The following is a 50,064-nucleotide window of genomic DNA, read 5'->3' as shown; positions in this document are numbered from 1 at the left end:
CACAAACTTAGGTCTTGAAACGCTTCACGTGGCTATAAGAGATTACCTTACAAAGCAAGGTAGACTGGAAGAAGCTAGTGCTATACCTACTTGCTTCGAAGAATCTGAGGAAGAAGAAAGCCAAGAGTTTGGATTTTTAGCTACATAAGATGACATATAAGCCAAGAGCTTTAATACTTTTTTCCGGTGGGCTGGATAGCCAGCTTGCCGCTGTAAACATAGCTAAAGTTCAAGGTATAGACGTTAAGCTTGTGCATTTTTATACTGGCTTTTGCATAACAGAGCATAAAAGAAGACTTGGCATACCAAACAAAGATGGTAAAATACCACAAAATCCAGCTTTAAAAGCTGCTGCAAACCTTCAACTTCCTATAGAAATAATAGACATATCAGAAGAATATATAAACGTAATATTAAATCCAAAATTTGGCTATGGTAAAAACATCAACCCTTGTTTGGATTGTAGAATTTTTATGCTTTTAAAATTAAAAGAAATAATGAAAAAAGAAAATTACGACTTTATAGCTACAGGTGAGGTTTTGGGTCAAAGGCCAATGTCCCAAACAAAAGACAAACTTTTTATAGTAGAAAAAGAAACAGGTCTTAAAGGTTTCATTGTAAGGCCATTGTCTGGAAAGCTTTTACCAACAACAATACCAGAGGAAAAAGGTCTAATAAAAAGAGAACTTATGTGGGATATATCTGGAAGGTCCAGGACAAAACAGATAAATTTGGCTAAAATATACAACGTAGAATACGAACAACCATCTGGTGGATGTTGTTATCTTACGGATGAACATTTTGCTGTTAAATTTAAAGAAGAGATTAGTTTTAAAAAATCTTTAAATTGGGACGATTTAAGTCTCATGACCGTAGGAAGACATCTTAGATTGCCAAACGGCACGAAGATGATAGTATCAAGAAATGAAGGCGAGACAAGATTTTTAAGTGGGTTTAAAAATAGGTTTGATTATGCTTACGTAGATGGTAAAGCTTTGGCTATAATTAAAGATTTTCATATAGACGATATGCCATACATAGGCGGTATAATGGCAAGGTATTCTGGTAATAAAACAACTTATGTAAACGTTTATATAAACAACGATATGATAAATCAGATTGCGCACCCTTTAGAAGATGATATAATAAATTCTTTCAAGATAGGAGTTGAAAGTTATGCTAGAGGACATTAAGGCTGATGTAGAGCACAACGTGTGCGGTACTTATTGCCCAATACCGATATCTGAACTTAGCAATCAGATGAAGAATATGAAGGTGGGTCAGATTATAGAACTAATAGCTGATGACCCAGGCGTAGTAGAAGATGTACCTGCTTGGTGTAAAGCCACAGGTCAAGAGTTTTTAGGAATTTACGAAGAAGACGGTGAGTTTCATGCTTTTGTGAAGAAAATTAAGGATTAGGAGGTTCTATGCAAAATTTAAGATTAAGCATGGATATGGTCTTAGTAGAACTTTTTGAGATAGTCCCAGAAAGTAGAAATCTTTTAATGGATTATGGTTTAAAAAAACTTATAGAAGAGGATGTATTGGATGTGTTGGGGGATAAGCTTTCTGTAAACGGGTTGTTTAGGATATCAAGGGTACCAGAAGAAGAAAAGTTTGAAGTTTGGAATAAGATAGTTTCTTTGGCTTCTTAAGGAGTGTGCTTATGGAAGATAAACTTCAAGAAGTAGAAAGGAATTTGAAGATGATAAGGCCAGCCTTAGATGCCCACCACGGTAATTTGAAACTAGTAGATGTAAAAGACAACGTGGTTTACCTTCAGTTTGAAGGTGGATGCTCAGATTGTCCGGTGGTGGATATGTCTATAAAAAATGTTATTGATACATCTATAAAAGGCAACCTTAGATGGGTAAAGAAGGTTGAAATCTTGTATCCTAAGATAAATATAAGTAGTCAATAATATCCATTTATTAAAAAATATACTGGAAGATTTATTGTAATTTTTTTAGGAGGCTTTTTAAAAGGTGATAGCTCGTATATGATTTTTGGAGCACTCTCGTCTAAAATTTTATAACCGCTTGACTGTACAACCTTTAAAGATGACTTATCTATCGTTCCATCTTTGTTTATCGTGACTCTTACCACCACCTCTCCTTTTATGCCAAGTTTTTTAGCTTCTTTGGGATATAAGTCTCTTTCTCTAGCTTGTTTATTTAAATATCTTATAAGCCAGCTAAGATACTGATATATACTTTCTTCTTTTTTTACAAACTGTTTTATGTTTAAATTAAGATTTGCTTTAGCGTTGTAGTGTTTTTGTCCTTCTTTGGCTATTGGTCTTGAAGGTGGTGATGGTGTGGATGGTTTTAGCGCTGGCTTTTCTTTTTGCTGTGAAGACTCTTTCTGGGGCTTATAACTGCTTTTAGGTAAAGAGTTTAAGATGTGGGAAGGTAGGGCTTCGTACCTTTGGGTTTTTGGTCTTGTTGCATTGACTTTCCGATGAGGTTTTGATATATGATGTTTTAAGGGTGTTTGTTTTATGGGTTTTTGTAGTGGGATAGGGGGGAGTGGTACTGCTTTTGGCATTATGTTTTTATTTGGAATTCCCTTTTGTACCATGGTTATCTCTATTGGTTTGTTTTTCTTTGGTTTTTTGGTTTTTAGGTGTATAAATGCTATCAAAAGCCAAATATGTAAAAGCAAAGATAACAATATACCTAAGATAAAGTATTCTTTTTGACGATTTTTAAGATGCGGTGTCATTCTTTTTTGGTTTCTATCATGTACTTATTTATACCAAGCTCTCTACAAGCATCTATGACACTTACTACGTTTTGAAAAGGCGTGTCTTTGGAAGCTTGTAACACTATAGTAGATTCTTTGTTGGCCACTTTTGATAAGGTGTCTTCTAGCTTGCCAGTTATAATTTGGTTGTTTATCAATATTGTGCCGTCTTTTTTTATGGCTATTACTACGGGTTTTGTAGATACAGCGGTTCTTTCTGATGTTTTAGCCTTTGGTAAATTTACAGGAATTTTACCTTCCACCATAAAAGTGGCAGTAGCCATAAATATTATAAGTATTACAAGCACTATATCCACAAAAGGGGTCATGTTTATCTCTGATATTTCTTTGTCTTGGTCAAATTCTTTCATGGATTTTCCCTTTGCTTTCATGTAGTAAAAGTAGATACTTCATTTTTCTAACAAAGTAGTTGTAAGCTATAACAGAAGGAATAGCCACAAAAAGCCCCATAGCCGTCGATACCAAAGCCTGAGATATACCCTCCATTACAACTTTCACACCAAACTGCGATGAGTTGCCAAGATCGTTAAAGGCTTTTATAACCCCAAGCACCGTTCCGAAAAGCCCTATAAACGGAGCGTTGTTGCCAAAAGTGGCCAATATGCCTAATCTTTTATCTAATGCAATTCTTAGTTCAAGCTCTTTAAAAAGTTCGAGTCTTTTGCTTATGTATCTGTAGGTTAAAAACCTCTCTATCATAACAGCTACAGAAAAAATGCTCATCACTATGAGAAGATACAGTACCGGGTCCCCACCTATGAGGGCTAGCTTTAATAAAAACTTTGTAATCATAGCATTTATTATAAATTAAAATAATCTTTTTATGTTATAATACTTTTATGAATTTTGTAAGGTTAAGGCTTATATACCCAGAAAGCGTTGCTAAAGAACCTATCATATGTAGTGTATGTAAAAATTTTAATATTGTGGTAAATATCAAGATGGCAAAGGTTACTCAAGATAGTGCAATACTAAATATAGAAATAGATGGAGATATAGAAGAAATAGAAAAAGCTATGAAGTTTATGCAAGAAAAAGGCATAGACGTACAACCTATAGAGGGTCAGATATTTACAGAGTAATCTTTGATATAATTATTTTGTGCAGCTAATAATAAGTCTAATAGTTATAATATTTTTAAGTATCGGAGCTTTTTTTATATACGAAAAAGAGCATATTCATCAAAAAGAGACAAACTCACCTCAGATATTAAAACAAATAAACCTTAGAATATATACAAATAAGCAAGATGCCTGGAATATAACAGGTGATTTGTTGGTAATGAAGGGTCAATATATAACGCTAAAGGACATAAAAGCTATAAACCCACCTTATAAAATATTGGCAAAAGAGGGGGTTTTAAATAAAGACTCAGGGATAGGTTATTTAAAACAAGATGTGGTGTTCTCAAGAAAAGACAAAAATGGACATGAGGATAAAATATATACCCAGTATACAAATATAGATTTGAAAAACTCTCACTTCTGGGCCAACAACGATATTATAATATCTGCTTCTAACTTTGCTTCTTATGGCAAATCTTTTGATATAAATTTAAGACCATCTTTACATATCGTAGTTTATAATATTAAAAGCTATGAAAAATAAAAAGCTAATTTTTATTGTTTTTGTTTTGTTTTTATCGTTTTTAGCTTTTAGCAAAGAAAACAACGGCGGAACCTCTATAAACTCAAATAATTCAAACAAACCTATATACATAGAAGCAAACAAAATGGACTACAACAACAATGTAATAACCTATACCGGCAACGTAATAGCCACAAGAGGGAACGGAAAGTTAACCTGCCAAGAGCTAAAGATATTTTTAGACAAAAATAAGAAAATAGAAAAAATAATAGCCACAGGGAACCCTGTTTATACTGAACCTAATAAGCTTATAAAAGGGGACATTATAGAATATGACGTTCCACAAGAGGAGCTTATAGTAACTGGTAATGCTTATTTAAAAAACAAAGGCAACGTTGTTCAAGGAGATAAAGTTATATACTATAAAAAGCTAAATAAAGCTATAGTCACTGGTAAAAGAGTACAATCTATATTTATACCAAACAACAAAGGAGAAAAACCTTGAGTATAATACATGCTATAATCCTTGGTATTGTGGAAGGAGCTTTGGAGTTTTTGCCAGTGTCGGCTGCTGGTCATCTTACGCTAGTAGGAAAACTACTTGGGATCGATACCGAAAATCCGGCTTTTAAAATATATGAAATATTTATGCAGATAGGTGCCGTGATAGCAGTAATAATACTTTATTCAAAAAGACTTGTGGTGGATAAAAAAATATGGTTTAAGATAATAGCTGGTTTTGTACCAACGGGAGCTATAGGATTTTTGTTTTATAAGCCTATAAAACACTTTCTTCTTGGAAATCCGTTGATAACCGCAACCATGGTATTTTTAGGTGGTGTTATCATAATAATAGTAGAATCTTTACCCAAAAAACCTAAAATTATAAGCTTAGAAGATGTAACCATAAAAGATGCTGTTATAGTTGGCTTTATTCAATCTCTTGCTTTGATACCTGGGGTATCTCGCTCAGGTGCTACTATAATAGGCGCTATGCTCATAGGTTTTGAAAGAAAAACTGCCGCTGATTTTTCTTTTTTGATAGCAATACCAACTATATTGAGTGCAGGCTTTTATTCACTTTTAAAAGACCATAGCCAAATACATCATCAGGATATTTTACCGATGGGTATTAGCTTTATAACAGCCCTTATTTTTGCAATTCTTTCTGTAAAGACTTTCTTAAACTTTATATCTTTCAACAACCTTAAAATTTTTGGATATTATAGAATAATCACTGGATTAGCTTATTTGGCTTATCTTTTGAGGTGATTGATATGGCGAATGTGCTCATAGTTGATGATTCATTTTTTATAAGGGCAGCGATAAGAAAAATATTAGAATCCTCTGGGTTTGCGGAAAATATCTATGAAGCTAGCAACGGCTTAGAGGCGCTAGAGATTTTGAAAAAGCAAAACATAGATCTTGTTACTTTGGATGTAGAAATGCCAAAGATGAACGGTTTGGAGACTTTGGAGCATATAAAAAGAGAAAATATAGCAACACAAGTTATAATGGTTAGCGCTTATACTACCCAAGGAGCAAAAGAAACTATAAAAGCTTTGGAGTTGGGGGCTTTTGATTTTATAGCAAAACCAAAAAACTACGCAGATTTTTACAAGGTGAAAGACGAACTTTTAAAAAAGATAGAAAGCGCTATTTTAAAGAAGAAAAGCATATTAGACAAGTTAAAAGCCTTAAAAGAAGAAAAGAAGATTGAAGCAAAGCCGCCTCAGATAACACCATCTACTATTAGAAAATTAGGAAATAGAGGTGTTGTAGCGATAGGTATATCTACTGGAGGTCCACAAACCCTCGGAGAGATATTGCCAAAATTACCATCAGACTATCCATATCCGATAACTATAGCAATACATATGCCAGATACATTTACGAAAAGTTTTGCAGAGCATTTAAATTCAAAATGTAAATTAAATGTTAAAGAAGCCGAAGAAAACGAAGTATTAAAGCCAGGCAATGTATATATATCAAGGGGTAGAATAAATATGGTAATAACTGGAAGTGAGAATATGCCTATAGTAAACTATGTAAAGGATAATTCTTTAATATATGTACCATCCGCTAACTTACTCTTGTCTTCTTGTGCCAAAGTTTTTAAGGAAAATACCTGCGGTATAGTAATGACCGGTATGGGTGATGATGGGTCTAAAGGTATAGTGGATGTTAAGAAAAACGGTGGTATTACAGTGGCAGAGGACCCAAAAACGGCTATTTTGTGGGCTATGCCAGAAAACGCCATAAAAACTGGTTGCGTAGACTTTGTTTTGAAAAAGGAAGAAATTCCAACCTTTCTTCTTAAAATAGCAAAACAATAATCATTTTAAAAGCCTATAAAACAACATATATTTTATAAATATGGATGTTGAGCAAAAACTAAGGATTTTAGCCGACGGCGCTAAATATGATGTATCTTGTGCAAGCTCTGGTGGCAAAAGAGAAACTATAGAAGGTGGTATAGGAAATTCTTACGCTCCTGGTGTGTGTCATACTTTTACATCAGACGGTAGATGCGTATCGCTTCTTAAAGTGCTTTTCACCAACGTTTGTATCTTTGACTGTGAATATTGTATAAATAGGGCTTCCAACAACATAAAAAGGGCTTCTTTTACTCCAAGAGAACTTGCCGATATCACTATAAATTTTTACAAGAGAAACTATATAGAAGGCTTATTTTTGAGTTCTGGCATAGCAAAATCTCCTGACCATACAATGGAGCTCATGCTAAAAACCGTGAAAATCTTAAGAGAGGAGTATAAATTTAACGGATATATTCACTTGAAACTAATACCCGGGGCTTCTAAAGAACTTGTAGAAGAAGCTTCAAAGCTTGCCGATAGGGTTAGTTCAAACATAGAGCTTCCCACAGAAAAAAGTTTAAAGCTTTTAGCACCAGAGAAAAACAAAGACAACGTTTTAAAACCTCTAATGTTTGTAAAAAAATTAAGGGAAAACAGTGAAAAGCCAGTAGCAAGCTCTTCAACACAGCTTATAGTAGGAGCCACCGATGAGCCAGATTACCACATATTAAAGCTAGCTTCTTACTTTTACGAAAAAAAAATACTAAAAAGAATGTATTACTCAGCATATATACCTGTACCAAATACAAAACATATAAAATTAGATAAAACACCCCTTTTGAGAGAACATAGACTTTATCAGGCGGATTGGCTTCTTAGATTTTACAATTTTAAGTACGAAGACATAGTAGAAAAAGATTCAAATTTAGATTTAGAGTTAGATCCAAAAACAGCCTTCGCTTTGAAAAACATACATCTTTACCCAGTGGATGTAAATAAAGCCTCTTACGAAGAGCTCATAAAAGTACCAGGTATTGGCAGAAAAAACGCTATGAAGATAATTCAAGCGAGAGCTTTCAAAACATTGGAAGACATAGACCTTATAAAGCTTGGTATATCCATAAAAAAAGCCAAACATTTTATAGTGGCAAAAAGATACTTAGGTTATAGCCTCTCACCAGAATATATAAGAAAAGCTATCATAAAAGGAGAATCTAAAGGTCATTCTTACACCCAACTAAAGCTATGGTAAATATAATTTTTGAGGATAGCTTTGAAGGGTTTTTAAGTGCTTTGTTTTATGCTTTTAACAACGATATAAAAAATCCTATTTTTTTAAAAGCCCAAAAACCATCACTTTTTAAAACTGTAAAAGTGGATTTAGATGAAAGCATAATCGAAAAAGCAAAGAGTTTGCTAGAAGACGATATTATAGAGCTTTTTTACGATTGTTTTTGTTTTGATGAGGAGAAAGCCTTTTCCGATGTTTACAAAAGCTTTTTGTTTTATATGAAAAATAAGCATTTAAAGGATATATACAAAGACTTTATAAGAAATTTAGTTTATTATAGAAAATCAGTAAATAGAGAAAGGCACAAGTACATCGGTTTTTTAAGATTTCACCAAGTGGATAATATTTTATATGCAAAGTTTGAACCAAAACACTTTGTATTGGATTATTTGGGGGAGTTTTTCAAAAAAAGATATCAAGAGGAAAGCTTTATAATACACGATATAAAAAGAAGAAAAGCTGCTGTTTATTATGAGAAAAATCTTAGTATAGAAGTTTTTGATAAAGAGGTAAATGTAGAAAAAGACACGTATCAAAAGCTTTGGAAAGCATTTTTTGAAGCTGTCACTATAAAAGAGAGAGCCAACAAGAGGTTGCAAAATCATTATGTGCCAAATTATTTTAGAAAACACATGATTGAATTTAATCATTGACTTTTGTCTCATGATATATTACAATAAGCAAAAAGTATACATAGGAGGACAAAATGCTTACAAATGAAAAAGTATCTATAGTGGACGGGGCAGTTTTGTACGAAGATGGGGAACACAAGTTTATATGGCTTGGATGGGAAGAAGAGGAGGAAGAAGGGTTTGTCCAGGTAAATCAGTACATCATAATAAACAGAGGAAAAGGATTTTTACTTGACCCAGGCGGTGTATATGTATTTCCACGGGTTATATCAAATGTATCTACATACGTAGATATAGAAAATATTCAAATGATATTTTATTCACATCAAGATCCAGATGTATCTTCTGGTATCGCCCTTTGGCTTGCCAATACACCGGCAGAGGTTTATATATCAAACCTATAGACAAGGTTTGTGCCGCACTTTGGTGTTACCGATATAAGGAGAATAAAAGGTATACCAGATAGAGGCATGACTTACACTCTACCAACTGGAGATATTTTAGAGTTTATACCAGCTCATTATCTTCATAGCGTAGGTCAATTCAACGTCTACGATAGAAGGTCAAAAATTCTTTTTTCTGGTGATATCGGAGCAGCGGTATTTCCAAGAGGTGAAAGAAAAGTCTTTGTAGAGGATTTCCAAAGACATGTTCCACTCATGGAAGGATTTCACAAACGATATATGAATGGAAACGTAGCTTGTAGAAAGTGGGTAAACGAAGTGAAGAAAAGAGATATAGATATGATAGCGCCTCAGCACGGTTCTATATTTAAAAAAGAAGATGCCAATAGATTTTTAGATTGGCTTTCTTCTTTGAGATGTGGTCTTGACATAATAAACGAGATATATTAAACGGAGGGGATTATGGAGATAGTTTTTGATAAAAATAAGATGTTGAGAAAAACAGTAAACAATCTATCTAAAAAACTTTATAAAAATATACTGATAGAATCTTTTGTCAAAAATACTAAAAAAATAATAGAAGAAAGAGTAAAAGATAGCGAAGAAAAATCTATAGGTATCAAAAACGCCATAGAAGAGTTAAGTCAAACCATACATAGCATGAGTCAAAATGCCCAAGACGTAAAGTTTTCCATGGAGCTGCTGGTAGATAAATCTATGTCTTTAAGAGAGGAGATAGACAATAAAAAAGAAAGTGCCATATCTTATACAAAAGAAGTGAAAGATATAGCAAAAGAGGCTGAAAATCTTGCAAAATTTTCTGAGCAGATAGTAAAAGTCACTAAAAATATAAACTCTATAGCAGAACAAACTACTATTTTAGCTTTGAATGCCTCTATAGAAGCAGCTCGTGCTGGGGAAGCTGGCAGGGGCTTTTCTGTGGTGGCAGATGAAGTGAGAAAACTCGCTAAGAAAACCGAGGAGTTTTCAAAAGATATAAATTCTACTACACTCATGCTCAAAAATGCTATCATGGAGTTGTCTAACAAAATATACAATTTAGAAACCATATTTAAGAACTTGGTAGAATATTTTGAAGATATAAAGAAAGCATCGGAGCAAAACATAGACTACGCTGAAAATACAAATTCTTTAATGAGTTCAATAGCAAATGCTTTAGAAGAACAAAGCGCTGTTTCTAGCACGATTTTAACCTCTGTAGAACAACTAAAAGACAGCATCTCTAAAATATATATAATATTTAGCAATATCATACAATCCCAAGACAACTTAGATAAATTAATAAAATGATGATTAACACACATTTAAAGATTAATCAAGGTCTTTGTGGTACGCCGATAGAGATAGGCGATGGTTATGCTAATGTAAGCTTACAAGCTACAGAAGAAATGATGGTTGATGAAAAAGGCTTAATACATGGTGGGTTTATCTTTGGGCTTGCGGATTACGCTTCTATGTTAGCCGTGAATCATCCAAATGTAGTTTTAGCAAAAGCCGAGGTAAAGTTTCTAAAACCTGTAAAACTTGGAGATATAATGATGTCTCATGCCGAAGTAAAAGATGTAGATAAAAACAAATACAAAGTTGAAGCTTATGTAAACGTTGGAGACATGAAGGTTTTTGAAGGAATTTTCTTGTGTGTTGTAACATCTAAACACGTTTTAGAATAAATTCTTTATAATCAATTCTATTGATAAAATCTAAAAACTATTTTATATTATAAAAATGTTTATAGAGGCCTCACATTGGAAGACAACCGAAGATGGCAAAGTGATATGCGAGCTTTGTCCTGATTATTGCAAACTAAAAGAGGGTCAAGTGGGGGTTTGCGGTGTTAGATTAAACCAAAATGGTAAACTTATGAGCGCTACATATGGCTCTTTAGTATCTATTGCATTGGATCCTGTTGAGAAAAAGCCGTTGTTTCACTTTTTACCAGGTCATAAAACCCTTACCATAGCAACACCAGGATGTAATCTACACTGTCTTGGTTGTCAGAATTATGAAATATCTCAAGTAAAAATAGAAGAATCAAACAAATCTTTTTTTGAAAACACCTTTGTACCTCCTAAGGATATAGTGGATAAAGCTTTGGAAACGGCTTCTAAAAGCATATCCTATTCGTATTCTGACCCAATCATATTTTATGAGTATATGCTAGATATAGCAAGGCTAGCAAAAGAAAAAGGCCTGAAAAATATTATGGTAACGGCGGGTTATATAACCGAAGAACCAGCTTTGGAATTGATGGATGTTATAGATGCTTTTAGTATAGATTTAAAATTTTTTTCAGAAAAAGCTTACGCAAAATATTCTAAAGGTAAGCTTGAACCAATTTTAAGCTTTATAAAACTATGTTTAAAGCATGAGAAATGGATAGAGCTTACCACTCTTTTAGTGCCAAAATACCTTGACGAAGAACAGATAAGGCTTATAGCTAAGTTTATAAGCAAAGAGCTTGGCCCTCATATACCGTGGCATATATCAAGGTTTTTCCCGTATTATAAAGCTATGGACCTTTACCCTACTCCAGAGCCTATGATAGAAAGAGCTTATGAGATAGGTAAAGAAGAGGGTTTATACTATGTATACACTGGCAATATAAAATCAGATCATGAAAATACCGTATGTCCGAAGTGTGGGAATATAGTTGTAGAAAGAGATAGGTACTTTATTAAAAGCGTAGAACTAACGAAGGGTAAATGTAGTTTTTGCAGTTATCAAATAGAAGGTGTTTTTGAATAATAATTTATCTGATATAATATTAGACTACTTATATGGATAAAGATAGCTTGTTAAAACTTCTTGCTCTACAAGAAAAGGAAGAAAGAGTGTTGAGGCTTTTAAGAGAAAAGGAAAAAATATTAGAAGAAATAAACGCATTTGAGAAAAACATTGAAGATTTAAGCTCAAAAATAAAAATAATAACCCAGCAAAAAGAAAGTATTAAACATCAGATAGAAAATTTTACAAAAAGCATAGAAAACTACGAAAAAATGTTAAACAAAATATCAAAGTCTTTAAAAACTGCTAAAAACAAAGAACTTTATAAAAATATACTAAGGGAAAAATCCAAAACTGAAAACGCTATAATAAACACAAGAAATTTGTTAAAACAAGCTTATATGCAATTAAACAATTTAGAAAATTCTAAAGAGTTGAAAGAGCTATTGTCTAGGCAAAAGTTCATTTTAGAAGAGCTTAAAAATCTTAAAGAGGATTTAGAGAATATGGAGATGTCTATATCAAAAGCCCAAAAAGATTTAGAGGATTATAGAACTTCTTTAGATAAAAACCTTGTGGATTTTTACGAGGATGTTAAAAAGAGAGTTGTACCGGTATTTGTGCCGATGGACAAGAAAGCTTGTTCGTATTGTGGAACAATATTGCCTTTGGACTTTTACAACAGACTCATTCAAAACAACATACACACATTTATGTGTCCTAACTGCCAGCGTATTATCTATAAACATTTTGATATAATAAAATAATGAACTTTGAACAAATTATAGTAACCGTCCCGGCTTTGATGATGGCTGTTATTTTTCATGAAATAGCACATGGAGCAGCGGCTTATATGATGGGAGATAAAACTGCTAAAGAGGCTGGGAGGCTGACTATAAATCCTATACCTCATATAGATCTACTTGGTACCATAATATTACCCGGTGTTTTAATGTTGGTGGGATCTCCTATACTATTTGGATGGGCAAAGCCAGTGCCTATAGACCCGCGCAGATTTAAAAATTTGAGAATGGGTATGTTTATAGTATCCTTGGCGGGAGCTATGGCCAATATAACAATGGCTATTTTGGGAGCTATTGTTTTTAGGTTTTTAGAAAGCACCATTGCATCAGATATAAATCCACTTTTTTTTGCAAGCGTAGTAGACCCTCTCTTGTGGTTTTCCAGAGAGCTTGTTATAATAAACTTAGTATTGGCATTTTTTAACTTACTTCCTATACCACCTCTCGACGGAAGTCGTGTAGTAATGAGTTTTTTTTCAGTAAAATATTGGCAGGAGTTTTATAAATTTGAACCATACGGGTTTTTAATACTTACTCTTTTGATATTTACTGGTGTAATAGGCAGGATTATATACCCATTTATAGCCATAGCTTACAAAATACTTTTGGGTGGGTTTGGCATATGAGAATAGTTAGTGGTATGAGACCTACCGGCAAACTACATATAGGACATTTTTTTGGAGCTGTTAAAAATTGGGTAGAACTCCAAAAAAGCAATGAAACGCTTTTTTTTGTAGCGGATTGGCATGCTCTTACCACATCTTATAAGGATATATCTAAAATAAAAGAAAATACGCTTGAAATGGTGGCAGATTGGATTGCAATGGGACTTGATCCAAACAAATCTATTTTGTTTATCCAATCAAAGGTCAAATATCATGCTGAGCTAAACCTTATACTTAGTATGATAGTGCCCAAAAGCTGGCTTGAACTAAACCCTACCTACAAAGATACTAAGTACAACCTTTTGAAGATAAACCATATAGAAAAAGAATACGAAGAAAAGCTTAAACCTCTTTTAGATATATTGGCTAACAGTGCTCCAGCCAATATAGAAGATGAAGATTTATTTAAAAAAATAATGCTTGATGCTCTTACTGATGCTTTTATTAAGCTTTTAATAGAAGGCGTAATAGACAAAGAAAAGCTTGGAGAATTAAACATATCAAAGAGAGATTTCTACGAGACAGACACTTTTGGATTTTTTGGATATCCAGTTTTGATGGCATCAGATATACTTATTTACAACGCCGATGGGGTACCAGTAGGAGAAGACCAGCTTCCTCATATAGAGATAACAAGGGAAATAGCGCGAAGGTTTAATTATCTCTACAAAGAGTTTTTCAAAGAGCCAAAAGCCATACTCACAGAGACACCGAAGCTACTTGGCACTGATGGACGTAAGATGAGCAAATCTTACAACAATACAATCATGATAGATGAAACCGAAGAAGAAACTACTTCAAAGATTATGAAGATGTTTACAGACCCAGAGAAGTTGAGAAAAAACGACCCAGGGCATCCTGAAAAGTGCAACGTGTTTAGCTATCACAAGATATTTACCAACGCAGATGAGACTTCAAATATCGAGCTTGATTGTAAAAGCGGAAAACTGGGATGTGTGGAATGTAAAAAGATACTTTCTAAAAATCTAAACGTATTTTTAGCACCTATAAGAGAAAGAAGGAAAAATATAGATAAAGACATGGTGAAAAACATACTTGAAGAGGGCACCAAAAAAGCAAACGAGATAGCAAAATCAAATATGGATAAGATAAACGATATTTTAGGTTTATGAAGTTTAAAGGCTCTTACGTAAAAGATTTTCCAACTGATAAACCCTATATTCTATTGACGGGACGCTCCAATGTGGGCAAATCTTCTTTGATAAACGCCATTGCCAATACTAAAATAGCTAGGGTTAGTAAAGACCCGGGGCTTACGGCTATGTTAAACTTTTATATAGAGTCTGATATATACTTGGTGGATACACCGGGGTATGGTTATGCAAAAAGATCTAAAAAAGAAAGGGAGCAGTGGGCTCATATAATAAACGATTTTATCGAAAATCACAATGAAAATATAATTTCTGTTTTTGCTTTGGTGGACGCTGTAGTGGGTCCCACTGAGCTTGATATTACGCTTATTGAATATTTAGATAGCAAAAACTTAGACACCACAATAATTTTAACCAAAATAGACAAGGCTACACAAAAGGAATTAAGCAACACTCTAAAACGTTTAGAAGCTTTTAGAAAAGATATTATAAAAACCTCTTCAAAAGAAGGCGTTGGTATAAAACAACTAAAATCCATGATAAAAGAATTATCCCATGTTAAAAAAAGATAAAACTTTAAACATAGGCTTTACTATATTTTTGATAAGTCTTTTACTACTCGCTTTATACACGTTGAGACCATTTTTTACGCCTATTGTTTGGTCTATTATAGCGATAATTACTTTTTATCCTCTTCATCAGAGGTTATCAAAAGCCTTAAAATCTGAAAATCTTAGCTCTTTTATCGTTACGCTTCTTATTTTGTTGATTGTGGTTATCCCTTTTTCTGTGTTTGGAGTGCTTATAATAGAGCAAGGTATTTATCTTGTTCAAAACGCTAGTGCTTTTGTAATGAGCCTTGACCAGCAAAAAGTTTATCTCATATCTAAAAAATTACCCATCATAGGCAAGCACATAACTTATTACAAGTTTTTAAGATTTTTGCATCTAAATGCCCCTACAATAAATCAAGCTATAAACACAACCCTTGCTTACATAGCTTCATTTTTAGGAGACCAGCTAAAGAATATGATATTTTTCGTGGGAAGTTTTATGCTAAAAGCTTTGATATTTTTAATGTCTACGTTTTTTATGTTAAGGGATTGGGATAAGTTTATAGACTTTGTAAAAGATATAGTTCCTATGAATACAAAAGATTTTGACACTATATTAAAAACTGTATACTCTACTGTGTTGAGTGTGGTATATGGATTTGTGGGTACTGCGTTGATACAAGCGGTGTTTGGATTTTTTATGTATTATTATTTTACTCCAAACTACGCTCTTGTGCTAGCTTTTGCAACGTTTATGTCTTCTTTTATACCACCTCTTGGCACAGCTTTAGTGTGGGTGCCCTATGGATTTTACGTAGCCTATCAAGACGGTATTTTACCCTCCTTGGGGTCTTTTTTATATTCAACTTTGTTTATAATAGGGTCTGATAATTTTGTAAGGCCTCTTCTTATGAAAAAAGCTATCCATATACCATATATACTTCTTTCTTTATCAGTGTTGGGTGGGCTTTTTAGCATGGGTTTTTTGGGTATGTTTTTAGGTCCTATAGTATTTACTACGCTTATTACAGCTTTTAACATATATAAAGAAAAATTTTCTTAAAAAGGTATATGTACCGTTATGGTGGTACCTTTTCCCTCTGTTGATTCTATATGCATTTTCCCTTTTAATATGTTTATAGATTTTGATACTATAAAAAGCCCCAAACCAAATCCTGGTTTATCGGTATTGGCTCTTTCAAATTCTTTTGTAATACTTGAAAGTTTGTTTTCTGGAATACCTATACCGCTGTCTTCTATCACTATTGTTAAATATTTGCCATTTATTTTAGCTTTTATCTTTACATAACCTTCTTTTGTATATTTTACGGCATTTTCTAAGAGATTTGATATTATGGCTTCGTAAAGCTCCCAAGAAGAATTTACTTCTATTGGTTCCAAATCCAATTTTACATCTAGTTTTTTTTCTTCTATAATAGGCTCTAACTCTTTTAGTGTTTTCATTATTACATCTTCAAGCATAAAGGTCTGTTTGTTTAGCGTTGAGTATTCATCTGCTTTTGCTATAAAGACCACTTTATTTAGAAGATTGTTTAACTGCTTTAAAGCTCTTGATATCCTTTCTATATATATTTTATCCGGGTTTATTTCTAATAAAGAAAGGTTTGTAGAGATGATGGTAAGAGGGGTTTTAACCTCATGGGAGAAGTTTAGTGCCATGGTGTATATTCTCTCCATAAAACTTATGAAACTGTTTGTTATGGCTTTTGCTATAAAAAATCCCGTAAAAGCTATAATTACTGAAAGTATCACCAATGCCAATATAAAGCTGCTTAGAAGCTTCTTTTTTATAGATTCAAATTTTGTCATATTCCTTGCTACTATCACCGTAAGTTTGCTTGGCAAAACAGCCCTTATATACATTATTTTTTTGCCGTTTATATAACCAAGGTGAAATCCCGGTTTAAATTTATAAAACCTAAAGCTTGGGAAATTTCTAGATATACTAATTATGTTTCCATTTTTATCAAGCACCGCTATGGATTCATCGCTAAAGGTGAGCCATTTTGTATTTTGTGTTATATTTTGAGAGCTTATATATGTGAGCTCTTGTTTTAAATCAGAGGCTACAAAATTGTCTACCAATATACTAAAAGCTACATAAGATGATATAGAGAATATGAAAACTATTGCAAAAATAACTAAGCTATATACTACCGTAAGATAAGCAAGGGTATTTTCTTTTTTTTCTTCTAATCCCAATTAAGTTCTTCTTGTGTTTTTGAGCTATCCTTTGGTTCTATTGAATAACCTATGCCGTATACAGTTCTTATCTGACATCCGGAGCCTTCTATTAACTTTCTTATGGTCCTTATATGAGACCTCAAAGAGAAAGACGATGGTTCTTCATCTATCCCCCATGCGTAACTAAGCAGTTGTTCTACTGTTACAACTCTTCCGGCGTTTGAAATAAGTTTTTCCAATATCAAAAACTGTTTTTTTGTGGCTGGTATAATTTTGCCCTCTATCTGGATTGTGAAATTAGAAGTATCTAAAGATAACTTTTCGCATGTTAGCTCTGCGTTTGTTGATTGCCTTGTCCTTCTTACTATAGCTTCCATGCGCGCCAAAAGCTCTTTCATATCAAAAGGTTTTGTGAGATAGTCATCAGCTCCTATGTTAAAAGCGGTAAGCTTGTCGTTTATACCATCTTTTGCAGTAAGCACTAAAAATGGAGTTTTTAGATTTTCTTCCCTTGCGTTTTTTAAAAGCTCAATACCGTTTTTAGGCCCTAGCATCAAGTCTAATATTACTATATCGTAAGATTTATCTTTTGTAGCGTATTTGGCATCTTCAAAGTTTGATACAAAATCTGCAAGCCAACCTTTGCTACGGACTATATCCTTTATTGATAAAGCCAAGTCTATATTATCTTCTACTATAAGGACCTTCATGCTTTAACGTTTAGCTTTTCCCCTGTGTATGGTGGATTATTTGAATTGTTTGTATTGCTAACCTCTCCTAACAGCTGTTGAACTACGTTTGACTGATTGTCTAACATAGATTTCAACCCCCATATTTGTTGTTTATTTACATTGCTAGCTTGTTGCATATCAGTTGCTATGTTTGCTATATCCATGTAGCTCATATTAATACCTCCTATAAATTAATATAAGATATATCGGCTAAAAAATCAAGTATTTTAGTTTTTACTTGTTAACAGTTTTTTTATATAGGATGCCATGTAAGCTGGATTTTGATCTTTATCAAAAAATATAGTTTTTAGGCTTTTATTGTAAATTACATATATATTGTCGGTGTGGTCTATAAGATAACCTTCCGTTTTTGAAGGTACTATTTTATAAACTACACCGTAATTGTCGGCCACTTTCTTTATGTAGTTTGGGTTTCCGGATAAACCGCTGAAATTTTTGTTGAAGAACTTAGCGTATTCGTTAGCTATACTTGGTGTATCTCTTTTGGGGTCTAAGGTTATAAACAGTACTTTTACATATTTTCTATCGCTTCCAAGCATATCATACATAGAAGACAATCTGTGCAACACCGTAGGGCATACATCTGGACAGTGGGTATATCCAAAATAAATGAGAATGACTTTATATCTTTTTTCGTAATCTTTTAAAGAAACTTGTTTATCTTTTGACAACAGCTTAAAATTGAACGGCCTTCCTTTTATATCTATGTTTTGTGGCTTTTCACAAGAAAAAAGCAATATACTAAAAATACTTACAAAAATTAACGTTAATTTACGCACAAAAATATTATAACATAACTAGTTGATTTCTCTATTTATACCTTTCATATATATTTGCTCTAATATTCTTTTCACTATTGGGGCTGCTGTAAGATTGCCTTCTATACCGTGCTCTACTATGACACCTACTACGTATTTTGGGTCTCTATAGGGAGCAAATCCTACAAACCAAGCATCTGGTTGATATTTCCATGGACTGTTTGGTCCTACATGCTTTCCGAACACCACCTGAGCTGTACCTGTTTTACCTGCTATGTCTACAATGGTAGAGAACGCATTTGTACCGGTACCTCTTAAAACCACTTCTCTTAACCCCTTCTTGACTATAGAATAATCTTCTAACGGCGCTTTTACATATCTGTATACTTTTCTGCTGTTTTTAAATATAACTTTACCGTCTGCTGTTTTTATTTCTTTTAAAAGCGTGGGTTGATATATGACACCGTTGTTTGCTATACCTTCCATCATAGTTACTTGCTGAAGAAGCGTTACTAGTACATATCCTTGCCCTATGCTCATATTTACAGTATCACCTTCATACCAAGGCTGATGAAATTTGCGTAGTTTCCAGCTTTTGGTGGGCAAAAAACCAGGCGAGTTGTATAGTTCAAAAGGTATACTGGAACCATAACCAAAATCTCTTTCTATATCGTATATTCTTTTTTGTCCAAGTTTCATACCAAGTTGGTAAAAGAATGTATCACAAGAGTTTTGAATAGCTTGGTCTATAGTTTGGTATCCAGTATCGTATCTAATCCAATTGTAAAAGATATGGTTACCCACTTTTATATATCCAGAACAATCAAGAGTGGAAGATGGGGTTATGACACCGTACTTTAACGCTGCTATAGCGATAGGGACTTTAAAGACAGAACCTGGTGGATATATAGCTTCGGTAGCTCTGTTTAAAAATGGTCTTAAAGGGTTGTTTATAATTTTATTCCAATCTTTATATATGTCGTTTGGATTATATTCTGGGAAACTGTCTAAAGCCAATATTTCTCCGTTGTGGGCATTCATCACAATAACAGCTCCTACTTTTTGCCCAGAATCTAGAAATACTTTGTGTACTATATTTTGAATTTGAGCATTTATAGTAAGTACTACGGTGTCACCTTGTACTGGAGGTTTTTTGTCTATGGTATATAACTCTTTTCCTAGAGCGTTTACCATTATTTTTTTATAGCCTAACGTGCCTATAAGGTATTTGTTAAATCTTTTTTCAATGCCTGCTTTTCCTACCAAACTTTGAGGGCCTATATTATATTTTTTAAGCTCTTTGGCGGAGGGTAACCCTACGTATCCTATTATGTGAGCGTATTCTTCACCGTATGGATATACTCTTTTTGGTACTATGCCCACAAAAATACCAGGAAATTTGTATGAGTTTGTATAAAATGTTTCTAATTGTTCTGTATTTAGATTGTCCATTATTTTTATAGGGGTTATAGAGTTTTTGTTGGCTTTTACTATATTGGTTATATCTATGCCAAACAGCCTTTTAAATCTTTCTATTTCTTTTTTTAAATGTTTGTTTTCAGATATTTCTTGGGGATCTATGTATAAGTCATAAGTGGGGATATCGTAAGCAAGTTTTATACCATCAGAACTTTCTATGGCTCCTCTTGGTGGATATAGCAGTTGAAGTCTAGTGTAGTTTTGTTTTGATTCTTCGTAATATTTTTGTCCTTCTATCACCTGAAGATAAAACAATCTTGCGCCTACTACTATATAAGCGATTAATATTAAAAGCCCAAAAACTAAATAATTTTTTTTCATTTTTTATTAAACATGTTTAAAGCTAAAAATATTAGGCAATCTATTAAAACTGCCACAGCAAAACTTATAAAACCAATGTGTATATAACTATACTTTATATAAAGTATACCAACGTTAGTTATTTTTACAAGTATATCGAAAATGAAAAAAGCAGGCAGCTTTAGATAATCATCTTCAAAGTCTATAGTATAGCTGAATAAAAACCTCGCTAAAATTGTATAAAAAGTATAGCTAAAGGTAAATATACCAAAGGTGTTTACACTCAAATCCATTAAAACCCCAAGTAAAAAAGCCTTTAACGGGGTGTAAGGATTTTCTATATTTAGGAATATTAATGGTAAAAAAGCTTCTGGAAAAGGATACGTTCCGCCTCCCTCTAGTAAGAAAAATTCTAATATGAAAAGCGCTATAAAAGATAACAGAAAATACTTTTTATTCATTTTTGATCGCCTACAACCACAACAAAATCATATATATTAGGATTTGCCAATGGTTCAACGCTTACATTCAAGAAAAATAAATTTTTAGCTCTTTTTACGCTTTTAACCTTTCCAACTAGCAAATAAGGTATTTCTTGGTTTTTTAGGCTTCTAAAATAAATTAAATCACCAACATTTATATTGTCTATTGAACTTGCATTTATAATTTTCCCATTGGGATATCCTCCCTTGTAAATATATGTATCACCGGTGGCATAGTCATATACAAGTGCATGAAACTTTTTGTTATATACTGTCATCACATAAGCGGCGTTTTTATATGTTTTAGATACTATACCAACAAAATATCCATTTGAGGAGACTATATCACCTTCTTTTATATCACCGTTGTTTTCTATCTCTATAAAACTTTTTTTACCTGATAAATCATAGCCTATTACTTTTGACACATATATATTGGGATTTGCACTTGGATTTATGAAAGATAAGCTGTTTGATATGTAGTATAGTTGCCTCGACTCATTTTGGCATTTTGCTAATTCATTTTTGAAAGTTTCGTAATAAGCGAGCTTCTTTTTTAGCAAAATATTTTCTTTTTGCGTGTTTAATAGCTCCAAGTAGTTAGACAACAAGTCTTTACTAAAAGCATAAATACTTAACCTATAACTATTTATATAGTTTAAAGGATTGTATTTTATTAGTATGTAGCTTGTTTGTGTGGGAATAAATATGGACAATAAAGAAATAATAAGCAAAAATAGATATAGAAGGTTGAGCCTCATGCAAAAGATACTTTCTTTAGAAGCTCTATATCATCTACTACCTTACCAACACCTCTTGCAACAGCTCTTAATGGGTCTTCGCAATAATAGGTTTTTATACCTAAATCTTTGGTAAGCTTGTTGTGTAAATTCCTAAGTAAAGAACCTCCTCCTGCTAACACTATACCTCTTTCTACTATATCTGCGGCTAATTCTGGAGGTGTTTTTTCCAAAGTGGTTTTCACAGCGCTTACTATAGCATTTAACGTATCTTCCAAAGCCTCGTATATTTGAGTAGAATCCACAACGATAGACCTTGGAAGCCCAGTGGCGTCTCTTCCTCTTACTTCCATTTCTTTGTTTTCCGTTGGATATATAGCTGAGCCTAGTTCTAACTTTATCTTTTCTGCAGTTTGCTCTCCTATAAGCATGCTAAACTTTCTTTTTATATATTCGGTGATAGCTTCGTTCATTTCATCTCCAGCTATTTTTAGAGAATGGGATATAACTATGCCAGACAAAGATATAACTGCTATATCGGTAGTACCGCCACCTATATCTACCACCATGTTGCCTACGGGTTCAGAAATTGGTAAATCTGCTCCGATAGCCGCTGCCATGGGTTCTGCTATGAGATAAACTTCTCTGGCTCCTGCTGATTTGGCTGCATCTATAACCGCCCTTTCTTCTACAGGTGTTACGCCGGATGGGACTCCTACCACTACTCTTGGCTTTGGTTTTAAGATACCCTTACCAAGTGTTTTTTTTATAAAATGAGATATCATTACCTGCGTAATCTCAAAATCTGTTATAACTCCATCTCTTAAGGGTCTTACAGCTTTTATATAATCAGGAGTTTTACCAAGCATTTCTTTGGCTTCTGCTCCTACTGCTAAAACTTTATGTTTTCTAGAGTCTATAGCCACTATAGACGGTTCTTCTAAGACAATACCCTTTCCTGGTACGAAGACCAAACTGTTGGCTGTTCCTAAGTCAATACCTATTGCACTGTTCATGAATCCAAACATATAAATATTTTATCTTATTTTTGATATATTTTTTTTACCAAGTTGTAAATGCTATCAGCTAGATTTATGTAATGGTCTTTGTTTTCCAAATTTGATATTAGTTCTTCTGGCAAAAACCCATATCCATGATAGGCTCCTATCAAAGCCCCGGTGATAAATCCTATAGCGTCCGTATCGCCTCCAAATTCCCAATATGAGTTTATAGCGTTTATAAAAGCTTCGAAAGGATATTCTATACCTTCTGATAGAAAATAGTATAGAGAAAGCCCGAAACTTTCAAGTACATAGCTTCCGTTTCCTATGGATAGTATAGCTTTTTCTTTGGAATACCCGTCTTCTAATGCATCTATTATAACATCTATTGTCTTTTTTGTATTTTGACTGCTGACTTTTGAGCTTAAAATATGCAATAGCTCTATCCTATTTTCTATAGTATCAAACATTTCATCGTTGTTTATGGCTTTTACAAGAAAAGCGTTGAATAAAATAGCTGCGTCTAACGCCTCAGGGCTTCTGTGGGTTAGAGCTGTTACCAATTTTGCAGCCTCTTCTGACAACTCTTCATTATCAAAATGAAGCATGGAAACAGCTATTACTCTTAATATCCCTTCTACCGAAGAAAACCTAAAGCCTTCGGTAACGTTGTTTGATAAATTGTATATGGCTTTTAATATAAAAGGGTCTGGGTATCTATGAATATTTTCACTAAAAGCCCAAGACTTTAACTTGTCAAAGTAATTGTATATATCTAGCTTTTTAGATTCTACTATGGATTCTAGCAAAAGTCTTGCTATTGTAGTTTCATCGGATGTTTCGTGTGGGGCTTGAAAAAAGGCCGGCGAGCTAGGATGGGGTTCTACAAAAGTAGTTATTGGTAAATCTCTATAAAAATCTTCCACTTGGTATATATCAAGCTCTTCAAAAGACTTACCTATGGCATCTCCTATAGCAGAGCCTAGGACAATGCCTCTAAACTTTTCTTTCATAGAAGACCTTTGGTAGAAAGTATTCCCTTATCGTGTTTTGATATGGCTTGCCTTACGCTAAAAGCCAAAGACTTAACAGCACACTCTGCTATATGGTGTAGTATATGTCCTTCTAATACTTTTATATGAATTGTAGCTTTTGCTTCTAGAGCAAAACCTTTTATAAACTCCCATATTAGCTCAAAATCAAACTCTGTAATCTTCCCTCTTAAATCTTTTCGGTCGTAATAAAAAAGTCCTCTTCCAGAAAAATCAAGGGAGCAAAGCACTAAAGCCTCATCCATAGGAAGTATTGCAAAACCATATCTATTTATACCAGATTTATCTCCAAGTGCTTTTAGCATAGCCTGTCCTAAGGCTATACCCACGTCTTCCACAAGATGATGATAAGATACATCTATATCCCCTTCGGCTTTTAATTTTATATCTATGAAGCTATGTTTTGAAAAGCTTTCAATCATATGGTTTAAAAATCCCACTGGTGTTTCTATTTGATAAACCCCAGACCCATCCAAATCTATTTCTATGTCAATCGTAGTTTCCTTTGTTTGTCTAAAAATGTGTGCTTTTCTCATATATACTCTTCCTTTATATAGTCTCTTAAAACTTTTGGTACTCTTATCTTGTTGTCTTTTGTTTGGTAATTTTCCATAATAGCCACCAAAGTTCTACCAACTGCTAAAGAGGAGCCGTTTAACGTATGCACAAATCTATTTTTACCAGTTTTGTCTTTAAATCTTATATTTGCCCTTCTAGCTTGAAAATCTTCACAGTTTGAACAAGAAGAGATTTCTCTATACTTGTTTTGAGACGGTATCCATACTTCTATATCGTAGGTTTTAGAAGCGGAAAAGCCTATGTCTCCTGAGCAAAGCACCACTACCCTGTATGGAAGTTCTAAAAGCTGTAATATCTCTTCTGCATTTGACAATAGTTTTTCAAGCTCTTCATAAGAGTTATCAGGGTGTGTTATTTTTACAAGCTCTACTTTGTCAAATTGATGTTGTCTTATAAGCCCTTTTATATCCTTACCGTGAGAACCAGCCTCTCTTCTATAGCAAGGTGTGTAGGCGGTAAGATTTATGGGTAAATCGCTTTCCTGAAGTATGGTATCTCTATAAGTATTTACAAGAGAAACCTCTGCTGTAGGTATTAAATATAGTTCATCATCTTTTATATAATAAAGCTCCTCTTGAAATTTTGGCAACTGTCCCGTTCCAATCAAGGCTTCTTCTTTTACAAGATGTGGTACTATCATCTCTTTATAGCCATTTTTTGTGTTTATATCAAGCATAAAATTTATAAGAGCTCTTTCTAACTTAGCCAATGGACCCTTCAATATGCTAAACCTACTACCTGACATAGCACTAGCTTGGTCAAAATCTATTAGGTCTCTTAGTACACCAAGCTCTGAGTGGTCTTTTATTTCAAAATCAAACCTTGGTAATTCTCCCCATCTTTTTATCTCTACGTTGTCTTTTTCATCTTTGCCGTATGGTACACTATCGTGCAAAAGATTGGGTATCCTAAGAAGTAAATCTTCTATATATTTTTCTATACGACGAAGCTCGTCTTCTAGCTCTGCTATATCGTTTTTTAAATTCTTTATCTCTTCTTCTAACTCTTCTGTGTCTATACCTTGCTTTTTTAAAATGCCTATCTCTTTGCTTTTAGAGTTCCTTAAAGCTCTCAAATCTTCTAACTTTTTTATCTTTTGCCTTTTTTCTTCATCTAGCTTTAGTATATCGTCTATCCTATCTTTTAAAAAGATATCTCTTTTTGCTAGGTTTTCTTTGACAAAATCAGGATTCTTTCTTATAAGTTCAATATTTATCATAGCCTTACCACCCTATAAACTTTATCATCTTTTAATTCAATTATTTTTTCTTCTGGTACATTTATGCCAGCTGGTACTTTTATCTTTTGTATTAGGCTTTTAATATCAAACCTCATATGAGAACCGTTTAGAGTGGATATCAATATATCAAAATTTTCATCGTCACTCAAAAATAGAAAGTCTCTAATGTTTAAAGTTTTTTGTTTTAATACATTTACACCCTGAGATGTTCTTGATTTGCTTGGAATATCTTCTAACTTTATCTTCTTTGCATAACCTTCCTCTGTTATTAAAAGCCCAAAATCTTTGCTTTCTAACGCTTTTACAACTATAGCATCATCTTTATCGTTTAATTTTATGCACTGTAGAGCTTTGGAGCTAGATGTAGAAGCTGCAACATCTTGAGTTTGTATTCTATTTATATAGCCTTTTTTCGTGATAATAAGTATCTCATCTTCGTCTTGAGAGCCACTTATGTAAACTACTTCTTCATTTTCTGATAGCTTTACAATTTGAAAGCCTTGGGTTTTGTATTCAAATTCCACCAAAGGTATTTTTTTAATACAGCCTTTGTTTGTCAAAAGTAAAAGCCTAGAGTTGTATTGCTCTCTTACAAATACCCCCACAGCATATTCATCTGTATCTTTCATATGCACTACGCTTCCAGAGAGTGCCTCAGAGCCAGCTGTCCAGTAAACCCTTCCCTTGTTTGATACTATAAAAAGCCCCTCTGTGAATTTTAACCTTGCTATATTTATTATGGGAGATTTTTCTTCTTTTTCTAAGAGTTCGCTATCAAGAAGCTCTAAAGGTTTTACGAAACCGTTCTTGGTTATGAAGACGTCTACGTAGGTATCTTCTTTAACCATACCTTCTATAAAGGTTTTTCTAGGATCTTTAAAACGCTCCGCCAGTTCTTTGGTTTCGTTTATAAATATATTTATCCTTTCTTGTTTGTTTTCTAGTATGTTTTTATACTTTTTGATATTTTCTATAAGTTCATCGTGTTCTTTTTGAAGTTTTGAAGTTTCTAAAGATGTTAACCTTTGCAGCCTCAAATCAAGAATAGCCTGAGCTTGCTTTTCTGTCAAGGACCATCCTTTTGTAAGCCTTTCTTTGGCGTCTTGAGTATCCTCTGAAGCTCTTATGGTTTCTATCACTTTGTCAATGTCTTTTATGCAAATCAAAAGCCCTTCTACTATGTGAAGTCTTTCTTCGGCTTTTCTTAGGAAAAACTCTGTTCTTCTATAAATTACGTTTAGTCTATGTTTGAAAAACTCCGTTAAAATATCTTTTAAATTTAAAAGCTTTGGTTCAAGACCTACTAAAGCCACCATGTTTATAGGAAAGTTTTTACGTAGCGGTGTATTTTTGTATAGCTTTTTTAATACAGCATCCCCTTTTGCATCTCTTTTTAATTCTATTACTATTCTTACTCCTTCCTTATCAGATTCGTCTCTTAAATCAGATATTTCTTTTAGTTTGCCAGATCTTGCCAACTCCGCTATTTTTTTTATAAGTTCTGCTTTGTTTACCATGTAAGGAATCTCGGTTATTATTATTTGCTCTTTTCCAGAGCTTGTTTTTTCTACCCTTGCTTTTGCTTGTATTGTAACTTGTCCTCTTCCGGTTTTATAAACTTCTGGCGATACTTCCCCTACTATGATACCACCGGTTGGAAAATCTGGGCCTTTTATATATTGCATCAACTCTTCAATAGTAATGTCTTGATTTTGAGCTAGAGCTATCAATGCATCGCAAACTTCTTTTAGATTATGAGGAGGAATAGAAGTGGCAAGACCTACTGCTATTCCAGTAGTGCCATTGCAAAGCAAGTTTGGCATTTTTGCGGGCAATACTTGAGGTTCCATCACACTTTCGTCAAAGTTTGGTATAAAATCAACGGTATCGTTTTCTATATCTTCTAAAAGGCTCAAAGTGATTTTAGCAAGCTTTGCTTCTGTATACCTCATGGCTGCTGGGGGGTCTCCATCTATAGAGCCAAAGTTTCCTTGCCCTATGACAAGAGGGTATCTTAAGTTAAAATCTTGTGCCATTCTTACAAGTGCGTCGTATATAGCTTGGTCTCCATGCGGATGATATCTTCCCATGGTATCACCCACTATACGAGCGCATTTTTTGAAGGGTTTGTCTGGGGTGAGGTCCATCTCATACATTGCATATAGTATTCTTCTTTGAACTGGTTTTAACCCATCTCTTACATCGGGTATAGCTCTACCCACTATAACGGACATCGCATAGTCAAGGTAAGATTGTTTAGCTTCTTCTTCTATAGGTATTTCCAATATTTCCATAAATAAAATTTTATCATATAAAAAGCCTTAAACTGTTAAAACTTTTTGTATAAGTTCACATACACTATGGACACTTACCTTTGTTAAAATTTTCTATAAACCAATAAATGAAGGAGGTAAGCTTTTATGGTTAAAAGTTTAGGAAGAACTTACATAACATTAGAAAGAAGGTGACAAGTCTGCCACGCTCCACAAGTCTGCCACGGCTCACAAGTATGTCACGATTCACAAGTCTGCCACGGTTTATTGATTACCTTAATACTCTATTAAAGAAATGCCTAGAAAAATATAACTTTGTAAGACCTCACTGTGCTTTTTAGTATACAGATCTTCTAGAGAAGTAGCTACAAGTATACCACAGTCTACAAGTATACCACGACCTATGGCGATAAAGTTTATGAGATTGGAGTAACAGTATGAAAATTTGGTATAATTTTTTTGGTGTAAGTGTTGGCGCGCGGCATGCTTATCAAGATATACTGAACTCATACTTATAAACTTTGTGCTATAATGTTAAAATTATGGAATTTGAAGCTGTAATAGGATTAGAAGTGCATGTACACATGGATACCAAAACAAAGATGTTTTGTTCTTGCAAAATAGAATACGATGCCCCACCAAACACAAACGTTTGCCCAGTATGTATGGCATTGCCAGGTAGCCTTCCAGTTATTAACAAAAGAGCCGTGGAGTATGGTATAAGGACATCGTTAGCTTTAAACTGTACTATAAATCTTACATCCATCCTTGCAAGAAAGCATTACTTTTATCCGGATTTACCTAAAGGTTATCAAATATCTCAATACGAAAAACCTTTAGCTGAACATGGTTTTGTGCTTTTAGAAAATAAAAGAGTAAGAATAAGAAGGCTTCATTTAGAAGAAGACGCTGGTAAAAACAACCACTATGAAAATAGCTCTTTGGTGGATTTAAATAGAGCAGGTACTCCTCTCATGGAGATAGTAACTGAGCCAGATATAAACTCGAGCGAAGAAGCAAAAGAGTTTTTAGAAAAACTACGAGCTATAGTAAGATACGCCGGTGTTTCAAAAGCAGATATGGAAAAAGGTCAATTAAGATGCGATGTAAACGTATCTTTAAGACCAAAAGGTTCCCAGGAGCTTGGTACCAGAGTAGAGGTAAAGAATGTAAACTCTTTTAAATTTGTTCAAAAAGCCATAGAATACGAGATAGAACGTCAAAAAGCTATTCTTTTAGAAGGAAAGTCCGTAGAGCAAGAAACAAGGGGCTTTGATCCTCAAAGCGGTAAAACGTTTGTTATGAGAACAAAAGAAGAGGCAGAAGACTACAGATATTTTAAAGACCCAGACTTGCTTCCTCTTATCGTAAGCGAAGAGCTTTTGAAAAATATAAAAGATAATATGCCAGAGCTTCCAGATGAGCGCATAGAAAGATTTATAAGGGATTATGGACTTTCAAGGTACGAGGCTTCAGTGCTTACAAATCTTAAGGAACTTGGAGACTTTTTCCAAGAAGCTACAAAATACACCAAAGAATATAAATCTCTTAGCAATTGGCTTTTAAACGATGTACTTGGATTTATGAATGAAAACCAGCTAGAAGAAATTCCTACAACACCAGAGCATCTTGCTAAGCTTGTAGAACTCATCAAAAAAGATGTGATATCTACTAAAATAGCTAAGGAAGTCATAAAAGATATGCTTTTAACAAAGAAAGACCCAGATATCATCATAGAAGAAAAAGGCCTAAAGCAAATATCAAACGAAGATGAAATAAAAGCGGTGGTGATAAGTGTCCTTGAAAAGTATCCTCAAGAAAGAGAAAGGTTAAAAAACGGTGAAGAAAAGCTTATAGGATTTTTAGTGGGTGAAGTTATGAAGCTTACTAAAGGTAAAGCAAATCCAAAACTTGTAAACAAACTCATAAGAGAGTGTTTATGAAAATAGCTATAGGTTCAGACCACGCTGGTTTTGATTTAAAAGAAGCTTTAAAAGAATATTTAATATCAAAAGGCCATGAACTAATAGACTGTGGCACTCATTCTAAAGAATCCACAGATTATCCTATATATGCTAAAGAAGTGGCTCTTCATGTTAAAAACCAAAAAGCTGATAGGGGCATACTAATATGCGGCAGTGGTCTTGGTATGTCTATAAGTGCAAACAAGATAAAAGGTATAAGAGCAGCCCTTTGCCTAAATGAGTATATGGCAAGGATGAGTGTAAAAGACAACAATGCAAACATTTTATGCCTTGGTGGTAGGGTAATAGGGGTTGAATTGGCAAAGTCTATAGTGGACGCTTGGTTTGAAGCTCATTTTGAAGGTGGACGTCACGAAAGAAGATTAAGGATCATAGCATCTTTTGAGGAAGAATGTTGATAAATGAAAAAAATAGTTATAACGGGCGGAGCTGGATACATAGGCTCTCATATGTTAAAAGAAGCCATTAAAAGAGGATACGATGTACTGGTGATAGACAACCTATCCACTGGTCATGAAGAGTTTATAAAAGGTGGCAAGTTTTTAAAAGCTGATATACAAAGCGAAGAAGCTTTTAGAGCCATTGAGGAGTTTAAACCAGATGTTATAGTTCATTTTGCAGCTTATATAGCTGTGGAAGAATCCGTACAAAATCCTATAAAGTATTACGAAAACAATTTTTGCAACAGTTTAAAGCTTTTAGAATACGCTGTAAAATCAGGGGTGAGAAATTTTATTTTTTCATCAACAGCGGCAGTTTACGGTATAAAATCTGATAAGCCTGTAAAAGAAACAGACTCTATAGAACCCATTAACCCTTACGGTCAAGCTAAGGCAAATTTTGAAAAAGCTTTAGAAGATGTGTCTAAAGTTAGCGATTTGAAATATGTGATACTTAGATACTTTAATGTGGCTGGAGCAGACCCAGATGGAGAACTTGGCCAAATTTCCAAAAAACCAACACATCTTATATTAAGAGCTTTAAAAGCTGCGAAAGGTGAAATAAAAGATTTTGGTATATACGGCACTAATTATAATACAAAAGATGGCACTTGCATAAGAGATTACATACATGTATCAGACCTTGTGGATGCTCATTTTGAGGCTATGAAATATCTTGAAGAAGGTGCTGATTCAGATATTTTTAACTGCGGTTACGGAAAAGGGCTTAGTGTAAAAGAGATAGTTGATATAGTGAAAAAGGTAACAGGGGTTGATTTTCCAGTGTATAATTACGACAGAAGACCAGGGGACCCGCCTGTTCTTATTGCAAACGTTGATAAGATAAAAAGCACTCTTGGTTGGAAGCCAAAATACGACGACCCTTATTTTATAGTAAAAACCGCTTGGGAATGGGAGAAAAAGCAGAGCTAACGTTGGCTTTTTCTTATATGGTCCAATGTGTTTATTAAAAGCCCCAAAACTATAAAGAAAGAACCGAGTATCTCATAAACATCCATTTTCTCTTTTAATATAATCATAGAAGCTATCATTCCAATCACAGGTGTAATTAGCATTGTAAGTCCCATAAAACCAGAGGGAAGCCTTTTGATGGCATAACTCCAGATAACCCATGCCAAAGCGTTTGCTAAAATCGCATTGTATGCTATACCAAATAATAGAAGATAAGATAACTTTATATAAAACTTTTCAAACATTACCGCAAAAAATAAAATTCCGACACTACCTATTAGCATTTGCCAAGCGTTTAACGACACTATATCTAGTGTTAAACTGCGATATTTTTTCTGCCATATTACTGCAAAAGCCCAAGAGATGCCGCTCAAAATAGCTAGTGCGTCCCCTAAAAAACCTTTACCTGTTATAGTGTTCCAGGGTTCTAAAACTAAAAAAAGTCCTGTGAAAGCTACTACGTTGCTTACTATTTCTCTTTTATCTGGTATTTCTTTTAAGATTTTCCAGGAGAATAGCACCAACCAAAAAGGCATTGAATAAACTAATATCGCTGTTTTACCAGCTTTTGCAAATTTAAGAGCCAATATAGTAAGTCCCACAAAACCCGTAGTTTGTAAAAGCCCTAATATGCTTACATATTTAATGTGTTTTAATTTGAGGCTTTTATTGTTAAAAGCCAATATACCAAAGAGTAAAAAAGAGCCTAAAATGCTTCTAAAAAAAGCAAAGTAAAGCTCTGGCATATAGTGGATTGATTGTTTCATTAAAACCCAGTTGTAACCCCATATAAAAGATAGCAATATCAACGATAAAAGTGCTTTTTTGTCTATGTCCATTAAATATATTTTAGGATAGTGAGGTTTTTCTGATTTGCTATCAAATCCATTAAAGATTGATATGCTAACTGATATTGAGAATAATCTGTCAATACATTTGCTACGTTGGCATCTTGGTAATTGGCAAGTTCATTTGTAGCTACAGTAGTGGTGTTTGTTAGGATGTTGTTTTGGGTTTGTATATTTTGAATATAGCTTCCTACCTGGGCGTTGGCATAAGATATTTGGTCTATAGCTCTTTGTACATTAAATATATAACTACCATTTGGTATTTGGCTTGTATTAAATTGAGAGAATGCACCATTTACTATGTCTGTAGCTGTAAGAGATTGAGAAGCCAGCATAGAGCTTATCTCTAAGCTATAAGTACCGTTTTGATTTTTAACAAAATCTGCGTAAGCAGCACCGCTTGAGGATAAATTGATGAGATTTGCTACATCTATTAGGCTCATATTGGCAGTATAGTCTATCGGTATGGTGCTAGAGCTTATTCTTATTTCCAATGTTCCATTTACTCCAATTGGCGCAGTAAGACTGTTAAAGGATTGGGAAGAGATTACCATATTTGCCCCAAGCTCATTGTCTATGGTTGGAAGACCCAAGCTTAACCTATCGGCAGCTTGCTTTAATACAGAAAAGACACTTTCTTGTTTAAAAGAAGAAGATACGTATTGGTTTAAATCTACTATATTTAAAGGTTTGGCTACGTCTTTACCTGCTATCTCTAAAGAAAATGTGGAATTTGAGTTTTGTCTTATAAAAGCTTGCAACGTACCGCTAAATACGTTGTTTATGTAGTTTGATAATTCCAAGAGATTAGAGGGTGTCTGGTCTAACGTGTAAAGTGAGTTGCTATCCACTAAAGAATAGGTGGCTGATAGGTTGTTTGTGGATGGCGATATTTCTATACCATAGGTATTATCTATGTTGTGTAGTATAGAAGCCTTAAAATTTCCACCAGTAGATGTAGATATTTTATTTAGTAAAGTAGCCAATGTATCGGTACTCGAATACGAGATATTGTAAATATTTGTGGAAGATGCTGTTACCATGCTTAGGGAGATAGTACCAGATATTCCTAAATTGGAATTCGTAGAAGATAGTCCGGCGTTCCAATCCCATTCGTACGGCGTATTGTTGTAATTTATCTGATATACATTGGTACCATAGTGTATTATGAGTTCTCCTGCTCCTGAAAAGCTTTGTGTGTAAGAGTTGTATGAGGTAGAGGTGGTTTGTATATTTAGACCAAAGACGTTTTGACCGTTTAGATACGTGGGCACTTGGTAAGAGTTTGAAATCTGCGTGTAGTAATCTGTTGTTGAGGCTTGATAAGAAAAGCTAGGGCTAAAAGGTTGAATAGACAATGAAGAACCACCAAATAAATAATCGTTTCCAAATTTCTCGTTTGCTTTTGATAAAGTGAGCTCTAACACAGAATAGATGCTTTGACCCATATTTATTAGTTGAGTTGAATTGTAAGCGGCTTCGTTTGCTGCTGCTACAACGTTTGTATTTACTGTTTGAAGATAATCGTAGAGGTTTCCTAATATAGATGTTGTAGTAGTTAGTGCGTTGCTAGCAGAAAAAGCATTCTGTGAATATGTTGATAAAAGCACTATCTCTTTTTTTAAATTTATAACTTGCTGGGTGTCTCCGGGATTTTCGCTTATATTTAACAGTTTATATCCTGTGGAAGCTTCTTCTATTGTATCTTGAAGGTTGTTGAGTACCACGTTGTCTTGGGATTTGTAAAAGTTATAAAGGCTTAAATCTGGTATAGCTCCTGCCATAGCTTATCCTCCATTTACCATATTGAGAGTGGTTTGCATTAGGTTGTTCAATATTCCTACTATGCTTGCAGAGGCTTGATAGTCTTGTTGCAGATTTTGTAGTGTGATGTATTGTTGGTCTAGAGATACTCCTTGAACTTGTTCTACTTGAGAGCTTATCGAATTTACCAAAGAACTCATGCTGCTATAACTTGTTTGTAAAATGTTCACAGTAGATGCAACAGAACCTATAAGTGTTTTATATAAACTCTTTGAAGACGCCCACCAGCTGTTGGAGTAATAAGAAAAGTTGGAAGCCGAGCTTGGATCCACGTTTTGTAATATTGCGCCAAGACTTGGGTTTATAGATATGCTAGAGGCATCTATGCCTTCAAAAACCATTTCGCTTTTATATATATTGCCACCACCCATTAGAAAGTTTGAAGATGAATCTGTTACGGTATAGTTTGACGGGTTTGAGGAGCTTATAGCAAGAGAATAAGTCCCATCTGGATTTGATACAACGCTAGCGCTGAAAAGGCCTATAAGAGCTGGGTTTGAGTCTATTAAAGATGTCAAAGAATTTAGAGAGTATTGTCCATAGTTTGTTATAGAGTATATAGCAACATTTCCATTGTAAAATGTGAGCGTAGCGTTTTGTCCTATTCCATAAGAAGACAGCGATACCGTGTTGCTTATAATATTTTTGCTAAATGTGTAAGTGTTGTAAGAATCTGCTATGCCGTATTTTGATTGATTTAAAGATGCTATATGTAAAGAGTATAAGCCTGTAAAGCTACTTCCACTATCCACTATATTGTATTGGTTTGGATTTTTTATTTGGATTCTAAGATGGTATAACCCATCTTGCTCTTTCACGATACTAGCGCTAAATAACGTTGCAGATGGTATTTGTGATAGTTCATTTGCTATTTGAACTAAGCTTTGATTTGTATATGTAATGCTAAAAAGTGGTGTTGTATTGTTTCTAAATGTCAATACCCCTGTCTGTGATATGGTATCTGTGGAAGATGAAAGACCTATAGGCATGTCTATAAATGGTGATGAGACTATATTGGCGTAGTATTTACCTTGAAGATTTGGGTTGTTGTTTATAGCGTTTACAATCTGATCTAAAGACATATCGGTATAGTTTAGCTGAGCATAAGTCCCAGAACTAGAATTATCAGTGAAAGATAGTACACCAGCAGGTCCACTACCACTTGTAAAAACTATATTTGACGAAGAATCTACTATATTGTAAACCCCTGTGAAAGAACCAGTGGTATTGCTGTAATTAGGTACAATTTGCAAATAATAGTTCCCGGAAGGGTCTAAAGATATGTTGGCATTAAACATGCCGCTTGCATCTATTGAGTTTGATAGTTGTACTAAATTTAGTGAACCATAATTTGCTATTGTGTAGCTTGGGGTGGTACCACTGTAAAGGGTTAGGCTTCCGTTGGATACTCCTAGTGATGAAAGTGTTGCTGCGGTAGAAGAAACATGGTTTGGCGGTAAACTCCAAACCTCTCCTTGATTTCCTATGGGAGAATCTGTACTTGTGAGGTTTTGCACTAGATAATAGTTAGACCCACTTTGTACTGGTATTTTTGTATTCATTATAGCGTTGGCTGCTACGTTATCTTGTTCAACTTTATATGTATTAACATCATATGAAAAATCTATCATTGCTTTTAGTTCGCCACCTTGCACATAATTTGTAATATTTATAGCTTGATTGTTGTTGTTCAACCACTCTATTGTTTGGTATGGTGAATCACCAGAGCTACCTAAGGCAAGTTTCCAATAATTTGTCCCATCTACAAGCGTAAAGCCACCGTTGATTGCGATATGAACTCTTCCAATAGAATCTTCTTGAACGTTTACGCTTATAAGTTTAGATAACTCCGATATATAAGCGTCTCTTTGGTCTAAAAGCTCCTTATAATTATGGGCATTTGAATATGTAAGAGCGTAAGAGGTAGTTATTTGTTGGTTGAGGTTGGCTAAATTTTTTATAAGTGTATTTATTTGATTTAGGTACTGCAAAGAGCTTGTTGGTACTTGGTATGCTAAGTTATTTATAGTGGAAGCGTTTGAATTCAGATTTTGAGCAAAATTGCTTGCAGTAGTAAGGACTTGATTTTGATATCCTATATTTGAAGTATCTGTAAAAAGCTGCGTGAAAGCACTAAAAAAAGCATCATCGTAAGAAGTGGAAGAAGAGTTTGGACCCACTACGTTAAATATGTTTTGCACTTGCTTGTTGTATTGAAGTCTCGTGTTGTAATAGTCTAAGCTAGAACTTTTATTTTGTAAAAGCTGAAAAAAATAAAGGTTTTGAATTCTTTTTATATCCTGTAAACTTACACCTACTGGATATGTATCTTGGATAATAGGTACTTCTTGTGCATAATTTGAGTTGCTAGCGTTTGTTATATTTTGAGAAGTAATATCTATAGCTTGCTTAAATATGTTTAGAGCGTTTGTAACTAAATCGTATGAACCAAACCCCATACTCAAGCCCTCGCTGAAAATCCTTTAGACTTTATATAATTTAAAGTTTCTGATATGAGTCCATTTACTATGTTGTTCAGTTCTAATATAAGAGTAGATATATATATGAGATCGTCCATGTGTTTTAGGGTAGATTCTTCTGATGATTTTTCAATGATGGACACAAGTTCTTGAAGCTTTGATGATATGTTTTGATATTCAAAAGGCCTTTTGAGCGCATCTTTTATCTCTTTTATAAGCGTTTCCATGCTTTTTGTATCGGCATTTACCCTCATATTTTTAGCATTATACCAACATCTATTATAAGCTTCTCTACCACTTCAGCGGGGTCTTGAAAATAGTATTTTATATCCATATCAGCTTTTTGTAAAAGCTTTATAATGTTAAATAACTTATCCTTTCTAATAGTTTTTAATTGTTTTGCCAATATATTTTTTTGGAAAGGATGGTTTATGCCTAAGATTTTGCAGGTTTCATCAAAGCTTTTGTTTATTTTAAAAGCTAAATACATGTTGGTAAATTGTTTTTGTATAAACCCAAGAGTCAAAAGAGGATGTTGGCCAAGCTTGATTGTATCGTAGAATATAGATAAAGCTCTTTTTATATCTTGGTTTATAAGAGCATCCACAATAGAAAAAGCCTCATCTTTTGGTTCTTTTATCATAGCTTTTGACAAGATATCTTTTGTAATAGGCATAGACTTTGCTAAGAGTATAAGTTTATCTGTTTCGTTTTTTAGATTTAAAGAATCTGTTCCTATTGTGTTTATAATGCTATCTATTATATCTTGCTTTAGTTCTATACCTTCTTTTTTAAACTTTTTTTGTATTAGGCTTTTTAGGTAATCTGGTTTTTTTTGTTTGGAAGTTAAGATATTTATATCTCCTAAGATGTTCTTTAAATTCTTTATATCTTTTTCCGACAAATCCTCGTATTCTTCCAATATAAGAATGTTTTTGGTTTTTTTTAGAAAATCAAGGTTTTCTTTCTTTAACTTGCTTAAAAGTTCAGTAAAATTTTTTATAATAACAACAGATTTTTTATTGAATATACTCTTTGAAGAGACTATATTTTTGAAGTTATCATAGTCTAATTCATCTGCCCAATAGGTTTTAGTATCGTATTTCTGTTTTATAAGTTGTTCAAAATATTGAATAAAATACACATCCTTTCCATATAAAATAGTGTGTGTAAGATGCTCAAAAGAGCTATCTTTCTTTATATAATCTAACACATCAAGCATTCTTATAAAATAATAAACTTAAGATATTTTTCAATGTTTGCTTTATTAAATGTCTATGCACTACCAAATCTACCATACCTTTTTTAAGAAGAAACTCTGATGTTTGGAAGTCTTCTGGTAACTGTTGTTTTATAGTCTGCTCTATGACCCTTGCTCCTGCGAAGCCTATTATGGCTTTTGGTTCTGCTATGATAACATCTCCTAAAAAAGCAAAAGAAGCTGATACTCCGCCTGTAGTAGGGTTTGTAAGCACCGTTATAAAGGGTATATAATTTTTATGCATGATGTCTACTGCAATAGAAGTTTTCGCCATTTGCATTAAGGATATTACGCTTTCTTGCATTCTTGCACCGCCTGAGGTTATAATGCTTATATGCGGTTTTTTGTCTTGAACCGCTTTTAAAGAGGCTAGCTTAAACCTTTCACCCACCACAGAACCCATGCTACCGCCTATGAAGCTAAAATCCATAACGCTAAGTATGATAGGATAATCTGATAGCTTTCCATCAAATATTGTAATAGCCTCAGAGGTGTTAGAACTTTCTTTTAACGTTTTTAATCTATCTTTGTATTTTTTTGTATCTTTAAAGGATAAAAAATCTGTAGGTTTTATATATTCAAATAAAACACTGTAGTTGTAATCGAGTATCATGTTAGCCCACGAATAAGGGTTCATCTGATGGTGATGCCCACATTTTGGACATACATAGAAGTTTGTTTCTAACTCTTGGGCTAGAAGTATGTTTTTACACTCATCACACTTTGTCCAAAGGTTTTCTTTTTTTTCTTTTTTTCTAAAAAAATCAAATATACTCATGTCAAATCTCTATGTTGTCTATAAGTCTAGTGTTTCCTATTTTCACAGCTATAAGTATTCTATCATACTTGCTTACCACTTTCTTTTCCTCCAGCGTATCTTTGTCTACTACTTTAATGTAATCTATACTATCCACATCTAAAACCTCTTTAGCTTGTTCTATAATTTTATCTGAATCTTTTACACCGCTTTCAAAGATTTCTTTGGCTTTTAATAAAAATTTGTAGATAGTGCTAGCTCTTTTTCTGTCTTCTTTTCTTAGGTAAGTGTTTCTGGAGCTCATAGCCAAACCATCTTTCTCTCTTTTTGTTGGCACAGGGATTATTTCTACATCAAAGTTTAAATCTTTTACAAGTTTTTCAACAATTTTTAACTGTTGATAGTCTTTTTCACCGAAAAATGCTTTATCTGGATTTACTATGTTAAAAAATTTTGCAACCACTGTACATACGCCGTCAAAGTGCCCTGGTCTAAAGACACCTTCTAATACATTTGCCAAAGGTCCTATGTTTATAGTGGTAGAAAAACCTTCTGGATATATCGTTTCTACTTCTGGTGTAAAAACTATGTCTACTTTTTCTTTTTCTAAAAGCTTCAAATCCCTTTCTAAGTCTCTTGGATATCTGTTGTAATCTTCGCTTGGACCAAATTGTTTTGGATTTACAAATATGCTTACTACTACATTGTCGCATGTTTTTTTGGCAGCCCTTACCAAAGACAAGTGTCCTTCGTGAAGGTATCCCATAGTAGGTACATACCCAATGGTTTTTAGGTTTTGTTTTTGGCTTTTAACAAAATGTTTAATGCAATCTACATCTTTACAAATCTTCATAGTTTCATTATACAATAAACCTAATAAGCTCCTTCTTTTTTGAAAACTACTTTTATAGTTTTAAAGAGTATTATGATGTCAAGCCATAAAGACCAATTTAGTACATACCAAGTATCTAGCTTTAACCTTTCTTCAAAAGAAAGCTCATTCCTACCGCTTACTTGCCACAAACCGGTAATACCAGGCCTGGTTAGTAGTATATAGTCTTTATAATCTCCCATATCTTTTTCTTCGGAAGGCAAATATGGCCTTGGTCCTACTAAACTCATCTCTCCCTTTAATACGTTAAATATCTGTGGAAGCTCGTCTAGAGATGTTTTTCTTAATATTTTACCTATTCTTGTAATTCTTGGATCGTCTTTTTTTAGTTTTTTGAAAGTCTGCCATTCTAAAAGTGCTTCTTTGTTTTGTTGTAAAAATTGCCTTAAGATTTCTTCGTTATTTATATACATAGTCCTAAATTTTATACATTTAAATATCTTACCGTTTTCTCCAAGTCTTTCTTGTACAAAGAAAACTGGTCCTTCACTGTCAAGTTTTATCAGTATTGAAAATGCAGCTATTATAAAAAGTAGTATTGGAAGAAGCAGCGCTGCCACTGTTATATCAAAAATCATTTTTGTAGCTTTATTTATCCTAGATTCCAGATTGTTGGTGATTTTTATCAAGAAAAGCTGTTCTTTGAATAGATGATAAAGCTCGCTATTTAAAAGACCTATACCTTTCAAGTCTGGTACTACAAACACCTGCCTTATATATCTATGTGTTGTATTTACTAGGTGAGATAGCTCTTCGTTGTTTAAAGATGGTATGGATATTATAGCAGCTTCTATATCTTTAAGATTTTTTATATCTTCTTTGGTCCCTATAATGGGTATTTTTATATTGTTTATTTCTATGAATCCTTTTTTAAAATCGTCTAAAAATCCTCTAACATAGTATCCTAGATGCTCGTCTTCTAAAATACCTTTTGCTACGCTTTTGCCAGAAGAACCAGCTCCTATTATAACCACTGGACTTTTCCAGATGTTAATATGGTTTAGTAGTTTTTTACCAAAATACCTTAAAATAGATATTGTAAAAACAGCGTAAAAACAAAGAAGTATCAAAGTAAGCCTAGACATTTCAAGGGACATCTTGCTAAGGGATAATACAGCAAATACAAAGATACCAGACAAGAAAACGGCTTTTAATATTTCTTTTACTTCAAACCAATAAGTATATCTTTTAGTATAAAGCTTTTGATACCATATAAAAAATAAGAATACTATAGGTATCCACCAAAAAGATATAAAATGGAAAAAGCTAAAGTTAAATATGATATTTTTTATAAGGAGTTTTCCTAAAATTTTTCTTGAAATAAAGGCTAAGAAGAGTGAAATGTAAAAGGCTATTAAATCTATGATAATCAGTGAAAATATTCTAATAAAGTTTTTCATTAGAGAATGATACCGCTGGCGTTCGGTCTAAACTGAAGCGCTAAACTTATGTGCTCTGGTTTTATATATGTAGATTCGTTCATATCTGCTATAGTTCTGGATACCTTTAAAAGTCTAGCATAAGACCTCCCTGTAAGGTTTAGGTTTGATATAGCGTTTGATAGAAGTTTTTTAGCATGCTCATCTAGGATACAGAATTTGTCTATTTCTTCTTCTGTCATCTCTGAATTAAATCTTGTTTTTGAGTTCTTAAAGCGCTCTTTTGCTATGTTGAAAGCATTAAACACCATATCTTTTAACTCTTGAGAGGATATAGTCTTTTTTCTTGCAATAAGCTCTTCTTCTTTTAAAGCCTCTACACTAACAAACAAATCTATCCTATCAAGCAAAGGTCCTGAGATTTTAGACTGGTATTGTTTTATTTGATGAGGTGAACATTTGCAAGCTTTTAGATTGCTCTTATAATACCCGCAAGGGCAAGGGTTCATAGCACCTACTAGTAGAAAGGACGCGGGAAATTTAACGCTACCATGAACTCTTGATATATTTACTTCTCTATCTTCTAATGGCTGTCTTAGGGCTTCTAAAGTTTTTATATTAAACTCAGGCATCTCATCTAAAAATAATACGCCCTTATGAGCCAACGATACAGCGCCTGGTTTTGGTATAGTCCCACCGCCTATTAAAGATGCCTCCGAAGCGCTTCTGTGTGGTGCGGCAAAAGGTCTTTGCTTTATAAGGGAATTTTTTAAAAGACCCGCTACGCTATATATTTTTGATACTTCTAAAGACTCTGCATCATCCAAGGGGGGCATAATGCTTGGTAGTCTTTTAGCTAGCATAGATTTTCCGCTACCAGGAGGTCCTATAAAGAGTATGTTATGAAAACCAGCTGCTGCTATAGCACATGCTTTTTTTGCCATATTTTGGCCTATAACATCTATCATATCAAGATACTCTTCTTTAATATTTTGTTCTTGATGCTTTATAGGAGGTAAAACTTTGTCTTTGTTTATAAAGTTGACAAGTTCTTCAATGTCTTTTGGAGAGTATACGCTTATATGTTTTAAAAATGATACTTCTTGAGCGTTTTCTAATGGTACTACTATGTTCTTTATTCCTATTTCTTCAAGAGCCAAAACCATTGGCAATATACCGTTGATTGGTTTTATAACACCTTCTAAAGATAGCTCTCCTAAGAAGGCAAAGTCTTTTATATTGTCTTTTTTGACGACCCCTAGATAGCAAAGTATACCTATGGCTATTGGTAAATCATAAAATGTGCCTTGTTTTCTTATATTAGAAGGTGATAAGTTTACAGTAATTCTTTTTGGTGGAAAACCAAATCCTCTGTTTACAAGGCTTGATCTTACCCTTTCTTTGGATTCTTTTATGGCAACATCTGGAAGACCCACGATGCTAAAGCTAGGTAAACCGTTTGAAATATCTAATTCCACGGTAATTTTTATGCCTTCAATACCAAGTAAACCAGCGCTGTTTATCTCAAAAAACATCTTCTCTTATGGTGTCATCTTCTTCTAAGTATTCGCCGCTTTGGACTTCTAGCATCTCTAAATCTATGATACCTGGATTTTCTATGTAGTGCCAAGTGGACTTTGGTACAAAGAAGCTTTCGTTTTCGTGAAAAAAGTGCTGTTTATCGCCTATTATAACTTTTGCAGTGCCTCTTAATATTATCCAGTGCTCTGTTCTATGATGATGCATCTGCTTTGATATGTGTTTTTTAGGTTTTAACAATAGCTTCCTTATTTTGAAATTTTTGCCTTCTTCTAAAAGCATATAATACCCGTATGGCTTATACGCAATTAAAGATTCTTCCGCTCTTTTATCGTTTTTAGCTTTTAGTATATCTACAAATTTTTTTACATCTTGAGAGTTGTTTTTATCTGCAATCAAAGTGGCATCTTCTGTGTCCACTATTATAAGATTTTGAAGACCTATTGCCCCCACAAGTCTTTTATTTGATATTATAAGGTTGTTGTGTGAGTTTAGCGCTATAGAGTTATCTCCTACTAAGGCGTTGTCGTTTTGATCTTTTTGAAGCTCTTCATATACAGATATCCATGAGCCTACATCAGACCATTTGATGTCTAGTTTTGCACATGCACCTTTTGTTGTATGCTCCATTATCGCATAATCAAAAGAGTTTGCTTTTGCTTTTTGGAAGCTCTCTAAACCGCCTTTTATAGATATCTCGTATAAAGGGGTATCTATTTTTTTAAACTCTTCTATCAAAAGCTCTTTACTAGCAAAAAACATACCGCTATTCCAAAGATACTCTCCAGAATTTATGTATTTTTCTGCTACGTCCTTGCTTGGTTTTTCTACAAATTTATCTATTTTGTATATGTCTTCTGATACGGTATCTCCTATTTTTATGTATCCATATCCTGTTTCTGGATAGGTAGGCTTTATGCCAAAGGTTATTATATAGTTTTTTGTATATGGGTAGGTTTTTCTTACAAAATCTTCAAAACGGTCTTTGTTTTCCAGCTTATGGTCTGATGGTAATATAAGTAGGCTAGTGTTTTCTTCTGCATGATATGTGGCTAATGCTATTGCAGGAGCTGTATTTTTTGGTATCGGTTCTATTATTATGCTAGCCTCTATCCCAATTTCCTCTAAATTATTTTCTGCTATCCAATAATAGTTATCTGAAGTGATTATTATTATATTATTTGTAATATCTTTAATTCTTAAAATAGTCTCTTGAAATAAAGAATATTTTGAGAAAAGCTTCAAAAACTGTTTTGGGTAATTGGAGCGAGAGAGGGGCCATAGCCTTGTGCCAGACCCACCGCAAAGTATAACTGCTGTAATGTCCATATTATGTGGTGGAACCTTCTTCATCTAAGTAAAGATCTTCATCGGATATAATACCGTTCCATCTTGAAAAACCAGGCAACGCCTCTATCCTATACCAAGCGGAACGATACCATATACCATCTGGATCTTTTTTTACAGGTGCTAACTCATATGCTTTTGTTTCTTTGTGATAATCCCATGTGATATAGTTGTTAAAATCTTGTATTATATCTGTTATGGCTACTCCTATTTCTCCGGTTAATATTTTTTGAAACTCTCTCCATCTATATATAGAAGAATCTCTTAGGGTCAATCCGAAATATCCTACTGCACCTTCATCTTTCAAGAGCGAGATACCTCTTTTTATAAAAGCGCTAAAAGCGGCTATTGTTTCTGGTGGATCTGTGATGAACACATCAAATTTACCAAGCATTTCCTCTGGAAGAGGTTTTCTCAAATCCCATACGAAGGCTTTTGCATTTTTTATACCAAGTCTTTCAAATATTTCGTTGTCAAAGTCTATAGAACGCTTGTCTATATCTATTATAGTTACAGAGTTTGCTTTCCTTGATAGAGCTATAGCAAGTCCTGTTAAATCGTCTTCTGCTCCCATGACTACTATGTCTTTACCCTGTAAATCTCCTCTTGAGTCTATAAATAAAACCCTACTAACTGTGGTCTCTGGCGTTACAGAACCTTGGTCGTAATCTTGGATTGCCTTTGGTCTATTTTTGGTCTCTTGTAAAAATGCCCTGTAAAGTTCTATGTCCAGATAGAAAGGTATGCCTCTGCCTTCGCAAGCTTGGCACTTGTATTCTTTTCTTGGGTGTATGTTGTATTCCTTTATAAGGTCATAGCCTTTTTGAGTAAGTATTATATCTTGATTTTGATCTATAAAAACGTAGCCTTCTTCTAAAAGTGTGTTTATGATACCAGCGGCTGCCGGTACTGGTAGGTCGGCGTAGTCTACTATGCTCCAAAAGTTTCCAGCTACCAAAAGCCCAGATAAAACCATTTCTATGTTTTTCTTATATAGCTTAACACCGCCTTTTTCTTTAGCTTTTTCAGCTAGTTCAACAAGTTTGTTACTCAAGACATCACCTCCTTTAATTAGTCTTGATATTATACCATATTTTATGTTTTCATGCTTAAGTATTGCTTTTACGCTTGTTTTATAGCTAATAATTCAACATAATAAGTAGTTATATACTTTTCATTAAAATCATAAAGTTCTTTAAGGTGTTTTGGCATATTTTCTAATATGTCAAAGATGTGTTTTCTATTTTGCTCAGATGTATTCATCCTATCAAACCACTCTGGTAACATATATTTTGTTTTTATGGTTCTTGTGTATTCTATATGAAACCCTTGATTTTCAAGCATACTTTTCCATTCTTCCAAAGAGTAAGATTTTATATGGGAAGGGTCTCTCAACCTTTCTATGTGGTTTATAATACTTTTAGCTTCTTCTAAATTTAATACTGAGCAGTCTAATATGTATAGCTTGCCGCTTTGTTTTAAAACTCTATAAATTTCTTTTAAAGCTTTGTTTATATCGTAAAAATGATGAGGGGCAAACCTACATGTTGCAATATCAAAATATGCATCTTCAAATTTTAAAGAGTGGACATCCATTTTTAAAAGACTTATGTTTTTGGTTTTTCTTTCTTGAATTAATATAGCAGCTTGGTTTAACATATTTTCTACAACATCTATCGCTATAACTTCTTTTACGTAGGTTGATAACGCTATAGCAGTATGTCCGGAGCCAGTTGCTATATCTATGGCTAAATCGGTTTTGTTTGGATTAATGATATTTATCATTCTAGCAAGATCATCTTCGTTAGAAAATACGTTGCTTATTCTATAATGATGTGCGTTTTCACCAAAACTTTTTGCTAAGTTGTCTTTGTCATCCATTTTTATATTATAAGCCAAAAACTATGTTAAAATGTAAATCATTGATATGGTGAAGTTTATATTTATATTCTAAGTTTATGAGCTTTTTTCAGCTAAAAACAAGTTTAAAACCTGCCGGTGATCAGCCTAAAGCTATTGAGGAACTTTTGTCTAACTTTGAGGCTGGTGCTAAAGCACAGGTGTTGCTTGGAGCTACTGGAACTGGCAAAACTTTTACAATAGCAAATGTAATAGCGAATTATAAGAAACCAACCCTTATACTAGCCCATAACAAAACTCTAGCTGCTCAGCTTTATAGAGAGTTTAAAGAGCTTTTCCCAAACAACGCAGTGGAATATTTTATATCATACTATGATTATTATCAGCCAGAGGCTTATATACCAGAAAAAGACCTATATATAGAAAAAGATTCTTCTATAAACGATATATTGGATAAATACCGTCACAGCGCGACAAAGTCTGTTATTGAAAGGGCTGATACCATAGTGGTGGCTTCAGTATCTTGTATATACGGTTTAGGCTCACCAGAACATTATGTTAATATGCGTATTCAGCTTTTAAAAGGACAAAAATTAGACCCACTCAAACTATCACGCCAGCTTGTAGAAATAGGTTATGAAAGAAACGACTTTTCCTTTAAAAGAGGAACCTTTTCCGTAAGGGGTGGAGATTCTATTGAAATAGTGCCTTCTCATGCAGATGACATCGTAATACGCATAGAGTTTTGGGACAACGAGATAGAATCTATCAAAGAACTAGATTTGTTGAATAGACACACCTTAAGAGAAGTAGATTACACAGTTTTATTTCCAGCCACTCACTACGTAGCGCCAAAGCCAGCCCTTATGGAAGCCATAGGAAAAATAGAGCAAGATTTAAGAGAAAGGATAAATTACTTTAAATCCCAAGGAAAGGAAGTTGAAGCTCAAAGGCTATGGCAAAGGACAATGTACGATATAGAGATGATAAAGGAGCTTGGGCATTGCAAGGGTATAGAAAATTACTCTAGGTATTTTGATGGTAGAAAAGAAGGAGAACCCCCTTTTACACTGTTAGATTATATGCCTGAAGATTTTCTTTTAATAGTGGATGAATCACATGTTACTATACCACAGGTTAGAGGCATGTACAACGGCGATATATCAAGAAAACAGAAACTTGTGGATTATGGTTGGAGGCTTCCTGCCGCTTTGGATAATAGACCTCTTAAGTTTGAAGAGTTTTTAAGAAAGATAAACAGAGTGATATTTGTATCAGCAACACCGGGGGAGTGGGAAATTGAGTATTCAAAAGGTGTTATAGTAGAGCAAATAGTAAGACCTACAGGTCTTTTGGACCCTGAGGTAGAAATAAGACCCACCGTAAATCAGTTGGAAGATTTAATAAGAGAGATTTTAAAGGTAAAATCTAGAAATGAAAGAGCCATAGTTTTGACTACCACCAAAAGACTTTCTGAAGATGTGGCAGATTACCTTATAGAGCGCAGAATAAAAGCTAGGTATCTTCATTCTGATTTAGATGCCATAGAAAGAGCAAAAGCTATCAAAGAACTACGAGAAGGCTCTATAGATGTGATAGTTGGTGTAAACCTATTGAGAGAGGGTATAGATATGCCTGAGGTTTCGTTGGTGGCTATATTAGAAGCTGATAAAGAAGGATTTTTAAGAAGTACCACGTCCCTTATTCAAACTATAGGAAGAGTTGCAAGAAATGTAAATGGTAAAGCTATACTTTACGCTGATCGTATTACGGAATCTATGAAAAGAGCTATAGATGAGACCAATAGAAGACGGGAAATTCAAAAGCGCTACAACGAAGAGCATGGCATAACACCAAAGTCTATTGTAAAACCAGTAAAAGAGCTTCTTAGTATAGAAGACCTTGACTATGTAAAAGTGCCAGATGCTATACCAAAAGGCATAAAGACTGAAAAGGATTTGATAGAACGCTTAAACAAATTAGAAAAGATGATGTGGGAAGCATCAAAGAAGTGGGAGTTTGAGAAAGCTGCCAAGATAAGAGACGAGATAAATGAACTAAAAAAGGTTGCTGGTCTTTTTTGAGCTTTTAATATGAAAATCCCAAAACTCTTTTTATCAGACATAGACGGTGTTTTAACAGACGGAAAGCTTTATTATACAAAAAATGGAGAAGAGATAAAAGCCTTCAACGTTATGGATGGGCTTGGCATTAAGCTTCTTCAAAGTGCTGGTATAAAATTTGGTGTTATCTCTGGAAGACACTCTGAGGCACTTTTGAATAGGCTAAAAGAACTTGATATAGAGATAATTTATACTGGAAATCATTACAAGCTTGAGATTTACAACAATATAAAAGCCGATTTATCGTTGACAGATGAAGATATTTGTTATATTGGTGATGATGTGGTTGATATACCGGTTTTAAAACGAGTTGGTTTTAGCTTTGCCCCTTCTAACGCTCATCCTTTTGTAAAAAGCTTTTGTAAGTATATAACAAAAAAACAAGGTGGTGATGGTGCTTTAAGAGAGGCCATAGAGTATGTACTTGATTTGACAGGTCAGTTATCTAATATATTAAAATCCTTTGATTTTTAACAAAAATTTAATATTGTTTGTGTTATACTAGTATAAAAAGGAGGATTTATGAAGATTGCTTTTTGTGAATTAGAGGGCTGGGAAATGCCATACATTGAAAAATTTATAGAAGAAAACGATTTGGAACTTGTTTGTTTTTCAAATGAAACCATAGACAAAGTGGATATTCCAGATGATGTAGAAATTTTAAGCATTTTTATATATTCCAAAATTACCAAAGAGGTAATAGATAAGCTACCTGAATTGAAGCTTATAGTTACTCGCTCCACAGGCTTTGACCATATAGATGTAGCTTACGCTAACTCTAAAAGAATATTGGTTTGCAACGTCCCATCCTATGGTGAGGAAAGCGTTTCTGAATATACTATAATGCTTATGCTAGCTTTGGCGAGAAAACTAAGGGAGACTATAGACAATGTAGAAAAAGGTGTATACAAAACATCCAGCTTAAGAGGTATTGAACTAGCCGGTAAAACCGTCGGAGTAATTGGTACTGGTAGAATAGGTACAAGGACTGCTTTGCTTTCAAAATGTTTTGGTATGAATGTAGTGTGTTACGATGCTAAGCCAAATCAAACTCTTTTGGACGCTGGTGTAAAATATGTTGATTTTGAGGAGCTTTTATCTACATCAGATTTTGTTACTTTGCATGTGCCTTATTTACCATCAACTCATCATCTTATAAATATGGAAAACATTAAGCTCTTCAAACAAGGAAGCTTTATAGTGAATACTTCAAGGGGTAAAGTAGTTGAAACTGAAAGCATAATATACGGTCTAAAGCAAAAAATTTTATCTGGCGCTGCCATAGATACCTTTGAGTCCGAAGAGATAGTAATGGAAGAACACCTTCTGTGGGATGAAAATTTATCGGCAGAAACCCTAAAAAAAGCTTTAGAGATAAGCTATCTTCTTAAACATCCAAATGTCATCATAACTCCTCACAACGCCTACAATACAAAAGAAGGGCTTCAGAGAATATTAAACACTACCCTTGAAAATATAGCTGCTTTTATAAAAAATCAGCCAACCAATGTTGTTAAAGCTTAAATTTTTAAAATGACTAGAGAACCAATTTTTAGTATAATATAGTTGTGAATTCTAAGTATTTTAGGCTTGGCTTATTTCTTCTTGTAAGTGCAATAGCTTTTGCTTTCATGGCAATAAGCTTTAGTGGCATAAGATATTTTTTTGAAAAATCAAATACATACGAAGCTCTACTTGATGATGTGCATGGTCTTAGTGTAGGGGCTGAGGTAAGAGTAAATGGCGTTAAGGCTGGAAGGGTTGAAAAGATAAGTTTTCAAAATGGCAAAGTTTTAGTGGTTTTTTCTATAAAAAAAGATATTCCCATATACAAAGATGCTGAAGTGTCAATAGGTACTCTCGGTCTTATGGGGGATAAATACATATCTGTAGAAGAAGGGCATTCTATATACGGTGAACTTCCGCCAAATAGTATGATAGAAAACATTGGAGTATCTTCGGATACCGAATCCCTTATCAAAAATTTGAACGATACAGCTAAAAACTTTTCTGTAGTAGCTTCAAACTTAGCTAGTATAATATCTCAAAACAGAGACCAAATAGAAGGTATCATACAAAACCTTGATGCTCTTACTAAAAACCTAAATACTATGATAGCTCAAAATCAAGATACGCTAAGGCAAACTATATCAAATTTAGATATGCTCACTTATCAACTTAATCTTACGCTTCCCCAAACTATAGCTGATATAGATAGAACTGCTAAAAACCTAGCCCAAATAACAGGACAAAACAAAGAAGATATAAGAACGCTGGTGGAAAACTTGAAAGCTCTTTCTTCTACACTAAAAGAGCAAACCCCAGTTTTAATGGCTAATTTAAATACACTTTCTCAAAATCTAAATACACTTGTGGTTGAAAATCAAAATGGCATTCACTCTTCTGTAGAGAATTTTGCTGAGCTTTCTAAAAGCCTAAAACAAAGCTCTGATGAATTAAATCAAATACTTGCCAAGATAAATACAGGTCAAGGTACTCTTGGTAAGCTTGTTAACGATAAAAGCTTATATACCAATGCCAACAATGCTCTTTCTACGTTTTCACATTTAGGAAAGATTGTAAATAGATCTAATTTATACATAGGGGGTAGGTTTG

Annotated in this window: 53 protein-coding genes and 2 pseudogenes; 28 read left to right on the top strand and 27 right to left on the bottom strand. The window is 33.8% G+C overall.

All coding sequences use genetic code 11. From position 1 onward, the window contains the following. The 5 genes and pseudogenes from ACYQZV_RS06970 to ACYQZV_RS06950 form a co-directional block, all read left to right on the top strand. Positions 1–148: pseudogene (locus tag ACYQZV_RS06970) on the top strand (iron-sulfur cluster assembly scaffold protein); the annotation flags it as partial. A gap of 1 nt (position 149) precedes the next feature. Further along, positions 150–1,193, top strand: coding sequence for a hypothetical protein (locus ACYQZV_RS06965; RefSeq protein WP_459894324.1), 1,044 nt, complete (start codon positions 150–152; stop codon positions 1,191–1,193). Then, positions 1,177–1,422, top strand: a complete 246-nt coding sequence (locus tag ACYQZV_RS06960) for a sulfurtransferase TusA family protein (RefSeq protein ID WP_459894321.1) — start codon at positions 1,177–1,179, stop codon at positions 1,420–1,422. The genes ACYQZV_RS06965 and ACYQZV_RS06960 overlap by 17 nt, the downstream gene beginning before the upstream one ends. Before the next feature lie 8 nt (positions 1,423–1,430). Beyond that, positions 1,431–1,658, top strand: a complete 228-nt coding sequence (locus tag ACYQZV_RS06955) for a hypothetical protein (protein ID WP_459894319.1) — start codon at positions 1,431–1,433, stop codon at positions 1,656–1,658. An 11-nt stretch (positions 1,659–1,669) separates the two neighbouring features. Further along, positions 1,670–1,924 carry a NifU family protein gene (locus ACYQZV_RS06950; RefSeq protein WP_459894317.1) on the top strand — a complete coding sequence of 85 codons (255 nt, stop codon included), beginning with the start codon at positions 1,670–1,672 and terminating at the stop codon, positions 1,922–1,924. Here the strand turns inward: ACYQZV_RS06950 and ACYQZV_RS06945 are convergent. From ACYQZV_RS06945 to ACYQZV_RS06935, 3 genes are read right to left on the bottom strand one after another with little or no spacing between them, the layout of a single operon-like run. Then, on the bottom strand, positions 1,918–2,667 hold the full coding sequence (locus tag ACYQZV_RS06945) for an energy transducer TonB (RefSeq protein WP_459894315.1): 750 nt from the start codon (positions 2,665–2,667) through the stop codon (positions 1,918–1,920). The two genes, ACYQZV_RS06950 and ACYQZV_RS06945, sit on opposite strands and share 7 nt — an antisense overlap. Positions 2,668–2,723: 56 nt before the next feature. Beyond that, entirely contained in the window at positions 2,724–3,119 is a 396-nt protein-coding gene (locus ACYQZV_RS06940; protein WP_459894313.1) for an ExbD/TolR family protein, read from the bottom strand. After that, on the bottom strand, positions 3,106–3,561 hold the full coding sequence (locus ACYQZV_RS06935) for a MotA/TolQ/ExbB proton channel family protein (protein ID WP_459894311.1): 456 nt from the start codon (positions 3,559–3,561) through the stop codon (positions 3,106–3,108). The genes ACYQZV_RS06940 and ACYQZV_RS06935 overlap by 14 nt, the downstream gene beginning before the upstream one ends. Positions 3,562–3,608: 47 nt before the next feature. Between ACYQZV_RS06935 and ACYQZV_RS06930 the strand changes: the two genes are divergently transcribed. The 16 genes and pseudogenes from ACYQZV_RS06930 (at position 3,609) to ACYQZV_RS06855 (ending at position 15,943) form a co-directional block, all read left to right on the top strand. After that, positions 3,609–3,851: an NIL domain-containing protein gene (locus tag ACYQZV_RS06930; RefSeq protein ID WP_459894309.1), complete on the top strand. Its 243-nt coding sequence runs from the start codon at positions 3,609–3,611 to the stop codon at positions 3,849–3,851. Positions 3,852–3,870: 19 nt separating this feature from the next. Then, complete coding sequence (lptC, locus tag ACYQZV_RS06925; protein ID WP_459894307.1) at positions 3,871–4,377, top strand: LPS export ABC transporter periplasmic protein LptC; 507 nt, start codon at positions 3,871–3,873, stop codon at positions 4,375–4,377. Continuing rightward, positions 4,367–4,861 (top strand): lipopolysaccharide transport periplasmic protein LptA, encoded by a 495-nt coding sequence (gene lptA, locus ACYQZV_RS06920; RefSeq protein ID WP_459894305.1) that lies wholly within the window; start codon positions 4,367–4,369, stop codon positions 4,859–4,861. The genes lptC and lptA overlap by 11 nt, the downstream gene beginning before the upstream one ends. Next, positions 4,858–5,628 (top strand): undecaprenyl-diphosphatase UppP, encoded by a 771-nt coding sequence (gene uppP / locus ACYQZV_RS06915; protein WP_459894303.1) that lies wholly within the window; start codon positions 4,858–4,860, stop codon positions 5,626–5,628. The genes lptA and uppP overlap by 4 nt, the downstream gene beginning before the upstream one ends. A gap of 5 nt (positions 5,629–5,633) precedes the next feature. Further along, entirely contained in the window at positions 5,634–6,692 is a 1,059-nt protein-coding gene (gene cheB / locus ACYQZV_RS06910) for a chemotaxis-specific protein-glutamate methyltransferase CheB (protein ID WP_459894300.1), read from the top strand. Positions 6,693–6,732: 40 nt separating this feature from the next. Continuing rightward, positions 6,733–7,926, top strand: a complete 1,194-nt coding sequence (locus tag ACYQZV_RS06905) for a putative DNA modification/repair radical SAM protein (RefSeq protein WP_459894297.1) — start codon at positions 6,733–6,735, stop codon at positions 7,924–7,926. Then, positions 7,920–8,618, top strand: a complete 699-nt coding sequence (locus tag ACYQZV_RS06900; RefSeq protein WP_459894295.1) for a TIGR03915 family putative DNA repair protein — start codon at positions 7,920–7,922, stop codon at positions 8,616–8,618. The genes ACYQZV_RS06905 and ACYQZV_RS06900 overlap by 7 nt, the downstream gene beginning before the upstream one ends. A gap of 53 nt (positions 8,619–8,671) precedes the next feature. Next, positions 8,672–9,451: pseudogene (locus ACYQZV_RS06895) on the top strand (oxygen-binding di-iron domain-containing protein). Positions 9,452–9,463: 12 nt separating this feature from the next. After that, entirely contained in the window at positions 9,464–10,312 is an 849-nt protein-coding gene (locus ACYQZV_RS06890; RefSeq protein WP_459894293.1) for a methyl-accepting chemotaxis protein, read from the top strand. Continuing rightward, positions 10,309–10,692 carry a hotdog domain-containing protein gene (locus ACYQZV_RS06885; protein WP_459894291.1) on the top strand — a complete coding sequence of 128 codons (384 nt, stop codon included), beginning with the start codon at positions 10,309–10,311 and terminating at the stop codon, positions 10,690–10,692. Before ACYQZV_RS06890 ends, ACYQZV_RS06885 begins: the two co-directional genes overlap by 4 nt. Positions 10,693–10,747: 55 nt before the next feature. Next, the gene (gene amrS / locus ACYQZV_RS06880) at positions 10,748–11,767 is read left to right on the top strand and encodes an AmmeMemoRadiSam system radical SAM enzyme (protein ID WP_459894289.1); all 1,020 of its coding nucleotides are present in this window, start codon (positions 10,748–10,750) and stop codon (positions 11,765–11,767) included. A 32-nt stretch (positions 11,768–11,799) separates the two neighbouring features. Continuing rightward, the gene (locus ACYQZV_RS06875; protein ID WP_459894287.1) at positions 11,800–12,513 is read left to right on the top strand and encodes a zinc ribbon domain-containing protein; all 714 of its coding nucleotides are present in this window, start codon (positions 11,800–11,802) and stop codon (positions 12,511–12,513) included. After that, entirely contained in the window at positions 12,513–13,175 is a 663-nt protein-coding gene (locus ACYQZV_RS06870; RefSeq protein WP_459894284.1) for a site-2 protease family protein, read from the top strand. The genes ACYQZV_RS06875 and ACYQZV_RS06870 overlap by 1 nt, the downstream gene beginning before the upstream one ends. Continuing rightward, the gene (trpS, locus tag ACYQZV_RS06865; protein WP_459894281.1) at positions 13,172–14,347 is read left to right on the top strand and encodes a tryptophan--tRNA ligase; all 1,176 of its coding nucleotides are present in this window, start codon (positions 13,172–13,174) and stop codon (positions 14,345–14,347) included. The genes ACYQZV_RS06870 and trpS overlap by 4 nt, the downstream gene beginning before the upstream one ends. After that, a complete protein-coding gene (gene yihA, locus ACYQZV_RS06860) occupies positions 14,344–14,898 on the top strand; it encodes a ribosome biogenesis GTP-binding protein YihA/YsxC (protein WP_459894279.1) in 555 nt (184 codons plus the stop codon). Before trpS ends, yihA begins: the two co-directional genes overlap by 4 nt. After that, positions 14,882–15,943, top strand: coding sequence for an AI-2E family transporter (locus ACYQZV_RS06855; RefSeq protein ID WP_459894277.1), 1,062 nt, complete (start codon positions 14,882–14,884; stop codon positions 15,941–15,943). Before yihA ends, ACYQZV_RS06855 begins: the two co-directional genes overlap by 17 nt. On the opposite strand, the gene ACYQZV_RS06850 is transcribed toward ACYQZV_RS06855, so the two are convergent. Genes ACYQZV_RS06850 through ACYQZV_RS06795 form a run of 12 tightly spaced genes read right to left on the bottom strand, consistent with a single transcriptional unit; the run spans position 15,940 to position 27,762 of the window. Further along, positions 15,940–17,103 carry a sensor histidine kinase gene (locus ACYQZV_RS06850; RefSeq protein WP_459894274.1) on the bottom strand — a complete coding sequence of 388 codons (1,164 nt, stop codon included), beginning with the start codon at positions 17,101–17,103 and terminating at the stop codon, positions 15,940–15,942. The two genes, ACYQZV_RS06855 and ACYQZV_RS06850, sit on opposite strands and share 4 nt — an antisense overlap. Further along, positions 17,094–17,795, bottom strand: a complete 702-nt coding sequence (locus tag ACYQZV_RS06845; RefSeq protein ID WP_459894271.1) for a response regulator transcription factor — start codon at positions 17,793–17,795, stop codon at positions 17,094–17,096. Before ACYQZV_RS06845 ends, ACYQZV_RS06850 begins: the two co-directional genes overlap by 10 nt. Then, positions 17,792–17,989 carry a putative motility protein gene (locus tag ACYQZV_RS06840; RefSeq protein ID WP_459894269.1) on the bottom strand — a complete coding sequence of 66 codons (198 nt, stop codon included), beginning with the start codon at positions 17,987–17,989 and terminating at the stop codon, positions 17,792–17,794. The genes ACYQZV_RS06845 and ACYQZV_RS06840 overlap by 4 nt, the downstream gene beginning before the upstream one ends. A 54-nt stretch (positions 17,990–18,043) precedes the next feature. After that, positions 18,044–18,616 carry an SCO family protein gene (locus ACYQZV_RS06835; protein WP_459894266.1) on the bottom strand — a complete coding sequence of 191 codons (573 nt, stop codon included), beginning with the start codon at positions 18,614–18,616 and terminating at the stop codon, positions 18,044–18,046. A gap of 18 nt (positions 18,617–18,634) precedes the next feature. Next, positions 18,635–20,395 (bottom strand): penicillin-binding protein 2, encoded by a 1,761-nt coding sequence (gene mrdA, locus ACYQZV_RS06830; protein ID WP_459894263.1) that lies wholly within the window; start codon positions 20,393–20,395, stop codon positions 18,635–18,637. Continuing rightward, positions 20,392–20,835, bottom strand: coding sequence for a hypothetical protein (locus tag ACYQZV_RS06825; RefSeq protein WP_459894260.1), 444 nt, complete (start codon positions 20,833–20,835; stop codon positions 20,392–20,394). The genes mrdA and ACYQZV_RS06825 overlap by 4 nt, the downstream gene beginning before the upstream one ends. Continuing rightward, positions 20,832–21,572: a rod shape-determining protein MreC gene (locus ACYQZV_RS06820; protein ID WP_459894258.1), complete on the bottom strand. Its 741-nt coding sequence runs from the start codon at positions 21,570–21,572 to the stop codon at positions 20,832–20,834. The genes ACYQZV_RS06825 and ACYQZV_RS06820 overlap by 4 nt, the downstream gene beginning before the upstream one ends. Before the next feature lie 41 nt (positions 21,573–21,613). Next, positions 21,614–22,624 carry a rod shape-determining protein gene (locus tag ACYQZV_RS06815; protein ID WP_459894255.1) on the bottom strand — a complete coding sequence of 337 codons (1,011 nt, stop codon included), beginning with the start codon at positions 22,622–22,624 and terminating at the stop codon, positions 21,614–21,616. Between the two features lie 14 nt (positions 22,625–22,638). Beyond that, complete coding sequence (locus ACYQZV_RS06810) at positions 22,639–23,610, bottom strand: ADP-ribosylglycohydrolase family protein (protein WP_459894253.1); 972 nt, start codon at positions 23,608–23,610, stop codon at positions 22,639–22,641. Beyond that, positions 23,607–24,185 carry an imidazoleglycerol-phosphate dehydratase HisB gene (hisB, locus tag ACYQZV_RS06805; RefSeq protein WP_459894251.1) on the bottom strand — a complete coding sequence of 193 codons (579 nt, stop codon included), beginning with the start codon at positions 24,183–24,185 and terminating at the stop codon, positions 23,607–23,609. The genes ACYQZV_RS06810 and hisB overlap by 4 nt, the downstream gene beginning before the upstream one ends. After that, positions 24,182–25,447 carry a serine--tRNA ligase gene (serS, locus tag ACYQZV_RS06800; RefSeq protein ID WP_459894249.1) on the bottom strand — a complete coding sequence of 422 codons (1,266 nt, stop codon included), beginning with the start codon at positions 25,445–25,447 and terminating at the stop codon, positions 24,182–24,184. The genes hisB and serS overlap by 4 nt, the downstream gene beginning before the upstream one ends. Further along, positions 25,444–27,762, bottom strand: coding sequence for a DNA gyrase/topoisomerase IV subunit A (locus tag ACYQZV_RS06795; RefSeq protein WP_459894247.1), 2,319 nt, complete (start codon positions 27,760–27,762; stop codon positions 25,444–25,446). The genes serS and ACYQZV_RS06795 overlap by 4 nt, the downstream gene beginning before the upstream one ends. Positions 27,763–28,283: 521 nt before the next feature. Between ACYQZV_RS06795 and gatB the strand changes: the two genes are divergently transcribed. Genes gatB through galE form a run of 3 tightly spaced genes read left to right on the top strand, consistent with a single transcriptional unit; the run spans position 28,284 to position 31,099 of the window. Next, positions 28,284–29,684: an Asp-tRNA(Asn)/Glu-tRNA(Gln) amidotransferase subunit GatB gene (gatB, locus tag ACYQZV_RS06790; RefSeq protein ID WP_459894245.1), complete on the top strand. Its 1,401-nt coding sequence runs from the start codon at positions 28,284–28,286 to the stop codon at positions 29,682–29,684. Continuing rightward, positions 29,681–30,124, top strand: coding sequence for a ribose 5-phosphate isomerase B (rpiB, locus tag ACYQZV_RS06785; RefSeq protein WP_459894243.1), 444 nt, complete (start codon positions 29,681–29,683; stop codon positions 30,122–30,124). The genes gatB and rpiB overlap by 4 nt, the downstream gene beginning before the upstream one ends. A 3-nt stretch (positions 30,125–30,127) precedes the next feature. After that, a complete protein-coding gene (gene galE, locus ACYQZV_RS06780; RefSeq protein WP_459894241.1) occupies positions 30,128–31,099 on the top strand; it encodes a UDP-glucose 4-epimerase GalE in 972 nt (323 codons plus the stop codon). Here the strand turns inward: galE and ACYQZV_RS06775 are convergent. From ACYQZV_RS06775 to ACYQZV_RS06720, 12 genes are all read right to left on the bottom strand, one after another. Then, positions 31,096–31,977 carry a DMT family transporter gene (locus ACYQZV_RS06775; protein ID WP_459894239.1) on the bottom strand — a complete coding sequence of 294 codons (882 nt, stop codon included), beginning with the start codon at positions 31,975–31,977 and terminating at the stop codon, positions 31,096–31,098. The two genes, galE and ACYQZV_RS06775, sit on opposite strands and share 4 nt — an antisense overlap. Beyond that, the gene (locus ACYQZV_RS06770; RefSeq protein WP_459894237.1) at positions 31,977–33,770 is read right to left on the bottom strand and encodes a flagellin N-terminal helical domain-containing protein; all 1,794 of its coding nucleotides are present in this window, start codon (positions 33,768–33,770) and stop codon (positions 31,977–31,979) included. The genes ACYQZV_RS06775 and ACYQZV_RS06770 overlap by 1 nt, the downstream gene beginning before the upstream one ends. A gap of 3 nt (positions 33,771–33,773) precedes the next feature. After that, positions 33,774–36,269, bottom strand: a complete 2,496-nt coding sequence (locus tag ACYQZV_RS06765) for a FlgK family flagellar hook-associated protein (protein WP_459894236.1) — start codon at positions 36,267–36,269, stop codon at positions 33,774–33,776. Positions 36,270–36,271: 2 nt separating this feature from the next. After that, entirely contained in the window at positions 36,272–36,544 is a 273-nt protein-coding gene (locus ACYQZV_RS06760; RefSeq protein WP_459894235.1) for a hypothetical protein, read from the bottom strand. After that, positions 36,541–37,512, bottom strand: coding sequence for a DNA polymerase III subunit delta (holA, locus tag ACYQZV_RS06755; protein WP_459894233.1), 972 nt, complete (start codon positions 37,510–37,512; stop codon positions 36,541–36,543). Before holA ends, ACYQZV_RS06760 begins: the two co-directional genes overlap by 4 nt. Continuing rightward, on the bottom strand, positions 37,505–38,329 hold the full coding sequence (accD, locus tag ACYQZV_RS06750; protein ID WP_459894231.1) for an acetyl-CoA carboxylase, carboxyltransferase subunit beta: 825 nt from the start codon (positions 38,327–38,329) through the stop codon (positions 37,505–37,507). The genes holA and accD overlap by 8 nt, the downstream gene beginning before the upstream one ends. A 1-nt stretch (position 38,330) precedes the next feature. Further along, a complete protein-coding gene (gene panC, locus ACYQZV_RS06745) occupies positions 38,331–39,161 on the bottom strand; it encodes a pantoate--beta-alanine ligase (RefSeq protein ID WP_459894229.1) in 831 nt (276 codons plus the stop codon). 20 nt (positions 39,162–39,181) lie between these two features. Then, on the bottom strand, positions 39,182–40,600 hold the full coding sequence (gene wbaP / locus ACYQZV_RS06740; protein ID WP_459894227.1) for an undecaprenyl-phosphate galactose phosphotransferase WbaP: 1,419 nt from the start codon (positions 40,598–40,600) through the stop codon (positions 39,182–39,184). Further along, positions 40,600–42,114 (bottom strand): YifB family Mg chelatase-like AAA ATPase, encoded by a 1,515-nt coding sequence (locus tag ACYQZV_RS06735; protein WP_459894225.1) that lies wholly within the window; start codon positions 42,112–42,114, stop codon positions 40,600–40,602. Before ACYQZV_RS06735 ends, wbaP begins: the two co-directional genes overlap by 1 nt. Continuing rightward, positions 42,104–43,447 carry a mannose-1-phosphate guanylyltransferase/mannose-6-phosphate isomerase gene (locus tag ACYQZV_RS06730; protein ID WP_459894223.1) on the bottom strand — a complete coding sequence of 448 codons (1,344 nt, stop codon included), beginning with the start codon at positions 43,445–43,447 and terminating at the stop codon, positions 42,104–42,106. The genes ACYQZV_RS06735 and ACYQZV_RS06730 overlap by 11 nt, the downstream gene beginning before the upstream one ends. 1 nt (position 43,448) lies before the next feature. Next, complete coding sequence (locus tag ACYQZV_RS06725; RefSeq protein ID WP_459894222.1) at positions 43,449–44,519, bottom strand: bis-aminopropyl spermidine synthase family protein; 1,071 nt, start codon at positions 44,517–44,519, stop codon at positions 43,449–43,451. 68 nt (positions 44,520–44,587) lie between these two features. Next, positions 44,588–45,346, bottom strand: coding sequence for a class I SAM-dependent methyltransferase (locus ACYQZV_RS06720; protein ID WP_459894221.1), 759 nt, complete (start codon positions 45,344–45,346; stop codon positions 44,588–44,590). A gap of 77 nt (positions 45,347–45,423) precedes the next feature. Between ACYQZV_RS06720 and uvrB the strand changes: the two genes are divergently transcribed. From uvrB to ACYQZV_RS06700, 4 genes are all read left to right on the top strand, one after another. Then, positions 45,424–47,409, top strand: a complete 1,986-nt coding sequence (gene uvrB / locus ACYQZV_RS06715) for an excinuclease ABC subunit UvrB (RefSeq protein WP_459894220.1) — start codon at positions 45,424–45,426, stop codon at positions 47,407–47,409. Between the two features lie 9 nt (positions 47,410–47,418). After that, entirely contained in the window at positions 47,419–47,922 is a 504-nt protein-coding gene (locus tag ACYQZV_RS06710) for a KdsC family phosphatase (protein WP_459894218.1), read from the top strand. Between the two features lie 48 nt (positions 47,923–47,970). Continuing rightward, positions 47,971–48,972 (top strand): hydroxyacid dehydrogenase, encoded by a 1,002-nt coding sequence (locus tag ACYQZV_RS06705; RefSeq protein ID WP_459894217.1) that lies wholly within the window; start codon positions 47,971–47,973, stop codon positions 48,970–48,972. Between the two features lie 44 nt (positions 48,973–49,016). Then, positions 49,017–50,064, top strand: a 1,048-nt coding sequence (locus ACYQZV_RS06700; protein ID WP_459894215.1) for an MlaD family protein, incomplete at its 3' end; no start/stop codon positions are given.

It is taken from the genome of Hydrogenobaculum acidophilum, assembly GCF_054656715.1.
Note: the sequence above shows the minus strand (reverse complement) of the source record. Positions and strands in the feature narration are given on the sequence as shown.

Bases quoted from the DNA above. Each gene is read 5' to 3' on its own strand.
- ACYQZV_RS06965 (WP_459894324.1), top strand. From the start codon at position 150: ATGACATATAAGCCAAGAGCTTTAATACTTTTTTCCGGTGGGCTGGAT.
- ACYQZV_RS06960 (WP_459894321.1), top strand. From the start codon at position 1,177: ATGCTAGAGGACATTAAGGCTGATGTAGAGCACAACGTGTGCGGTACT.
- ACYQZV_RS06955 (WP_459894319.1), top strand. From the start codon at position 1,431: ATGCAAAATTTAAGATTAAGCATGGATATGGTCTTAGTAGAACTTTTT.
- ACYQZV_RS06950 (WP_459894317.1), top strand. From the start codon at position 1,670: ATGGAAGATAAACTTCAAGAAGTAGAAAGGAATTTGAAGATGATAAGG.
- ACYQZV_RS06940 (WP_459894313.1), bottom strand. From the start codon at position 3,119: ATGAAAGAATTTGACCAAGACAAAGAAATATCAGAGATAAACATGACC.
- ACYQZV_RS06935 (WP_459894311.1), bottom strand. From the start codon at position 3,561: ATGATTACAAAGTTTTTATTAAAGCTAGCCCTCATAGGTGGGGACCCG.
- ACYQZV_RS06930 (WP_459894309.1), top strand. From the start codon at position 3,609: ATGAATTTTGTAAGGTTAAGGCTTATATACCCAGAAAGCGTTGCTAAA.
- lptA (WP_459894305.1), top strand. From the start codon at position 4,367: ATGAAAAATAAAAAGCTAATTTTTATTGTTTTTGTTTTGTTTTTATCG.
- cheB (WP_459894300.1), top strand. From the start codon at position 5,634: ATGGCGAATGTGCTCATAGTTGATGATTCATTTTTTATAAGGGCAGCG.
- ACYQZV_RS06905 (WP_459894297.1), top strand. From the start codon at position 6,733: ATGGATGTTGAGCAAAAACTAAGGATTTTAGCCGACGGCGCTAAATAT.
- ACYQZV_RS06900 (WP_459894295.1), top strand. From the start codon at position 7,920: ATGGTAAATATAATTTTTGAGGATAGCTTTGAAGGGTTTTTAAGTGCT.
- ACYQZV_RS06890 (WP_459894293.1), top strand. From the start codon at position 9,464: ATGGAGATAGTTTTTGATAAAAATAAGATGTTGAGAAAAACAGTAAAC.
- ACYQZV_RS06885 (WP_459894291.1), top strand. From the start codon at position 10,309: ATGATGATTAACACACATTTAAAGATTAATCAAGGTCTTTGTGGTACG.
- amrS (WP_459894289.1), top strand. From the start codon at position 10,748: ATGTTTATAGAGGCCTCACATTGGAAGACAACCGAAGATGGCAAAGTG.
- ACYQZV_RS06875 (WP_459894287.1), top strand. From the start codon at position 11,800: ATGGATAAAGATAGCTTGTTAAAACTTCTTGCTCTACAAGAAAAGGAA.
- ACYQZV_RS06870 (WP_459894284.1), top strand. From the start codon at position 12,513: ATGAACTTTGAACAAATTATAGTAACCGTCCCGGCTTTGATGATGGCT.
- trpS (WP_459894281.1), top strand. From the start codon at position 13,172: ATGAGAATAGTTAGTGGTATGAGACCTACCGGCAAACTACATATAGGA.
- yihA (WP_459894279.1), top strand. From the start codon at position 14,344: ATGAAGTTTAAAGGCTCTTACGTAAAAGATTTTCCAACTGATAAACCC.
- ACYQZV_RS06855 (WP_459894277.1), top strand. From the start codon at position 14,882: ATGTTAAAAAAAGATAAAACTTTAAACATAGGCTTTACTATATTTTTG.
- ACYQZV_RS06845 (WP_459894271.1), bottom strand. From the start codon at position 17,795: ATGAAGGTCCTTATAGTAGAAGATAATATAGACTTGGCTTTATCAATA.
- ACYQZV_RS06840 (WP_459894269.1), bottom strand. From the start codon at position 17,989: ATGAGCTACATGGATATAGCAAACATAGCAACTGATATGCAACAAGCT.
- mrdA (WP_459894263.1), bottom strand. From the start codon at position 20,395: ATGAAAAAAAATTATTTAGTTTTTGGGCTTTTAATATTAATCGCTTAT.
- ACYQZV_RS06825 (WP_459894260.1), bottom strand. From the start codon at position 20,835: ATGAATAAAAAGTATTTTCTGTTATCTTTTATAGCGCTTTTCATATTA.
- ACYQZV_RS06815 (WP_459894255.1), bottom strand. From the start codon at position 22,624: ATGTTTGGATTCATGAACAGTGCAATAGGTATTGACTTAGGAACAGCC.
- ACYQZV_RS06810 (WP_459894253.1), bottom strand. From the start codon at position 23,610: ATGAAAGAAAAGTTTAGAGGCATTGTCCTAGGCTCTGCTATAGGAGAT.
- hisB (WP_459894251.1), bottom strand. From the start codon at position 24,185: ATGAGAAAAGCACACATTTTTAGACAAACAAAGGAAACTACGATTGAC.
- serS (WP_459894249.1), bottom strand. From the start codon at position 25,447: ATGATAAATATTGAACTTATAAGAAAGAATCCTGATTTTGTCAAAGAA.
- ACYQZV_RS06795 (WP_459894247.1), bottom strand. From the start codon at position 27,762: ATGGAAATATTGGAAATACCTATAGAAGAAGAAGCTAAACAATCTTAC.
- gatB (WP_459894245.1), top strand. From the start codon at position 28,284: ATGGAATTTGAAGCTGTAATAGGATTAGAAGTGCATGTACACATGGAT.
- rpiB (WP_459894243.1), top strand. From the start codon at position 29,681: ATGAAAATAGCTATAGGTTCAGACCACGCTGGTTTTGATTTAAAAGAA.
- galE (WP_459894241.1), top strand. From the start codon at position 30,128: ATGAAAAAAATAGTTATAACGGGCGGAGCTGGATACATAGGCTCTCAT.
- ACYQZV_RS06775 (WP_459894239.1), bottom strand. From the start codon at position 31,977: ATGGACATAGACAAAAAAGCACTTTTATCGTTGATATTGCTATCTTTT.
- ACYQZV_RS06770 (WP_459894237.1), bottom strand. From the start codon at position 33,770: ATGGCAGGAGCTATACCAGATTTAAGCCTTTATAACTTTTACAAATCC.
- ACYQZV_RS06765 (WP_459894236.1), bottom strand. From the start codon at position 36,269: ATGGGGTTTGGTTCATACGATTTAGTTACAAACGCTCTAAACATATTT.
- ACYQZV_RS06760 (WP_459894235.1), bottom strand. From the start codon at position 36,544: ATGAGGGTAAATGCCGATACAAAAAGCATGGAAACGCTTATAAAAGAG.
- holA (WP_459894233.1), bottom strand. From the start codon at position 37,512: ATGCTTGATGTGTTAGATTATATAAAGAAAGATAGCTCTTTTGAGCAT.
- accD (WP_459894231.1), bottom strand. From the start codon at position 38,329: ATGAGTATATTTGATTTTTTTAGAAAAAAAGAAAAAAAAGAAAACCTT.
- panC (WP_459894229.1), bottom strand. From the start codon at position 39,161: ATGAAGATTTGTAAAGATGTAGATTGCATTAAACATTTTGTTAAAAGC.
- wbaP (WP_459894227.1), bottom strand. From the start codon at position 40,600: ATGAAAAACTTTATTAGAATATTTTCACTGATTATCATAGATTTAATA.
- ACYQZV_RS06735 (WP_459894225.1), bottom strand. From the start codon at position 42,114: ATGTTTTTTGAGATAAACAGCGCTGGTTTACTTGGTATTGAAGGCATA.
- ACYQZV_RS06730 (WP_459894223.1), bottom strand. From the start codon at position 43,447: ATGGACATTACAGCAGTTATACTTTGCGGTGGGTCTGGCACAAGGCTA.
- ACYQZV_RS06720 (WP_459894221.1), bottom strand. From the start codon at position 45,346: ATGGATGACAAAGACAACTTAGCAAAAAGTTTTGGTGAAAACGCACAT.
- uvrB (WP_459894220.1), top strand. From the start codon at position 45,424: ATGAGCTTTTTTCAGCTAAAAACAAGTTTAAAACCTGCCGGTGATCAG.
- ACYQZV_RS06710 (WP_459894218.1), top strand. From the start codon at position 47,419: ATGAAAATCCCAAAACTCTTTTTATCAGACATAGACGGTGTTTTAACA.
- ACYQZV_RS06705 (WP_459894217.1), top strand. From the start codon at position 47,971: ATGAAGATTGCTTTTTGTGAATTAGAGGGCTGGGAAATGCCATACATT.